The 47,816-nt window shown below is 61.7% G+C and carries 37 protein-coding genes and 1 tRNA gene; 21 read left to right on the top strand and 17 right to left on the bottom strand.

The features are described 5' to 3' along the window. Together BM275_RS20935 and BM275_RS20930 are read left to right on the top strand one after the other, a co-directional pair. Positions 1-3,772 (top strand): cadherin-like domain-containing protein (locus tag BM275_RS20935; protein ID WP_139229598.1); only part of this gene is annotated, 3,772 nt, incomplete at its 5' end. Between the two features lie 66 nt (positions 3,773-3,838). After that, the gene (locus BM275_RS20930; RefSeq protein ID WP_041015318.1) at positions 3,839-4,168 is read left to right on the top strand and encodes a hypothetical protein; all 330 of its coding nucleotides are present in this window, start codon (positions 3,839-3,841) and stop codon (positions 4,166-4,168) included. Here the strand turns inward: BM275_RS20930 and BM275_RS20925 are convergent. Further along, positions 4,133-6,115: an EAL domain-containing protein gene (locus tag BM275_RS20925; protein ID WP_090523358.1), complete on the bottom strand. Its 1,983-nt coding sequence runs from the start codon at positions 6,113-6,115 to the stop codon at positions 4,133-4,135. The genes BM275_RS20930 and BM275_RS20925 overlap by 36 nt on opposite strands. A gap of 9 nt (positions 6,116-6,124) precedes the next feature. Continuing rightward, positions 6,125-6,820 (bottom strand): cysteine protease LapG, encoded by a 696-nt coding sequence (gene lapG, locus BM275_RS20920; protein ID WP_041015319.1) that lies wholly within the window; start codon positions 6,818-6,820, stop codon positions 6,125-6,127. Between the two features lie 239 nt (positions 6,821-7,059). On the opposite strand from lapG, the gene BM275_RS20915 reads away from it, so the two are divergent. From BM275_RS20915 to gshA, 3 genes are all read left to right on the top strand, one after another. After that, the gene (locus BM275_RS20915; RefSeq protein WP_090523355.1) at positions 7,060-9,378 is read left to right on the top strand and encodes a Tex family protein; all 2,319 of its coding nucleotides are present in this window, start codon (positions 7,060-7,062) and stop codon (positions 9,376-9,378) included. Positions 9,379-9,380: 2 nt separating this feature from the next. Then, positions 9,381-9,770: a PaaI family thioesterase gene (locus BM275_RS20910; protein WP_015278648.1), complete on the top strand. Its 390-nt coding sequence runs from the start codon at positions 9,381-9,383 to the stop codon at positions 9,768-9,770. 126 nt (positions 9,771-9,896) lie between these two features. After that, complete coding sequence (gene gshA / locus BM275_RS20905) at positions 9,897-11,474, top strand: glutamate--cysteine ligase (RefSeq protein ID WP_090523353.1); 1,578 nt, start codon at positions 9,897-9,899, stop codon at positions 11,472-11,474. A gap of 33 nt (positions 11,475-11,507) precedes the next feature. Here gshA and argA read toward each other — a convergent pair whose 3' ends face one another. The 4 genes from argA to BM275_RS20885 form a co-directional block, all read right to left on the bottom strand. Further along, entirely contained in the window at positions 11,508-12,806 is a 1,299-nt protein-coding gene (gene argA, locus BM275_RS20900) for an amino-acid N-acetyltransferase (RefSeq protein ID WP_090523350.1), read from the bottom strand. A 41-nt stretch (positions 12,807-12,847) separates the two neighbouring features. After that, positions 12,848-14,008, bottom strand: coding sequence for an acetylornithine deacetylase (argE, locus tag BM275_RS20895; protein WP_090523347.1), 1,161 nt, complete (start codon positions 14,006-14,008; stop codon positions 12,848-12,850). Positions 14,009-14,125: 117 nt separating this feature from the next. Continuing rightward, on the bottom strand, positions 14,126-15,391 hold the full coding sequence (locus BM275_RS20890) for an inorganic phosphate transporter (RefSeq protein ID WP_090523345.1): 1,266 nt from the start codon (positions 15,389-15,391) through the stop codon (positions 14,126-14,128). Positions 15,392-15,430: 39 nt separating this feature from the next. Then, complete coding sequence (locus BM275_RS20885; RefSeq protein WP_014821982.1) at positions 15,431-16,108, bottom strand: TIGR00153 family protein; 678 nt, start codon at positions 16,106-16,108, stop codon at positions 15,431-15,433. 113 nt (positions 16,109-16,221) lie between these two features. Here BM275_RS20885 and BM275_RS20880 point away from each other — a divergent pair, with 113 nt between their 5' ends. Both BM275_RS20880 and tfpB read left to right on the top strand, forming a co-directional pair. Next, entirely contained in the window at positions 16,222-17,586 is a 1,365-nt protein-coding gene (locus BM275_RS20880) for a CYTH domain-containing protein (RefSeq protein ID WP_090523341.1), read from the top strand. A gap of 105 nt (positions 17,587-17,691) precedes the next feature. Continuing rightward, complete coding sequence (tfpB, locus tag BM275_RS20875; protein WP_090523339.1) at positions 17,692-19,476, top strand: type IV pilus assembly ATPase TfpB; 1,785 nt, start codon at positions 17,692-17,694, stop codon at positions 19,474-19,476. A gap of 169 nt (positions 19,477-19,645) precedes the next feature. Here tfpB and BM275_RS20870 read toward each other — a convergent pair whose 3' ends face one another. Beyond that, positions 19,646-20,359 (bottom strand): murein L,D-transpeptidase catalytic domain family protein, encoded by a 714-nt coding sequence (locus BM275_RS20870; protein WP_090523337.1) that lies wholly within the window; start codon positions 20,357-20,359, stop codon positions 19,646-19,648. Positions 20,360-20,586: 227 nt separating this feature from the next. Here BM275_RS20870 and BM275_RS20865 point away from each other — a divergent pair, with 227 nt between their 5' ends. The 4 genes from BM275_RS20865 (at position 20,587) to BM275_RS20850 (ending at position 27,917) form a co-directional block, all read left to right on the top strand. Then, complete coding sequence (locus BM275_RS20865) at positions 20,587-22,173, top strand: L,D-transpeptidase family protein (RefSeq protein ID WP_473828332.1); 1,587 nt, start codon at positions 20,587-20,589, stop codon at positions 22,171-22,173. Positions 22,174-22,364: 191 nt separating this feature from the next. Next, entirely contained in the window at positions 22,365-27,074 is a 4,710-nt protein-coding gene (locus BM275_RS20860; protein WP_090523332.1) for a PAS domain S-box protein, read from the top strand. A gap of 66 nt (positions 27,075-27,140) precedes the next feature. Further along, positions 27,141-27,449: a DUF2388 domain-containing protein gene (locus tag BM275_RS20855; protein WP_014821988.1), complete on the top strand. Its 309-nt coding sequence runs from the start codon at positions 27,141-27,143 to the stop codon at positions 27,447-27,449. A 42-nt stretch (positions 27,450-27,491) separates the two neighbouring features. After that, positions 27,492-27,917, top strand: coding sequence for an OsmC family protein (locus tag BM275_RS20850; protein ID WP_014821989.1), 426 nt, complete (start codon positions 27,492-27,494; stop codon positions 27,915-27,917). Positions 27,918-28,000: 83 nt separating this feature from the next. Here BM275_RS20850 and BM275_RS20845 read toward each other — a convergent pair whose 3' ends face one another. After that, entirely contained in the window at positions 28,001-29,107 is a 1,107-nt protein-coding gene (locus BM275_RS20845) for a TRAP transporter substrate-binding protein (RefSeq protein WP_014821990.1), read from the bottom strand. A gap of 294 nt (positions 29,108-29,401) precedes the next feature. Between BM275_RS20845 and BM275_RS20840 the strand changes: the two genes are divergently transcribed. From BM275_RS20840 to BM275_RS20810, 7 genes are all read left to right on the top strand, one after another. Beyond that, positions 29,402-29,953, top strand: a complete 552-nt coding sequence (locus BM275_RS20840) for a TRAP transporter small permease subunit (RefSeq protein WP_023447031.1) — start codon at positions 29,402-29,404, stop codon at positions 29,951-29,953. After that, on the top strand, positions 29,946-31,322 hold the full coding sequence (locus BM275_RS20835; protein WP_014821992.1) for a TRAP transporter large permease: 1,377 nt from the start codon (positions 29,946-29,948) through the stop codon (positions 31,320-31,322). The genes BM275_RS20840 and BM275_RS20835 overlap by 8 nt, the downstream gene beginning before the upstream one ends. A 92-nt stretch (positions 31,323-31,414) precedes the next feature. Continuing rightward, entirely contained in the window at positions 31,415-32,647 is a 1,233-nt protein-coding gene (locus tag BM275_RS20830; RefSeq protein ID WP_090523329.1) for a methyltransferase, read from the top strand. 70 nt (positions 32,648-32,717) lie between these two features. Next, positions 32,718-32,793, top strand: a tRNA-Thr gene (locus tag BM275_RS20825). Between the two features lie 160 nt (positions 32,794-32,953). Continuing rightward, positions 32,954-34,267 (top strand): tyrosine-type recombinase/integrase, encoded by a 1,314-nt coding sequence (locus BM275_RS20820; protein ID WP_090523326.1) that lies wholly within the window; start codon positions 32,954-32,956, stop codon positions 34,265-34,267. Between the two features lie 125 nt (positions 34,268-34,392). After that, a complete protein-coding gene (locus BM275_RS20815; RefSeq protein WP_090523324.1) occupies positions 34,393-34,614 on the top strand; it encodes a helix-turn-helix transcriptional regulator in 222 nt (73 codons plus the stop codon). Beyond that, a complete protein-coding gene (locus BM275_RS20810) occupies positions 34,611-36,119 on the top strand; it encodes a YfjI family protein (protein ID WP_090523321.1) in 1,509 nt (502 codons plus the stop codon). Before BM275_RS20815 ends, BM275_RS20810 begins: the two co-directional genes overlap by 4 nt. 341 nt (positions 36,120-36,460) lie before the next feature. Here BM275_RS20810 and BM275_RS20805 read toward each other — a convergent pair whose 3' ends face one another. Beyond that, positions 36,461-36,787 (bottom strand): RNA-binding protein, encoded by a 327-nt coding sequence (locus tag BM275_RS20805; protein ID WP_090523318.1) that lies wholly within the window; start codon positions 36,785-36,787, stop codon positions 36,461-36,463. A 258-nt stretch (positions 36,788-37,045) separates the two neighbouring features. Further along, positions 37,046-37,978: a hypothetical protein gene (locus BM275_RS22170; RefSeq protein ID WP_139229597.1), complete on the bottom strand. Its 933-nt coding sequence runs from the start codon at positions 37,976-37,978 to the stop codon at positions 37,046-37,048. 554 nt (positions 37,979-38,532) lie between these two features. On the opposite strand from BM275_RS22170, the gene BM275_RS20800 reads away from it, so the two are divergent. After that, positions 38,533-39,324, top strand: a complete 792-nt coding sequence (locus tag BM275_RS20800) for a hypothetical protein (RefSeq protein WP_090523316.1) — start codon at positions 38,533-38,535, stop codon at positions 39,322-39,324. Between the two features lie 398 nt (positions 39,325-39,722). Here the strand turns inward: BM275_RS20800 and BM275_RS20795 are convergent, their stop codons facing one another. The 7 genes from BM275_RS20795 to BM275_RS20765 form a co-directional block, all read right to left on the bottom strand. Continuing rightward, a complete protein-coding gene (locus BM275_RS20795; RefSeq protein ID WP_023102011.1) occupies positions 39,723-40,331 on the bottom strand; it encodes a cupin domain-containing protein in 609 nt (202 codons plus the stop codon). A 151-nt stretch (positions 40,332-40,482) separates the two neighbouring features. Then, complete coding sequence (locus BM275_RS20790) at positions 40,483-41,196, bottom strand: DUF1989 domain-containing protein (protein WP_023102010.1); 714 nt, start codon at positions 41,194-41,196, stop codon at positions 40,483-40,485. 27 nt (positions 41,197-41,223) lie between these two features. Further along, positions 41,224-42,456 carry a M20 family metallo-hydrolase gene (locus BM275_RS20785; RefSeq protein WP_042923034.1) on the bottom strand — a complete coding sequence of 411 codons (1,233 nt, stop codon included), beginning with the start codon at positions 42,454-42,456 and terminating at the stop codon, positions 41,224-41,226. After that, the gene (locus BM275_RS20780) at positions 42,453-43,259 is read right to left on the bottom strand and encodes an amino acid ABC transporter ATP-binding protein (protein WP_023102008.1); all 807 of its coding nucleotides are present in this window, start codon (positions 43,257-43,259) and stop codon (positions 42,453-42,455) included. The genes BM275_RS20785 and BM275_RS20780 overlap by 4 nt, the downstream gene beginning before the upstream one ends. A gap of 4 nt (positions 43,260-43,263) precedes the next feature. Next, entirely contained in the window at positions 43,264-43,899 is a 636-nt protein-coding gene (locus tag BM275_RS20775) for an amino acid ABC transporter permease (protein ID WP_023102007.1), read from the bottom strand. Between the two features lie 11 nt (positions 43,900-43,910). Next, positions 43,911-44,567 (bottom strand): amino acid ABC transporter permease, encoded by a 657-nt coding sequence (locus tag BM275_RS20770; RefSeq protein ID WP_042923030.1) that lies wholly within the window; start codon positions 44,565-44,567, stop codon positions 43,911-43,913. 10 nt (positions 44,568-44,577) lie between these two features. Then, positions 44,578-45,423, bottom strand: coding sequence for a transporter substrate-binding domain-containing protein (locus BM275_RS20765; protein ID WP_023102005.1), 846 nt, complete (start codon positions 45,421-45,423; stop codon positions 44,578-44,580). Positions 45,424-46,012: 589 nt separating this feature from the next. On the opposite strand from BM275_RS20765, the gene BM275_RS20755 reads away from it, so the two are divergent. Both BM275_RS20755 and BM275_RS20750 read left to right on the top strand, forming a co-directional pair. After that, positions 46,013-46,510 carry a hypothetical protein gene (locus BM275_RS20755; RefSeq protein ID WP_090523313.1) on the top strand — a complete coding sequence of 166 codons (498 nt, stop codon included), beginning with the start codon at positions 46,013-46,015 and terminating at the stop codon, positions 46,508-46,510. 1,022 nt (positions 46,511-47,532) lie between these two features. Further along, positions 47,533-47,816: transposase (locus tag BM275_RS20750; protein ID WP_139229596.1), on the top strand; the 284-nt coding region annotated here is incomplete at its 3' end.

Below are 47,816 nucleotides of genomic sequence, written 5' to 3'. Positions count from 1 at the left end.
GGCCGGTCGCGATGCGGTCACCGTCGACACCAAGGCGCCGACCGTCGACGTCACCATCAACAACGATGGCACCGTCTCCTTTGCCTTCAGCGAAGCCGTCAAGGGCTTCACCGCCAGTGACGTCACCGTCACCAATGGCAGCATCAGCAACCTGACCAGCACCGATGGCGGCGTTACCTGGACGGCCGACCTGACCGTCAATGGCGACGTCGAGGGCGAGGTCGCCGTCAGCGTGGCCGACAAGTCCTACACCGACCTCGCCGACAACGCAGGCTCGGCCGGTCGCGATGCGGTCACCGTCGACACCAAGGCGCCGACCGTCGACGCCGACCAAAGCTTCACTTATGACGAGAACCGCCCGGCCGATGCGCTTATCGGAACCGTCGATGCAACCGATACGACTGGTGTCACTGCATTCCGCTTCAGTGCCACAGGCACAAGCGTCAGCGCCGATGGCTTCTTCCGCATCGATAATCGAGGTCATATCACTCTGACTACCGCAGGTGCCCAGTCAGACGCGAATGACTTTGAACAAGGCAACAACACCCACACGTATGCAGTCGATGTTTTGGACGCTGCCGGAAATGCCTCATCCACGACAGTCACGTTGCGTGAGTTAAACCTTAATGACAACGCGCCGGGCGTCCAGCCAGTTACCCTGTCAATCAAAGAAGACGGCAGTCTAATCATCAAGTCTACGGACCTGCTTGCAGGCGCGACGGACAAGGATGGGGACAGCCTGTCAGCGGCTGCCCTCAAGCTCGAATCAGGCAACGGGACGCTAGTCGCTAACTCCGACGGCACCTGGACCTTCACACCGTCCGCGAACTGGAGCGGCAATGCCCAGTTCAGTTTCGATGTTTCCGATGGTGCACTCGCCAGCAGGGGCAGTATGACCGTCGTGGTGGAAGCCGTTGCCGATACCCCAACGCTGGCCACGCAGGCTGCAGTCGATACGCCTCAGCCAACCGGACTGTTACTGCAATCCTGGAACCAGCTTTCTGGCCTGAGCGGAACCGGCAGTGGTGCTAATCCCTCAACGCTGAAGGCAGCTATCGACGCAGCAGGATCACCCTCTAGCTCATCGACACTATCCGACGCCCACCTGAGCAGCGTAACTGCGGGGGTCGCGAACAAACTCTCTGGCCTGATCTACCTGGAAGCTGGAAAAACCTACACCTTCAGCGGCGTAGGCGATGACAGCGTCGCAGTGGTCGTGGGCGGCAGCCATGTGGCCAGCGCCACATGGGGAGGCTCTGGCGGGACCAAAGGCAACTTCAGCGGAACGTTCATCCCTTCCAGCTCCGGCTATTACACGCTTGCCATCTACCAGCACAACCAGGACGGCGCGGGTAATCTGGATGTCAACGTCCAGGTGAATGGTGGACCTGTAACGAATCTAGCGACTGCCAATATCGGTCTCTACAAGAGCCCAAGCGACGTACTAGGCGATGGGGTTCGCCTGTCGGATCTAACCTATGACATTTCCGGCAATGCCTATTACCAATCGTATGGTTACAACGAGGGCGCTCAGGGAAGCACCATTCCGCTGTCCCGCCTGTCTGCCGACCTGGTCGACCGCGACGGCTCGGAAACCCTGTCGCTCGAAGTTTCGAATATTCCGGTTGGCATGCGCTTGAGCGATGGCACGCATACGTTCACTGCGAGCGCCGACACCAACAAGGTTGATATCAACCAGTGGAACCTCGGGAAATTAACCGTCACCCCACCGACGGGCTACTCGGGCAAGTTCGAGCTCACCGTCAGCGCAACCGCCACCGAAACGAGTAACGGAGACAAAGGCAGCACGGCAATAACGCTGCCGGTGACGGTGCACGCTGCCAATATCATTCAGATAGGCGACGGTACAAACAATAATGGCGATAACAACATTATTGGCGGTGATGGCAACGACGTGCTGCTGGGGGACACAGGCGGGACACTGACCACCATACAGCCAGCGACCAATTACAACGTCTCTCTACTCGTGGATGTCTCCGGCAGCATGGGCAATGCCTCCGGTACGCCAGGATTAACCCGCATGGCGCTGACCAAAGCGGCATTGACCAACTTCGCGAACAAGCTTGCCGGACATGATGGCGTGGTGAATGTTCAGCTCGTGGCGTTCTCGGATCACGGCAGCATGACAGCCAATATCCAGAACCTGAACGCCAACAACGTCAAGCAGCTCACCGACGCGATTGATAAGCTCGTTGCCAACGGTGGAACCAACTACGAAGCCGCATTCGACCAGGCAGTGTCTTGGTTCAACAGCCAAACCAGCAGCGGATGGGGATCCTCTCAGGGATTCAAGAATGTTACTTACTTCCTGACTGATGGCGACCCAACTTACCACTACACCTCGGGAACGACCTTGGGCGGAACCGGTAACTCGACTAGTGCTGAGGTACTACAGGACTCGGTCGCCAGCTTCCAACCACTGAGTCAAGCCAGCACCGTGATGGCGATCGGGATTGGCAGTGGCGTTAACGAGAATTACCTGCGCTTTTTCGATAACACCGAAGTCACCGAAAAAGGGGCAGTCAATATTGGAAGTAGTACTACGCTCGCCAACTTCAGTGGCAACTCGAGCTGGGACAGTGACAGCAATTGGACAAAACAAGGCACTTCCGGCAACTCCAATAGCAAGAACTCTATTACCGTCACGGATGATGGTTATTTGCGGATTCGCGATACGTATGGCGACAGCGCGACAGTCGCTATCAGCCCAACGGTAAGCGCCAGCAAGACCGGGACCGCTTTTAGCTTCGACTTGGCAACCAGCAACTGGTCCAACTGGGGTAACGACACATTCACCTGGAGCTTGCAGCGGAAGGTTGGTAACGAATGGGAGACCGTGCAAACGCAATCACGTACGAGCACTTCCAGCACGACTATTTCGACTGACGCGATCACTCAAGCCGGAGAGTACCGAATTGTATTCAGCGTGGACGATGGCTCATTGGGGGGCACTGCAGAGGCACGCATCGACAACATCACGATGACCGCTCCCAACGTCGTCACCGGCCCAGTGGGAGCGGTGGACATCGTGAATAACGCATCGCAACTCGAGGCGGCGTTGCAGGGCGGATCGAAGTCGATTGACCCGGTAGGGGTAGGCAACGACAAGATTAATGGCGGCGCAGGCGACGACATCATCTTTGGCGATGTAATCAATACCGATGAGCTGCTATGGGCCGAGAATAATCTAGTCAGGCCGGACAACCTGCCCAAAGGTTCGGGGGTTGCGGCGCTTGAGAAGTTCCTCGAGATGAAAAACGGTTTCGCGCCTACCGACGCAGATCTCTACGGCTACATCAGAGCCCACCATGAGCAATTCAACGTCCCCGAAGACGCTCGCGGGGGTAGCGACATCCTCAACGGCGGGGCTGGCAATGACATTCTCTATGGCCAGGGCGGTAATGACATATTGGTCGGCGGTGCAGGTGACGACATCCTCTATGGAGGTACTGGCGCGGATACCTTCGTTTGGAGTTCGGGCGATGTCGGCAACGATGTCATCAAGGATTTCAACTATAACGAGGGTGATCGCCTCTCCCTGGCAGATCTATTGCCTGACGCAAGCGAAGGAAACCTGTCGGAGTACCTCCGATTCGATACGTCGACGTCGACTCTGCAGGTCAGCCTAAGCGGAAACTTAAACATCGCTGGCACGCAGCCCGACATGACGATCAAGCTTGAAAACGCGACCATGCCTTCAGACCTAGACCTGTTCGATGCTCTTGTGGCCAAGCCCGACCAGATTGTCTGAACAATAGAGGTAAGCTGATGGCCGTCCCGCTGGCGGGGCGGCCTTTCTTTTTTGGGGAATAAACCCATGCAGTACATCAAGCGCGATGCCAACGGGCGTCTACTCAAGGTCGAGCCAACGCCCTTCGACGACATGACCGGCGAACTGCCTGACGACGACAGCGAAGTGCGCGCCTGGCTCGCCGCTCAGGACAGCCTTGCCCACTTGCGCCAGAGCGACCTGGAGATGGTGCGGGTACTGGAGGACTTGATCCACGCCTTGATCGACAAGGGCGTGCTGCGGATCACCGACCTTCCGGATTCGGCTCAGGCCAAGCTGGCAGGGCGGAGCCGGGCGCGCAATGCGCTCGGCTCGACTCGCTTACTGGTCGACGATGACGACACCGGCGTGATCTGATCGGCTAGTGCTGTCCTGCAACGGCGCCGGATTGCCTAGCAGCCGGCCCTGGCCACCTTCGAAGCCCAGCGCTCGGAGGGTCATCCACGCCCCTTCTGTCTCCACCTGCTCGGCGATCAACGGCAGATCGATGCTGTGCGCGGCACGCTGCATGGCCTGGATGAACAGATGCTTGTCCTCTTCGGTATCGACGCCGCGCAGGTAGCTGCCATCGACCTTCAGATAGCCCAGCCCCAGGCGGGCCAGGTTGCCGATCATGCTGAAACGTCCACCGAAGTGCTGAATGCCCAATCCGAATCCTAGCTGGCGCAGGCGGCGGGCCAGCTGTTCGAGGCTTGCCTGGTCCGGTAACTGGGCTTCGTCCAGTTCGATCGTCAGCAGGCCGGCCACGTCGCCATGGCGCGCCAGCAATTCGAACACGTCCTCGCGCGAGACCGGATCTGCCAGCGTGCTGCCACAGAGGCTGATCGCCAACGGCGAGTGGTGAACTTCGAGCGTCTCCAACGTCTGACGCAGCATCGCCAGATCGAGCCGTGCCGTCCAACCGAAGCGCTCCAGCCAGGGGAGGAAGCGTGCCGCCGGAACCACATCACCCTGCTGGTCCACCAGCCGGGCCAGTACCTTGCTGTGAATGAGCCGCTGCGGTTCGAGGGCGCTCATCACAGGCTGGAAATACAACTGGAGCAAGCCGTTCTCCAGAGCACCATCGAGCAACCGGTACCAGTCCTGGTGCTGTTCGGCGACCGGCACCTGAACGCCAGGTTCATAGCAGGCCCAGGCCTGGCGCGGCTGGCTCGCAGCCTGCGCCAGTGCCTGATCGAGAGCGGCATAGAGCGCCGGGACACTATGCTCTTGCGAGAATGCCGTCAGGCCGATATGGGCCACCGGCAGCACATCGGCGAGTCCGGTTTGCTGCAGTGACGCCAATGCATGCTCGATCTGTTCGGCCAGGCGTACCGCTTCGAGCCGATCAAGCCCTACCGCGAGCAATGCAAACTCGCCACCGCGCGTGCGCCCGATCAGGAAGCGATCGCCAGTGATCTGGCGCAGCTGCGCTGCCACCGTGCGCAGCAGCTCATCCGTGCGTGCACCGCCGAGACGCTGATTGAGTCCAGTGAGGTCATTGATACGCAGCAGGAACATATAGCCGCTACCGGCCAGGTCCTCTCCGCTCAGGCGAGCCTGCAGCTGCATGTCGAAATGCCGGCGATTGCTCAAGCCGGTCAGGCCGTCATGATAGGCCTCGTCACGCAGGCGCTCGCTGCGCCGCGCCTCTTCATCGAACAGCGCCTTGAGCTTCTCTACCATGAGGTTCATGGCCAGCACCACGCGCCGCAGCTCCGGGGTTTCCGGCAGCTGCGGTACGCTGAGGAACTCACGGCGTGTAATGGCCTGGGACTGCTCGACCATATCGTCGAGCGGGCGCAGCTGACGCCGTAATAGCGCCGCACCTAGCAATGCGCTGACCACGCCGCAGAGCACCAGCCAGCCGAACATGCCGAGGGTGCTCTGCCACAGGCGCGAAACGGCGAACATCGGATGGCTGACCACCTCTACACGAGCGGCCTGCTGCCAGCCCCGGCTGACGATCGCCTCTCCGCCCTCCGGCTGCAGATCGATCAGACTGACGAACCATTGCGGCGCACTGCCGGCGTCCGGCTCAGCCTGCCGCTCGAGCATCGGCTGGCCGGTTTCCAGCTCGATCACACGGATCGACTGGTAATAACCACTATCGAACAGCGAGCTGACCACCAGCTCGACCATGGCCGGGTCGTCGATATTGGCGGTCAGCGACAGACCCAGCGCCGTGGCCGCATCCTGCGCATGGGAGCGCAGCTGGTTGGCGTATTGATCACGCGAACTTTCCAGACTGACCACGAAGCTACCGGTGAAGGCGGCGAGCAGAAACAGACAGATCGCCAGCAACAGCTGTTTGAACAAAGACATGTGAAACTCCTACGATCCGGACCCGGCCGGAAAACCTTCCGCTTGCATCTTTTTCAGCAAATCCTGCCAGCGCGACAGCTTCTTGCTGTCACTGACCTGCTTGTCGCCACTTCGCCCTGGCAGCCACAGCCCTTCGCCGTTGAACGCATAAACGGGAACCAGATCGTTGCGCTGCGTCGCCGGCAGTATGCCGCCGACCAGATTGTCCAGAACCAGGGGCACCGCACCCGGCTGCTCGTAATAGGTCAGGACCATATGCGCCTGATTGAGCCGGACGGCCTTGACGTAGGTGATACGCAGCTTGTCGGCCGAAACACCGAGACGGCGCAGGGTCACGTACTTGGCGATCGCAAAGTCTTCACAGTCGCCACCGCCGACGCGCAAGGCTTCGACCGGGGTGGCCCAATAATCGGTCTGTCGCCAGAGCCTGACGTCATCCTCAAAGCGCAGCTGGTGATTGAAGAAGTTGTTCACCGCACGCAGCTTGTCGTGCTCGGCTGCCGATCCCTGCTCGCCCAACAGCTGCTGCCACGCCAGCATGCGCTCGCGTCCTTCGCCCAGCGAGCCATAGCGTTTCTCAGCCAGATCCAGAATGCGCGGGAAATCCCAGTCGTCCGCCACGGCCCAGACGAGTTGAGCCAGACCCAGCGCGCCGAGCAAAGCGATGACGTAGCGAAAGGGGGCAAGCCGCGTCTGGCCAAACATGACTACAACTCTTGACGGCGGGCGGGATGGTGTTAAGCCGCCACTAATGGCTCAGTGCCACTTTAAAGCTGGATGGTGGCGGCAGGACCGGTAAAACACAAGCGCCACACCCACTGGCGCGACGGCTGGCGGGGCGAGTCCGAAGGATACCTCTCTTGAGCGACCGAATCAGGCCCTCGGCAGTTATACTTGCCCGCTTTTCTGGCCGGCCGGCCGTCATTCCGCCCGCAGGACACCACATGGACAGCATCAATTCCCGTATCGCCAACGAGCTGGGCGTGCGCCCGCAACAGGTCGCCGCCGCCGTGGCGCTGCTCGACGAAGGCTCCACCGTTCCCTTCATCGCCCGTTACCGCAAGGAAGTCACCGGCAGCCTCGACGATACCCAGCTGCGCAACCTGGAAGAACGTCTGCGCTACCTGCGCGAGCTGGACGAGCGCCGCGTCTCGATCCTCGCCAGCATCGAGGAACAGGGCAAGCTGACCCCCGAGCTCAAGCGCGAGATCGACCTCGCCGACACCAAGACCCGCCTCGAAGACCTCTACCTGCCCTATAAGCAGAAGCGCCGCACCAAGGGTCAGATCGCCCTGGAAGCCGGTCTCGGCGAGTTGGCCGATGCGCTGTTCGGCAACCCGGACCTTGCGCCAGAGCAGGAAGCCGAGCGCTTCATCGACGCCGAGAAGGGCTTCGCCGATGTGAAGGCCGTGCTCGAAGGCGCCAAGTACATCCTCATGGAGCGCTTCGCCGAGGACGCCGACCTGCTGGCCAAGCTGCGCGAGTTTCTCAAGCACAACGCCACCCTCAGCGCCCGTGTAGTGCCGGGCAAGGAAAGCGAAGGCGCCAAGTTCAGCGACTACTTCGAGCATGACGAAGTGCTGAAGAACACCCCTTCGCACCGCGCGCTGGCGATCTTCCGCGGGCGCAACGAAGGCATCCTCAGCGTCAGCCTCAAGGTCGGCGATGAGACACCGGGCAGCATGCACCCCGGCGAAGGCATGATCGGCGAGCGCTTCGGCATCGCCAACCGCGGCCGTGCCGCCGACAAGTGGCTGGGCGAAGTGGTGCGCTGGACCTGGAAGGTCAAGCTCTATACCCATCTGGAAACCGACCTGCTCGGCGAGCTGCGCGACAAGGCCGAGGACGAAGCCATCTCGGTGTTCGCCCGCAACCTGCACGACCTGCTGCTCGCCGCCCCGGCTGGCCCGCGCGCGACCCTGGCGCTGGACCCGGGCCTGCGCACCGGTTGCAAGGTCGCGGTGGTAGACGCCACCGGCAAGCTGCTGGAAACCGCCACCGTCTACCCGCACGCACCGCGCAACGACTGGGACGGCACCCTGGCGATTCTCGCCAAGCTGTGCGCCAAGCACGCCGTCGACCTGATCGCCATCGGCAACGGCACCGCCAGCCGCGAATCGGACAAGCTGGCCGGCGAGCTGATCAAGAAAGTGCCCGGTCTCAAGCTCACCAAGATCATGGTCAGCGAAGCCGGCGCCTCGGTGTATTCGGCCTCGGAACTGGCGGCCAAGGAATTCCCCGATCTGGACGTTTCCCTGCGCGGCGCCGTGTCCATCGCCCGCCGCCTGCAGGACCCGCTGGCCGAACTGGTGAAGATCGACCCGAAGTCCATCGGCGTCGGTCAGTACCAGCACGACGTGTCCCAGCTCAAGCTGGCGCGTTCGCTGGACGCGGTGGTCGAGGACTGCGTGAACGCCGTCGGCGTCGACGTGAATACCGCCTCCGCCGCCCTGCTGGCGCGCATCTCCGGCCTCAACTCGACGCTGGCACAGAACATCGTGCAGTTCCGCGATGCCAATGGTGCGTTCAAGTCCCGCAGCGAGCTGAAGAAGGTGCCGCGCCTGGGCGACAAGACCTTCGAACAGGCCGCCGGCTTCCTCCGCGTGATGAACGGCGACAACCCGCTGGACGCCTCCGCCGTGCACCCGGAAACCTATCCGCTGGTCAAACGCATCGCCGCCGATACCGACCGCGACATCCGCTCCCTGATCGGCGACTCGGCGTTTCTCAAGCGCCTGGACCCCAAGCAGTTCACCGACGAGACCTTTGGCTTGCCGACTGTCACCGACATCCTCAGCGAACTGGACAAGCCCGGACGCGATCCGCGCCCGGAGTTCAAGACCGCCGAGTTCCAGGAAGGCGTCGAGAAGCTCAGCGACCTGGAGCCGGGCATGGTGCTCGAGGGTGTGGTGACCAACGTGACCAACTTCGGCGCCTTCGTCGACATCGGCGTGCATCAGGACGGCCTAGTGCACATCAGCGCGCTGTCGGAGAAGTTCGTCAAGGACCCGTACGAAGTGGTCAAGGCCGGTGACATCGTCAAGGTCAAGGTCATGGAAGTGGACATCCCGCGCCAGCGCGTCGGCCTGTCCATGCGCATGAGCGATACGCCCGGCGCCAAGACCGACGGCCCGCGTGGCGGCGCCGGCAAGCCACGCGGCAACGCGCCGCGCAGCGAGCGCCATGCCAAGGAAGAAAAGCCGGCACCGGCCAATGCCGCCATGGCCGCGCTGTTCGCCAACGCCAAGCAGCTGAGGAAGTAGGCATGAGCATTCAAGTCGAGGCGGTGGGCAGCTCCAGCGCCTTCGGCCGCCTGCTCGGCCTGGAGATTCACCAGGTCGGCAACGGCGAGGCGGTGCTCGGCCTGAGCATGCACGACGGCCTGCGCAACCTGCACGGCAAGCTGCACGGCGGCGCGCTGTTCTCGCTGATCGACACCGCCATGGGTCAGGCCAGCCACAGCCTCGGCGATGGCTCGCCGAACAGCGTGACGCTCGAATGCAAGGTCAACTACATCCGCCCGGTGAGCGACGGCGAGCTGCGTTGCCGCGCCTGGGTGGTGCACGGCGGCCGGCGCACCCAGGTGCTGGAAGCCGAGGTTCATCAGGGCGACAAGCTGATCGCCAAGGCCCAGGCGACCTTCGCCTGCCTCTAGTGGCCTGTGCCACTGGCCGCTAGCGGAGTCGGCATGCGTCGACAGCGATCGAAGCAACACTGCCTCTTGTGAAGCGGCGTTTCCATCCCCATATTGGGCCGACTGTCGCGTGAAGGAATCCACAAGTTGAGCGCTCTTCTCACCCACCGCCTGGCATTGCTGGCCGAGCCGTCCCACCTGCCGCTGCTCAGTCAATGCCTGCACGGGATCGAACGCGAATGCCTGCGCGTCGACGCTCGCGGTCTGCTGGCGATGACCCCGCACCCCGTTGCATTGGGTTCGGCGTTGACTCACCCGCAGATCACCACGGATTATTCCGAGGCGCTGCTGGAGTTCATCACCGGCACCGACAGCGACCCGCAGAACACTCTGGCCGAGCTCGAAGCGATCCACCGCTTCACCTACGCCAAGCTGGGCGATGAGTACCTCTGGAGTCCGTCGATGCCCTGCCCGCTGCCGAGCGAAGCGGACATCCCGATCGCCGAATACGGCAGCTCCAACATCGGCCGGCTCAAGCACGTCTATCGCCAGGGCCTGGCCCTGCGCTACGGCAAGACCATGCAGTGCATCGCCGGCATCCACTACAACTTCTCGCTGCCCGAGGCGCTGTGGCCGGTACTGCAGGCCGATGATGGCGATACCCACTCGGCCCAGGACTACCGCTCGACGCGCTACATCGGCGTGATCCGCAACTTCCGTCGCTACAGCTGGCTGCTGATGTACCTGTTCGGTGCCTCGCCGGCGCTGGACGCCGGCTTCCTGCGCGGACGTCAGCATCAGCTCGAGACGCTCGACGCTGACACCCTGTACCTGCCGTACGCCACCAGCCTGCGCATGAGCGATCTGGGCTACCAGAACAATGCCCAGGCCGGGTTGACGCCCTGCTACGACGACCTGGCGAGCTACACCGAGAGCCTGTTCCGTGCCGTCTCCACGCCGTATTCCCCCTATGAGGCGATGGGCATCAAGGATGCAGCCGGCAACTGGCAGCAGCTCAACACCAACGTGCTGCAGATCGAGAACGAGTACTACTCGAACATTCGCCCGAAGCGCGTCACCGCCACCGGCGAACGACCGTTGCAGGCGCTGCGCGCGCGCGGCATCCAGTACATCGAAGTGCGCTGCCTGGACATCAACCCCTTCCTGCCGCTGGGGATCGACCTCAACGAAGCGCGCTTCCTCGACGCCTTCCTGCTGTTCTGTGCGCTGGACGACAGCCCCTGCCTGGCCGACGGCGAATGCAGCGCGGCCACTGACAACTTCCTCAGGGTGGTCAAGGAAGGCCGGCGTCCGGGACTCGAGCTGCAGCGTTGTGGCGAGAACGTCATGCTCAGTGACTGGGCCAACCAGTTGCTCGACGAGATCGGCCAGGTTGCCGCCCTCCTCGACCGCAGCCATGCTGACTCCCGGCACGCCGAGGCGCTCGCCGAGCAGCGCGCCAAGGTCGCCGACAGCAGCCTGACGCCGTCCGCCCGCGTACTTGACGAGCTGCGCCGCAGCGGTGAGAGCTTCAGCCAGTTCGCCATGCGCCAGACCCTGGCCCACGCCGACTACTTCCGCAGCCAGGCACCGAGTGCAAGCGAGCTGGATCAGTTCGAATCCGCCGCGCATCAGTCGCTGGAGCGCCAGGCTGAGATGGAAGCGACGGACGAGCTGGATTTCGACAGCTTCGTCGTCGAGTACCAGCGCGGTCTTAGTCTCTAAGCAAACGGCGGGCGCAACGCCCGCCGGCACACTTCAGAGCGGTTTCTCGAAGATCTTCGAATTACGCTGGAAGTTGTACAACGAAGCCCGCGCGGCCGGTAGACGGTCGACGCTGATCGGCTCGAAGCCGCGCTCTTGGAACCAGTGCGCGGTGCGTGTGGTGAGCACGATCAGCTTCTTCAGCCCCAGCGCCCGGGCACGCTCCTCAATGCGTTCGAGCAGCTCATCGCCGCGACCGCCGTGGCGGTATTCCGGGTTGACCGCCAGACAGGCCAGCTCGCCGGCATCCGAATCGGCAATCGGGTAGAGCGCGGCGCAGGCGATGATCAGGCCGTCGCGCTCGACGATGCTGAACTGCTCGACCTCCCGCTCCAGCACTTCGCGCGAGCGCCGTACCAGAATGCCCTGCTCCTCCAGCGGCGTGATCAGATCGATCAGCCCGCCCACATCCTCGATGGTTGCCTCGCGCAGCTGCTCGAACTGCTCCTGGGTTACCAGCGTGCCGCCGCCATCGCGGGTGAACAGCTCGTTGAGCAGCGCACCGTCGTCGACGTAGCTGACCACATGACTGCGCCGCACGCCGCCGCGGCAGGCCTGCGCGGCGGCGTCGAGCAGCTCGGCCTGGTACTGGCTGCCGAGGCGTTCGACATAGGCCGGAATCTGCTGCGGACGCAGCTCGCGCACCAGCTTGCCGCTTTCGTCGAGCAAGCCCGGCTCGGCGCCGTAGAGCACCAGCTTGTCGGCCTGCAGATCGATGGCCGCGCGCGTGGCGACATCTTCGCAGGCCAGGTTGAAGATCTCGCCAGTCGGCGAATAACCCAGCGGCGACAGCAACACGATGGTGCGTTCGTCCAGCAGCCGGCCGATGCCCTTGCGATCGATACGGCGTACTTCGCCGGTGTGATGCAGATCGACGCCATCGAGCACGCCGATCGGCCGCGCGGTGACGAAGTTGCCACCGGCCACACGCAGTCGCGCGCCCTGCATCGGCGACGCCGCCATATCCATCGACAGGCGTGCCTCGAGGGCGATGCGCAACTGGCCAACCGCGTCGATCACGCACTCCATGGTCGGCGCATCGGTGACGCGCAGATCGCGGTGGAAGCGTGGCTCGATGCCTCGCGCGGCCAGGCGCGCCTCGATCTGCGGACGCGAGCCGAATACCAGCACCAGGCGTACGCCGAGGCTGTGCAGCAGCACCAGGTCGTGGACGATGTTGGCGAAGTTGGCGTGCTCCAGGCCGTCGCCCGGCAGCATGACGACGAAGGTGCGGTCACGGTGCGAGTTGATATAGGGCGAGGAGTCGCGAAGCCAGGTGACGTAGTCGTGCATGTAAAAGCCTTCGTGGCGGGTTCTATTCGTCTGTATTGGAGTCAGTTCGCGGCGGTCTGCGGCTGCAGGCAGTAGTGCTCGATCATCCGCCGCAGCAGCTGCACGGTCGGTTCGATACGATCGAGCTGCAGGTATTCGTCGGGCTGGTGCGCGCAAGCGATGTCGCCGGGCCCCAGCACAAGCGTTTCGCAGCCGAGCTGCTGAAGATAAGGCGCTTCGGTGGCAAACGCCACCGCCTCAGCTTGGTGGCCGGTGAGGCGCTCGGCCAGCCGTACCAGCTCGCTTTCCGCCGCCTGCTCGAAGGCTGGCACCGCGGGGAACAGCGGCGCCAGGTCGATTTTCACCTGGTGCTGCTCGGCCAGCGGCTGCAGGCGCCGGCGGATAATCGTTCGCAGCTGCTGCGGGTCCATGCCCGGCAGCGGGCGCAGATCGAACTCCAGCGAACATTGCCCGCAGATGCGGTTGGGGTTGTCGCCGCCATGGATGCAGCCGAAGTTGAGCGTCGGCTTGGGCACGTCGAACAGCGGGTTGTCGTATTCGCCCTGCCACTGGCGGCGCAGCGTCATCATCTCGCCAATCACGCCGTGCATGGCTTCCAGGGCGCTATGACCATAGGCCGGGTTCGACGAATGCCCGCTCTGCCCGAGGATGTCGATGCGCTCCATCATGATGCCCTTATGCAGGCGTACCGGGCGCAGGCCGGTGGGCTCGCCGATCACCGCGGCGCGCCCGAGCGGCCGGCCGGCTTCGGCCAGGGCACGGGCGCCAGACATCGAACTCTCTTCATCGCAGGTGGCGAGAATCAGCAATGGGCGGCGGAACGGCTGCTCCAGCAGCGGCCGAACCGCCTCGATGATCAGCGCGAAGAAGCCTTTCATGTCGCAGCTGCCGAGGCCGTACCAGCGGTCATCGGCCTCACGCAGCTTCAGTGGATCGGACTGCCACAGCGCGGCATCGAACGGCACGGTATCGCTGTGCCCGGCCAGCACCAGCCCGCCGGGACCACTGCCATAGCTGGCGAGCAGGTTGAATTTCCCCGGCGCGACTTCCGGCGTTTCGCAGGTGAAGCCCAGCTCACCGAGCCAGGCCGCGAGCAACTCGATCACAGGACGATTGCTCTGATCCCAGCCCGGCTGCGTACAACTGACCGAGGGTGCCGCGAGGAGCGCAGCGAACTGCTCCTTGAATGATGGAATGGGCACCGGCTACCTCCGTGATGCAATCGGAACGAGCCTGCAGTGAAGCATGAAACGCGCCACGGCGGGACCCACAAACGAAAACGCCCCGCCGAAGCGGGGCGCAGACGGCATCGGCCGGAGTTACGTGAAGATGAATTTGAGCACGGTGAAGAAGACGATCGCCAGGAATGCACCGGCCGGCAGGGTGATCAACCAGGACATGAAGATCGAGCCCACGACACCCAGGTTCAGCGCACCGATACCGCGCGCGATACCGATCCCGAGAACCGCTCCGACCAGCGTGTGAGTCGTGGAGACCGGCAGGCCGATGGCCGATGCGCCGACCACGGTTGTCGCGGTAGCCAGTTCGGCGGCAAAACCGCGGCTTGGCGTCAGCTCGGTGATTTCCTTGCCGATGGTGGCGATCACCTTGTAGCCGTAGGTGGCCAGACCGATGACGATACCTATCGCACCGAGCAGCAACACCCAGCCCGGCACGGCGGACTTGGCCGCGATGTCGGCGGCGCCGCCGGACTCGATCACACCGACGATGGCGGCCAGCGGACCAACCGCGTTGGCGACATCGTTGGCGCCATGGGCGAAGGCCATCGAGCAGGCGGTGAAGATCATCAGCACGGCGAACACCTTCTCCACGCTGGCGAAGTGGAAGGTCTTGTCGGCTTCGACGTCGACCTTGATCCGCGAAAGCAGCGCGATACCTGCGAGCATCACCAGCAGGCCGATGCCGAAGGCCAGCAGGATGCCCTGGCCGCTGCTGAGGGTCAGACCGACATGCTTGAGGCCCTTGGTGACCGTCATCAGCGCGACCATGAAACCGGTCAGGAACATGTACAGCGGCACGAAGCGCTTGGCGTTCTCGAACGGATGATCGGTATTGATGATCAGCTTCTGCACGCTCATGAACAGGCCGAAGGCGACGATGCCGGACAGCATCGGCGTGACCACCCAGCTGGCGACGATCGGGCCGATGGCGTCCCAGTGCACCGCATCGGTAGACACACCCACCGCGGCGAAGCCAATCACCGCGCCGATAATCGAATGCGTGGTGGAAACCGGCCAGCCTTTCATGGTGGCGATCAGCAGCCAGGTGCCGGCGGCCAATAGCGCCGACATCATCCCCAGCACCATCAGGTCAGGAGAAATAACCTCCGCGTCGACGATGCCGTTCTTGATCGTCTCGGTGACTTCGCCGCCGGCCAGATAGGCGCCGCAGAACTCGAAGATCATGGCCACGATGATGGCCTGCTTGATGGTCAGCGCCCGAGAACCGACCGAAGTACCCATGGCATTGGCCACGTCGTTGGCGCCCACGCCCCAGGCCATGAAGAAACCGAATGCGCAGGCAAGGATCAGGAGTACGAAGCCGTAATCCGCAATAAGAGACATAAGGAATTACCTGTTGAACCCAGAAAGGATGCCGGCGCCTCAGCGCGCCAGCAGTTGTTCCAGACGGTTGCCGACGCGCTCTGCGCGGTCGGCTACATCACCGATCCATTCGATGATCTTGTAGAGAAAGATCACGTCGACTGCTGGCAAATCCTTTTCCAGGTGGAACAGCGCACGGCGAACCGTGATCTGCATGCGGTCGGTTTCCCGCTCGATTTCCTCGAGCTCTTCGACCATCTTCTCGACGAGAGTGGCTTCGCGGCCGCTGAAGCCGGTTTCCAGCAGCGAATCCAGTTCCTTCAGCGCTTTCAGCGCCTGGGCGCTGGCATCGACGGTGCGTTGCACGTAAGCCAACATCTGCGGCTGCAGTGCCTGCGGGATGGTCATGCAGCGACCCAGCATCAGGCCGGCGATGTCCTTGGCGCGGTTGGCGATCTTGTCCTGTACACTCAGCAGATCAAGCAGATCGGAACGCGGCACCGGCAAGAACAGGCTCTTGGGCAGGTGCTGGCGAACGCTCTTCTTCAGCTTGTCGGCCTCGTTTTCCAGCTGCGCCATCTGCTGCTGGATCTGCTCGACCTTCTCCCAGTCTTCGGCCATGACCGCCTGGAACAGCGGTACCAGGTTCGCTGCACACTCATGCGACTTGGCCATATGCTGCTGCATCGGGCCGATTGGCGAACGTCCGAACAAGCTGACGAAAGGATTGACTGGCATAGGGTAAAGCCCCGGCTTGAAAGAGGCGGCAAGTATACGGACAGGCCATCACGCCTGCTACCGTGCGTCATCAGGCTGCAACATCCACACATCATAGGCACCCAGTCGGCACCATGCAGAAAGAAACCGAAATCAAGCTACGCGCCAGCCGCGAAACCCTGCTCGCCCTGCGCGATCATCCGCTGCTGAAGAAGCGCAACAAGAGTGGCTGGTCGCGCCATGAGCTGTTCAACCAGTATTACGACACCGCCGAGCGCGCCCTCGCCCAGGCCCGCGTCGCGCTGCGCCTGCGCCGCGACGGCGAGCAATTCATCCAGACCCTGAAAAGCCGCGGCCAGAGCGTCGCCGGGCTTTCCGAGCGCAACGAGTGGGACTGGTATCTGGACAAGGCCAAGCTCGACACCAAGAAGCTTGACGACGACTGCTGGCCGGCCAGCCTCGCCGAGCTGGACAAGAAAAGCCTCAAGCCGATCTTCACCACCGACTTCGTGCGCGAGAAAGCCGAAATTGCCTGGGGCCGCGGCAAGACCAAGGTGGTGATCGAGGCGGCGCTGGATCTGGGCCAGGTCAAGGCCGGCAAGCAGTCCGAGGAAATCTGCGAGCTGGAGCTCGAGCTGCGCCAGGGCGATCCGGAAGCGCTGCTGGAATTGGCGGCCGAGCTGGCCGCCGACCTGCCGCTGATGCCCTGCGACATCAGCAAGGCCGAGCGCGGCTATCGCCTGCATGACGCCGATGGCTACAACCTGCAGCTGCCGGCGCCGGCACTCGACGCTACGATGCCGCTGGACGACGCGGTGGTAGCCCTCGGCTGGCAGCTGCTGGGCAACAGCCAGCGTCTGGCTGAGCAGTACCGCTTCAATGGCCGCTGGAAACTGCTGAGTGACTGGCTGCAGCAGCTGATCGAGCTGCGCGCCCTGCTCGGCAGCCTCGGCCAGGCCGCCCCGCGCGCCAGCAGTCGTGAGCTGCGTGAACTGCTCGACGCGCTGATCCAGGACTGGCGCCCACGGGTCGAAGCCGGCCAGGACGATGAAGGCGTGCGCAAGGCCGCACCAGTGCAGTTCGCCGAGGAACTGGGCCAGACCCGCTGGGGCCTGCTGTCGCTGAAAGCCTCGCTCTGGCTGCTGCAGCGCAGCTGGACCGAAGGCCGCAGTGCGCGCGGCGATCGCCAGGGCGCTGCCGAGCTGGGCAAGTGGCTGCTGCATCTGCTGGCGGAAGAAGCCAAGGCCCTGCAACTGCCGCGCTACCAGCAACAACCCGAAGACCTCGCCGAACAGAGCCCGCGCATGGAGCGCCTGCTGGTCTGGCTGCATCTGGCCCGCAGCGTGCTGGAGTTGCCGGAAGTCGATCGACTGTACGGCGAGCTGGCCAAGCTGCATGAACTGGCCCGCCAGCCCATCGACGAGCAAGCGCTGGAAATGCGCGTCGAGCAGGCGCACCTGGTCTGGACGCTCAAGGCCTGGAAGCAGCTGGAGAAATAGCGTCCCAGACGGCGCAAGTTGCTCAAAGTTGAACCCCGGCGGCAGACAACGCCGGGGCTTTAGCGGCAAGCTTGGCTTTTCCCGCCGTTGCGTCGAAGGAATCCCATGTCCGTGCTGAACTCGCCCTCCCAGGACCGCCCTCTCGATCTCGCCGATCTGTTGCGCGAGCTGGTCGCCCAGGGGCGGGTCGCGCAGGACAGCGCCGAACAATGCCTGACGGTCCGCCGCAGCGCGGTGGCCAACCAGCAACATCCGCTGGAATTCCTCGCCGCGCAGCAGCTTGATGATCTGCAGCGGCCGGGCAAGAAGCTCGATCTGGAAACACTGACCGTCTGGCTGGCGGAACGCGCCGGTCAGCCGTATCTGCGCATCGACCCGCTGAAGATCGACGTCGCCGCCGTCACCCCACTGATGTCCTACGCCTTCGCCCAGCGCCACAGCATCCTCGCAGTGGCGGTGGACAGCAGCGCCGTCACCATCGCAAGCAGCCAGCCCTTCGTGCAGGGCTGGGAAGCCAACCTGACCCACGTGCTCAAACGCCCGATCAAGCGCGTGGTGGCCAACCCGAGCGACATTCAGCGCTTCACCGTCGAGTTCTACCGCCTGGCGAAGTCGGTCAGCGGCGCCAGCGGCACCGATCAGAAAATCAGCGGCGTCGGCAATTTCGAGCAGCTGCTCAACCTCGGCGCCAGTGATCAGGAACCGGACGCCAACGACTCGCACATCGTCAACATCGTCGACTGGCTGTTCCAGTACGCCTTTCAGCAGCGCGCCAGCGACATCCACATCGAGCCGCGTCGCGAGCAGGGCTCGGTACGCTTTCGCATCGACGGCGTGCTGCACAACGTCTACCAGTTTCCGCCGCAGGTGACGATGGCGGTGGTCAGCCGACTAAAGTCTCTCGGCCGGATGAACGTCGCCGAGAAGCGCAAACCGCAGGATGGCCGGGTCAAGACCAAGACGCCGGAAGGCGGCGAAGTCGAGCTGCGCCTGTCGACGCTGCCAACGGCATTCGGCGAGAAGATGGTGATGCGTATCTTCGACCCCGAAGTGCTGCTCAAGGGCTTCGACCAGCTGGGCTTTTCCGCCGACGACCTGCGCCGCTGGCAGAGCATGACGAGCCAGCCCAACGGCATCATCCTCGTCACCGGGCCGACCGGCTCGGGCAAGACCACCACGCTGTACACCACGCTCAAGCAGCTGGCGACGCCGGAGGTGAACGTCTGCACCATTGAGGACCCGATCGAGATGATCGAGGGCGCCTTCAACCAGATGCAGGTGCAGCACAACATCGACCTGACCTTCGCCAGCGGCGTGCGCGCACTGATGCGTCAGGACCCGGACATCATCATGGTCGGCGAGATCCGCGATCTGGAAACCGCCGAGATGGCCATCCAGGCCGCACTGACCGGCCACCTGGTGCTCTCCACCCTACACACCAACGATGCCCCCAGCGCGATCACCCGCCTGCTGGAACTGGGCGTGCCGCACTACCTGCTTAAGGCCACACTGCTCGGCGTCATGGCCCAGCGCCTGGTGCGCACGCTGTGCCCGCACTGCAAGGCGCCGATGCAGCTGGATGCAGACGACTGGAGCGCATTGACCAAACCCTGGAACGCCCCGCTGCCGACCACCGCGCAACGGGCGGTAGGCTGCCTGGAATGCCGCGACACCGGTTTCCGCGGTCGCGCCGGGGTCTACGAGATCATGCTGCTGAACGACGCGATCAAGCCGCTGATCACCGCCGACACCGACATCGTCGCCCTGCGCCGCCAGGCCTTCAAGGATGGCATGCGCAGCCTGCGCCTCTCAGGCGCCCAGAAGATCGCCGCCGGCCTCACCACCGTGGAAGAAGTGCTGCGGGTGACGCCGCAGAGCGAGCAGAAATAGCCGGAGGCTCGAGGCGTTTGCAGGGTGGATGTCGCTTTTTACATCCACCACAACTCCGTCCGGTGGATCGGTGAAGCGTGATCCACCCTACGCCAGCTCGGACCGCACCTGCATCAGCGCCCGCAGTCGCGCCGATGACGCCGACCCTTGCGACGATTCGAATGCTGCATCAGCCGCCAGAACGTGCAGCGAGAATGGTCGCCACCTGGTTGGGCTTGCAGTTGAGATACGCCGAGGATTGCAGCCATTGCTGGTCGGGGTACCAGGAGAACATGAACTGGCCGCCCTTGAGGCTATCGACCACCATCCGCGCCACCTCAGGCCGTACCGCCGGGCAGCCCTGGCTGCGGCCGATGCGGCCCTGGGTGGCGATCCAGGAAGGATTCACGTAAGCCGCCGGGTGGATGACGATGGCGCGCTCGCGGGCGCGGTCATTGATTCCCGGCTCCAGTCCGTCCATGCGCAGCGAGTAGCCATGCTTGCCGCTGTAGCTTTCGGCGGTGCGGAACAGACCGATGCTGGACTGGTGACTGCCAACCGTATTGGAGAATTGCGTGGCGTGGTTGTCGCCGGACTTCTGGCCATGGGCGACCAGGTCCTCGAGCAGCAACTCTTCCTTTTCCAGATCGAAGATCCACAGCCGTCGCTTGCTGGAGGGCAGCGAGAAATCAATCACCGCCAGACGCTGGGCAGCGCTCGCACCATTGTTGACGGCGCATTGCATGGCCGCGACGGCGTGGGTCAGAACCTCGCGATCGAGCGTGGGTGCCAATCGAGCCAGGCTGTCGGCCATCGGCTGATAGGTTGCACCGGCCGCCCAGACAGGCGAAGCGAGAACGAAAAGTCCCGCCGCCAGGCAGGCACGTCGAAGCATGGACATCATCGAGCAAGCAACCTCGTCGGGCCCGGCCTGACGACTTCCTGTCTGGCCGGCGCCGCATACTCGCTGCCGAACACAGCAGCAGCGCAACGAAGCCGAGCGGGACGAACGTGCGCCCAATGCCCGGCAGGATATGTTTTTATGGGCCCGAAAGAATGCCGGCAGACACCGGAACGGCGGCCCTACAGGCGCGCAGTCTAGCAGTCACGGGAATGGCCTGGAGCGATAAATTGTTCAAAAAATGTGCATTTCGTCTTGCCGTCTGGCTCTGCCTCGCCCCGCTCGCGGCCTTGGCAGAGCCGCTCGTCGCGCCGCCGACGCCGCTCGAAACCGCGCTGACGAACCTGCCAGAGCGCTGCACGGCGATCCCGGACAGGCTGGAACCAGATGCGCTGCAGCGCCTGTCGGCATTCTATGCAGCCGTGCATCACCAGCCGGTGTGGAATTCCTATGCGACGCTCGACGGCTTGCTGCAGCAGCTCGCGCAACTGGCCGATGACGGCCTGGACCCGGCGCAATATCAGCCGGCGCGCATACGCGAGCAGCTCTATCAGTCGTCGACCGCGCCGCTGCATCGCGAATGCGCTGACATTCTCACCAGCCACGCCTATCTGGAAGCGCTGCACCATCTGGCCCGTGGTCGCCTGCGCCAGGCCGATGTCGAGCCGATCTGGCGCAGCCCCGACGCCACGGAGCGCGACGATAGCCAGCAATTGCTGCAGATCGCCGTGCAGGGCCTTACCGATCTGCCGCAGGCCTTCGAGCGCGCCCGCCCGGCCCTTGCGCTGTACCGCGACTTGCGCGCCGCCTATGCGCGGTTGCGCCTGGCGCCGCTGCCCGCCTGGCGGCCATTGCCGGACGGCACGACGCTGCGACCCGGAATGAGCGATGAACGTGTGCCGCTGCTGCGCGAAATGCTGCTCGCCGGCGCCGCCAGTACGGCGGCGCTGGAGCCGCGCTACGACGACGAGCTGGTCGAGGCGGTGCGCCGCTTTCAGACGCGACATGGTCTGGAAGCCGACGGCGTGATCGGCGCCGGCACTCTGGCTGCATTGAACGTCAGCCCGGCCAGCCGTCTCGATCAGGTGCGTCTCAATCTGGAGCGCCTGCGCTGGATCAGCCGTGACCTTGAGCCGCAATCGCTGCTGGTGGATATCGCCGGCGCACGGCTGATCTACTACCGCGACAGCTGCCCGTTCTGGCAGACACGCACCCAGGTCGGCCGCCAGGCGCGGCAGACGCCGCCGCTGAAATCGCAGATCACCCGACTCACGCTTAACCCCACCTGGACCGTACCTCCGACCATCCTGCAGCAGGACAAGCTGCCGTTGATCCGCGAGGACGCCGGCTACCTCGCGCGTCACGGGATGCGCGTGCTCGATGCCCAGGGCAACGACCTGGACCCGGCCAGCATCGACTGGCATGCACCGCGCAACATCATGCTGCGCCAGGAGGCAGGTCCGGCCAATCCGCTCGGACAGGTGGCAATCCGCTTCGCCAACCCGTTCTCGGTGTACCTGCACGATACGCCGAGCAAGCCGCTGTTCGATCTCAGCGAGCGTGCCCTCAGCTCCGGCTGCGTGCGCGTCGAAGGGGCGCTGCAGCTGGTCGACCTGCTACTCGACGAAGACGAGCGCGAGACCGTCGCCAGACTGCTGCAGAACGGCAAGACCCACGAGTACCGCCTGGCGCGCCGCACGCCGATCCTGATGGCCTACTGGACCGCGGCCGTCGACGACACCGGCCAGCTGCGCTATCGCCCGGACATTTACCAGCGCGATGCCGCGCTCCTCAGGGCGCTGGACGCGGCGCGTTAGTGCAACGCTGACGACCCGGTGCGGGCACTCGCGAGGCGTTCCGTTCGTCGGGAGTTTCGTCGCCTTCTGCCTGAACCAAGCAGGCTCGGCGTAGTCTTTTGCTGACCGCTCGACACACCCGCCGCTGAAGGGTGGTCGACTGACAGACCCGTCTGAATTACTCAGTGCCATGGATAGCCGAGCAGGACACCTTGAACGCCGAACACAGCGCCCTCACAGCGACCTGGAATGAAGCTGAACGGCTGATCGCATTGGCTCGTTATGCCGCGCTCGACGCCTCGTGCGACGCGGAGCTGGATGAGCTTGCCGCCATGGCTGCGGACCTCTGTGCCTGTCCGGCGGCGGCGATCCATTTCATCGATGACCAATACCAGTACTGCAAGGGCGCCTTCGCGCTCCAGCGCGAGCCCGTTCCGCTCGCGCGCTCGCTCTGTGCCCGCGCGATCCTGCAATCCGAGCCGCTGATCACCAGGCACGGCAGCGAGCTCAGCGCACCCGTGGAAATGCCACGTCTCGCCGCAGGCGAGCCCGCTCGCTTCTATGCCGCGGCTATCCTGCGCGACGACGATGGCCTGCCGCTGGGTACGCTATGCGTCTGCGACCGCCAGCCACGCGAGCTCTCGCCGCGTCAGGGCGCGCAGCTGCAGGCCGTGGCACGCCAGGTCATGGCGCTGCTGGAACTGCGGCGTTTACGCGGCGAAGACGCGCGCAGCCGCCAGATCATCGACAGCGCCCAGGACTACGCCATTCTCGCCAGCGACCCGCGCGGGTGCATCACCAGCTGGAACAGCGGTGCGCAGCGCATGCTCGGCTGGACTGCCAAAGAGATGATTGGCCAGCCGCTCGCCCGCATCTTCACCGAAGAGGATTGCGTACAACACGCCCCTGAGCAGGAAATGCGCACGGCGCGAGAGAAAGGCAGCGCCATCGATGAGCGCTGGCACCAGCGCAAGGACGGTTCCCGCTTCTGGGCCAGTGGAGTGCTTACCCCGCTTTTGCACGACGGCAAGCCGCAGGGCTTCGTCAAAATCCTCCGCGATTTGACCGAAGCGCGTCTGCAGCAGAGCTTCGCCCGGGAAATGGAGGAGCGCTACCGCACGCTGGTCGACCTCAGCCCACAGGTGGTCTGGCAATGCGATGCCGATGGCAGCCTGAGCTATTGCAACAGCTACTGGTGCGAATTCACCGGCCTGGACGAGCAGCAATCACGTGGCGACGGCTGGCTTGTCGCGGTCTCCTCGAACGATCGCCAGCGTACGGCCGAACAATGGCAGGCCGCGCTGCAACGCCAACTACCGTTCAAGCTCGAACTGCCCCTGCGCGACATCGATGGCCAGCCGCGATGGTTCCAGGTCAGCGCCGCGCCGATCTACGATGCCGACGGACAATTGCTGCACTGGGTCTGCGTGGCCCAGGACGTCGACAGCCGCCGGCGCTCGGAGATGCAGCGGCTGGAGAGCGAAGCCTTCACCCGCCTGTTGCTGGATTCGGCCAACGAAGGTTTCTACTCCATCGACCGCGGCGGCATGGTCACCCTGTGCAACGATGCCTTCCTCAACCTGCTGGGCTTCGCCAGCCGCGAGGAAGTGCTAGGCCGCCAGCTGCACCATGTGATCCATCACAGCCATCCGGACGGCAGCCCCTACCCGGTGCAGGACTGCCCGATCCAGCACACCGCCACGACCGGCGAACCACGCCACGTCGAGCACGAACTGTTCTTCCGCGTCGACGGCAGCAGCCTGCCGGTGGAATACCGGGTGGCGCCGATCTACCGCGACGGCGAGCTGCAGGGCGCCATCTGCACCTTCAGCGACATCAGTGAGCGCACCCAGCACCAGGCATTGCAGGCCTTTCTTCTCGAACTGAGCGATTGTCTGCAGGCTTGCAGCGAGCGGGTCGATGTCTGCTGCGTACTCGACGAGCGCCTGGCCCGGCTGACGCACTGTGACTGCATCGCCTGGGGGACCGTGAAGGACGGCACGCTGACCGTGAAACAGGAATGGCTGGCTGCGGATGCTCCGAGCCGGATAGGGCGTCATGGCCTGGAAGCGGACGCCGCCGGTTTCATCGACCGCCTGCCAGACGAAAACCTGGTCGTGCTCGAGGAAGACACGTCAGGCAGTGACTCGCTGCTGCAACATCTAGCCGCCCGCTCGGTCCTGTTCACCGAGCTGCCAGGTGTCGAGTCCGGCACCCAGCCCGCGCTGCTCATGTTCGTCCGCAGCCAGCCGCTACCCTGGAGCCCGGATGACATCGGCCTGGCACGCGAGGTGCTGGAGCGCATCCGTGCCGCGGCCGAGCGCATGCGGGCCAGCAAGGCCCTGCGCGAAGCCGAGCAGCGCATCAGCCTCGCCAATGAGATCGCCTCGATCGGCGTCTGGGAATACCGCGACAGCCATCATTCGCTGCACTGGGACGCACAACTCAAGGCCATGGCCGGGCTGGCGCCGGATGAGCCGGGGCTGGGTGTGCACGAGATTCTTGCGCGGATCCATCCGGACGACCGCAGCGTGCTGCTCAAGGCGCTGGGCGAGACCCTGGCGGGACGTGGCGACGGCGAGTTCCAGCTCGACTACCGCATCTTCGATACCCGCATCGGCGAGTTCGTCTGGCTCGCCAATCGTGGCCGCCGGCTCGTCGATTCCAGCGGCATGGTGCGCATCCTCGGCACCGCACGCAACATTACCGCCGAACGCAACGCTGCTGAACGCATGCTGCGCATGAACGAGATGCTCGAAGAGCAGATCAAGGATCGCCAGCAGGCCGAACAGCGCCAGACCGCGCTGATCGAACTGGGCGACCTGCTGCGCGAGCAGCACGACAGCCAGACCATCGCGCATGCCGCGGTGAGCGTGATCGGCCGCACCATCGGTGTTTCCCGAGTGCTGTTCGCCAGTGTCAATGCACCGAGCCAGAGCGCCACCATCGAGCGCTACTGGAGCGACGGCAGTTCGGACAGCAGCAGCGAAGTGGTGCATTTCGCCGATTACGGCGACTTCTTCTATGACCTGCAGGAAAACGAACTGGTCGTGATCGAGGACGTGCTGCACGATGCCCGCACCGCCAGCCATGCGGAGAACTTTGCCGAAAGCCAGATCCGCAGCATCGTCTGCGTCCCGCTGTTCGAGCAGGGCCGCATTTCCGCCGTGATGATGCTGCTCGAAGAACAGCCGCGCGGCTGGCTCGACGACGACATCTCGTTCATCCGCGAAGTCGCCGACCGCGCCTGGACCGCCGATGAGCGCATGCGCGCCGAACGCGCATTGCGGGAGAGCGAAGAGCAGTTCCGCACCCTCGCCGACAACATGAGCCAGTTCGCCTGGATGGCCGACCCCAGCGGCCACATCTACTGGTACAACAAGCGCTGGTACGACTACACCGGCACCACCGACGAAGCCATGCGCGCCCTTGGCTGGCGCACGGTGAACCACCCGGACCATCATGAGCGGGTCAGCGCCTCGATGAAGCGCGCCTTTGCCATCGGCTCGATCTGGGAAGAAACCTTTCCGTTGCGCGGCAAGGACGGCAAGTACCGCTGGTTCCTCTCCCGCGCACTGCCGATTCGCGACGATTTCGGGCAGGTTACCCACTGGTTCGGCACCAATACCGACGTCACTGCCCAGGTTGCCGCCGAAGAGGCGCTGCGCGAACTCAACGACAGCCTCGAGCGCCGGGTTGCCGAACGTACCCGCGAGCTGGCGGCGATCAACAGCCGGCTGCACATCGAGATGGCCGAACGCGAGCGCGCCGAGGAAGCGCTGCGCCACGCGCAGAAGATGGAAGCCATCGGGCAGCTCACCGGCGGCCTGGCGCACGACTTCAACAACATGCTGACCGGCGTGCTCGGCGCGCTCGACCTGATCCAGCGGCGTGTCGCCGGCGGCAATACCGGCGATCTCGACCGCTACATCGACGCCGCGACCACCTCGGCCAACCGTGCGGCGGCGCTGACCCATCGCCTGCTGGCCTTTGCCCGTCGCCAGTCGCTGGACCCCAAACCGGTCGACGTGAACCTGTTGGTGGTGTCGATGGAGGACATGCTGCGTCGCACCATGGGCGAGCACATCCGTCTGGAAGTCGAGCTGCAGGCAGATGCCTGGCTCGCTTACACCGACGGCCACCAACTGGAAAACGCCCTGCTCAACCTGGTGATCAATGCCCGGGATGCCATGCCCGATGGCGGACGCCTCGGGGTGAACACGCGCAATGTACGGATCCAACAGCGCCAGCCGGACGCCCCCGAACCGGGCGACTACGTGGTGCTGAGCGTCACCGACAACGGCTCCGGCATGTCGGCCCAGACCATCGCCAAGGCATTCGATCCCTTCTTCACCACCAAACCCATAGGCCAGGGCACCGGCCTGGGCCTGTCGATGGTCTACGGCTTCGCCAAGCAGACCGGTGGTCACGTGCGCATCGACAGCACGCTGGGCGAAGGCACGCAGGTCATCCTCTACCTGCCGCGCAACGAGGCCCAGGACGAGCTACTGCCTGCCGCGTCGCAATCGACGGAGGTGCCCAGCGCGACGAACGGGGAGATCGTGCTGGTGGTGGAGGACGAGGCCGCCGTGCGCATGCTCGTCGTGGAGGTGCTGCAGGAGCTGGGCTACCAGGTGCTGGAAGCGGTCGATGCGAATGGCGCGCTGCCCTACCTGCACGGCGATCAGCGCCTCGATCTGCTGGTCACCGATTTCGGCCTGCCCGGCCTGAACGGACGGCAATTGGTGGAAAGCGCGCGACAGCACCGCCCCGAACTGAAGGTGCTGTTCATCACCGGCTACGTACCGGACGACGAGATGCGTAACGACTTCCTCGCCCCCGGCATGGATATCCTCGCCAAACCGTTCAGCATCGACATCCTCGCCGCCCGCATCCGGCGCCTGATCGACGGGCGCGACTAGCGGCAACCGGAACTCTCCTTCGCCCATCGCACTCTCAGAAGAACGATAGCAAGGAGGTTTCCGCTCATGCGCAAGACACTTTTCGCAGCGTTCACCCTGGCGTTGGTGCCGGTTGGCAGCGCCGTGGCCGATGGCCTGGTCCGCGACATTCTCTCCTCGGGTGCGACCACAGCATCCACCTACATGACCTTCAAGGACGACAAGCTGGTGATACCTGCGCGCGAGGATGCAGGCAGCTTCGTGGCCAGTAACGGCGAGATCCGCGGCCCGTATCTGGAAGCCATGCTGCAGCAACTGCGCAGCGAGCAGCCGCAGCTGGAAGCCACCGACATGGAGCTGGCCAGCGCGATCCTCGCGGCCGAACAGCTTCAATAGCGGCACGCTGAACCCATTCACGCATTCATTCGAGGTCAGTTCATGAAGAAGAGCGCTTCCGCCGTCTGGCAAGGCGGCCTGAAAGACGGCAAGGGCACCATCAGCACTCAGAGCGGTGCACTGAAGGACAACCCCTACGGCTTCAACACTCGCTTCGAAGACACGCCGGGGACCAATCCGGAAGAGCTGATCGGCGCGGCCCATGCCGGCTGCTTCTCGATGGCCCTGTCGATGATGCTGGGCCAGGCGGGGCTGACCGCCGAACGCATCGACACCCGCGCCGAAGTCACACTCGACAAGGATGGCGAAGGCTTCAGCATCACGGCGATTGATCTCACCCTCAAGGCGCGGATTCCGGGTGCGGATGACGCGCAGTTCCAGCAGATCGCCAATCAGGCGAAGGAAGGCTGCCCGGTGTCCAAGGTACTCAACGCTCGCATCAGCCTGAACGCGACGCTGGAAGGTTGACCGCGCCTTCATCGCGCCAAGCTCGGGCGCAAAAAAAACGCCACACCGTTGCCGGTGTGGCGTTTTCGCATCCGGGGTAGCTATCAGCCGCGGATGTTGTAGATGTCCTTCTCGTTCAGCTCGGCGTATTCATACAACCGCTTGAGATAGGCACTCTGCTGCTCCCACACCTTGGCCGCCACCGGATCGGCGTTTGCAGAGGCGTCGACCACTTCAGCCGCCACTTCCTTCAGGCGGGACAGCACTTCGTCCGGCAGGCGGCGTACTTCGACGCCCTGCTCGCGCAGTTGCTCCAGCGCTTCCATGTTCTTGGCGTTGTAGTCATCGAGCATGTCGCCGTTGACGTCACGCGCCGCGGCACGAACGATGGCCTTCAGATCATCCGGCAGGGTTTCCCAGGCCTTGAGATTGACGTCCAGCTCGAAGGTGACGTTCGGCTCCTGCCAGCCCGGGGTGTAGTAGTACTTGGAAGCCTTGTGCAGGCCCAGGGCCAGATCGTTGTACGGGCCGATCCACTCGGTGGCGTCGATCGCGCCGGTCTGCAGGGCGGTGAATATCTCGCCAGCCGGCATGTTCACCACGGTACCGCCCATCTTGGTCAGCACTTCGCCGCCCAGGCCCGGGGTACGCATCTTCAGACCCTTGAAGTCGTCGACCGAGTTGATTTCCTTGTTGAACCAGCCGGCGGTCTGCACGCCGGTGGCACCACAGGCCATCGGCAGTACGCCGTAGGGCTTGTAGACCTCTTCCCACAGCTGCATGCCGCCGCCACGATGCAGCCAGGCATTCATTTCCTGCGCGTTCGGGCCGAACGGCAGCGCGCAGAAGAACTGCGCCGCCGGGACCTTGCCTTTCCAGTAGTAAGGTGCGCCATGACCCATTTCGGCGGTGCCGCGCGATACCGCGTCGAACACTTCCAGCGCCGGGACCAGCTCGCCGGCGGCATAGACCTTGACCTTCAGCCGGCCACCGCTCATTTCGTTGACCAGATTGGCGAAGCGCTCGGCACCGACGCCTACGCCCGGGAAGTTCTTCGGCCAGGAGGTGACCATCTTCCAGTTGAATGTCTGCTGTTCGCTGGCCTGCTTGCTTTCGCCCGCTGCCGGCTTCTCGCTCTTGTCATTGCAGCCAGCCAGAGCGGTTGCTGCCAGGCCTACGCCAGCGGCGGTGAGAATGTCACGACGTTTCATGAGGTTACTCCTTGTTATTTGTTCTTATTGCGCAACGGCAAGGCTACGCTTTTTGCCGGACCGCCTTGCGCCTTTCGTTCCGTTTCGAGTCCCTGAGTCAGGCTGACCGCTGGCTCGTACGGCGAAACCTGCGCCGGAAATGCATCCGCCACTCCGGGCTCGACTAACATTAGAGCCTCCGGCGCCTCAAGCCTAGCGCATAAGCTAAAAGTCGTAGGCCGATTGCTGCAAAGCGCCAGTACTGCAAGAATCGCCCTCTCCCGCCAACCTTGCGTCTCCTAAGAAGGACTACAAATGTCCCAGAGCCCCCCGCCCCTGCTGCGCGTGGCTGGCCTCATCGATGCGTTCAACATGCGCCTCGGCCAGCTCTGTGCCTGGATCACCCTGTTTCTCGTCATCGGTACCGCCGTCGTGGTGGTCCTGCGCTACGGTTTCGGCATCGGCGCCATCGCCCTGCAGGAAGCGGTAATGTACGGCCATGCGCTGGTGTTCATGGGCGCCGCCGCCTGGACCCTGCAGCGCAACGGCCACGTTCGCGTCGACATCTTCTATCAGAAGTTCAGCAGTCGCAGGCAGACCGTCGTCGACGGTCTTGGCCACCTGCTCTTTCTGCTGCCGGTCTGCCTGTTCCTCGGCTGGAACAGCTGGGACTACGTCACCAGTTCCTGGGCGACTCACGAAGGTTCCAACGAGTCGGGCGGGCTGAAGTTCGTCTACCTGCAGAAGAGCATCATCCTGCTGCTGGTCGGCAGCCTCGCCCTGCAGGGCCTTTCCGACCTGATCAAGGCCGGCTACCGCCTGGCCGGTCGTTTGCCTGAAGCAGAGCAGGAGGTGAAGCATGGGTGAAATCATGGCCATCCTGCTGTTCATCAGCATCTGCTTCGCCCTGATGTCCGGGTACCCGGTCGCCTTTACCCTTGGCGGCATGGCACTCCTGTTCGCCGGCATCGGCGTGGTCACCGGCTCGTTCGACGTGGGTTATCTGCACGCGTTGCCGAACCGCATCTTCGGCATCATGAACAACCAGACGATGCTGGCGGTACCGCTGTTCGTCTTCATGGGGGTGATGCTGGAGAAATCGCGCGTCGCCGAAGACCTTCTGGAATCGATGTCGCGGCTGTTCGGCACCATGCGTGGCGGCCTGGCGATTTCGGTCTGCGTGGTCGGCGCGCTGCTTGCGGCAAGTACCGGTATCGTCGGCGCCACCGTGGTCACCATGGGCCTGCTGGCACTGCCGACGATGCTGCGTCGCGGCTACGACCCGGCGATCGCTACCGGCACCCTCGCCGCCACCGGCACCCTCGGTCAGATCATTCCACCCTCGATCATCCTGGTCCTGCTCGGCGATGTGATGTCCAGCGCCTTCCAGCAGGCACAGCTGAAGATGGGCATCTTCTCGCCGAAGACCGTGTCGGTCGGCGACCTGTTCGTCGGCGCGCTGATCCCGGGCCTCGTGCTGGTTGGCATGTACATCCTCTACCTCATTGCGGTAGCGATCTTCCAGCCGAAGAAGCTGCCCGCCTTGCCGCAGGAAGAACTGGGGCCTATCGAATGGGGCAAGCTGATCGGTGCGCTGCTGCCTCCGCTGGCGCTGATCACCGCAGTGCTCGGCTCGATTCTCGCCGGTTACGCCACACCGACCGAGGCTGCTGCGATCGGTGCCCTGGGCGCGACCTTGCTGTCGATCGCCAAGGGCCAGCTGAATTTCGCCCAGCTCAAGCAGGTAGCCTTCGGCACCACCGAAATCACCTCCATGGTGTTCCTCATCCTCATCGGTGCGTCGCTGTTCTCCCTGGTGTTCCGCGGCTTTGGCGGTGAAGCGCTGATCGAAGATGCCCTGCATTCGCTGCCTGGCGGTGTGCTCGGCGCCTTCCTGGTGGTGATGCTGGTCATCTTCCTGCTGGGCTTCATTCTCGACTTCATCGAGATCATCTTCGTGGTGGTGCCCATCGTCGGCCCGATCCTGCTGGCCATGGGCCTGGACCCGGTCTGGCTCGGTGTGATGTTCGCCATCAACCTGCAGACCTCGTTCCTCACCCCGCCCTTCGGCTTCTCGCTGTTCTACCTGCGCGGCGTAACGCCCCGCAGCATACCGACCAGCGTGATGTACAAGGGCGTACTGCCGTTCATCGCGATCCAGATCGGCATGCTGGTGGTGGCCTACATGTGGCCTGGCCTGATCACCTGGCTGCCGGAACAGGTCTACGGCCAGTAACTGCAACTGCAACGCCCGTCCCTCGACGGGCGTTGTGCTTCCTACCGCAGCATCCCGCTACAATCGGCTCCCGCCCGAACGCCTGCCCGCCGATGACAGCCTCCCCTTATCTGCTCGAACACTTCCAGGCACTCGACCGCTTCCTGAGCGAGCACCAGGCTCTCTGGCGCCCACGCCCATTCGTTTGCCGAAGCCTGCCGTGGGAAAACGACTACCCGGAACTCGCCGCCTGGCTGCGAGCACGCTCGCTGGCCGACGCCGAAGCCGCGCACAACCAGCCAGGCGAACTCGCCGCACCGGCACCTTTCCCGCAGCTGGCTGCGATCGCCTGCGAGCTGAGCCAGATCGACGAACTGCCCGCAAGCGAGCCGCCGGCTGTGGCTCATCGCCAGAACCTCGACATACCGGGACGCAAATCGCTGCAAATCCAGGCGTTCGGCGCGCGCCTGCACTTTCGCGAAACGCCGCGGCACTGGCTCGACTGGTGCTCCGGTAAAGGTCATCTCGGCCGGCATCTGGCCAGAAACGGCGCCGCACTGACCTGCCTTGAGTGGGACGAAGCGCTGGTCGACGCCGGCGACCAGCTGAGCGAACGACTCGGCGTCGAGGCGACGCACCGCTGCCAGGATGTGCTGGCTTCCGATGCAGGAGACCAGCTGCACGCCACGCATACACCAGTCGCCCTGCATGCCTGCGGCGACCTGCATGTTCGCCTGCTGCAACTGGCCGTCGTCAAACAATGCCGCCAGCTTGCGGTGGCACCCTGCTGCTACAACCGCATCACCGATGAGCAGTACATCCCACTGTCACAGACAGCCGGCGCTTCGTCCTTGCAGCTCACGCGCGATGACCTCGGTTTGCCCTTGAGCGAAACCGTCACCGCGGGCGCACGCGAACGGCGCAACCGCGACCAGTCCATGGCCTGGCGCCTGGGCTTCGACATCCTGCAGCGCCACCTGCGCCAGCAGGACGAATACCTGCCGACCCCGTCGCTGCCCGGCGCCTGGCTGAAGAAAGACTTCGCCGACTACTGCCGCGACCTCGCCACGCTCAAGCAACTACCCGCGCCCGGTGACGAGGACTGGCCGGCACTGGAGCGCACAGGCTGGCAGCGCCTAGCCGAAGTTCGCAACCTGGAACTGGTGCGCGGCCTGTTCCGCCGCCCGCTCGAACTCTGGCTGTTGCTCGACCGAGCATTACTGCTGGAAGAACAGGGCTACCGCGTTCGCCTGGGCACCTTCTGCCCCAGCCAACTGACGCCGCGCAACCTGCTCTTGCTCGCCGAACTCGACGCGCCCGCGCAGAATGTGAAGCGGCCTGAATAAGCCACTGCAAGTCACCGTAACCAAACGGTTTACTCGCCGCGCGCAATGGATATAATGGCGACCCTCAAATGCCGGTATAGCTCAGCTGGTAGAGCAACTGACTTGTAATCAGTAGGTCCCGGGTTCGATTCCTGGTGCCGGCACCATACAAATGCTTTCCCATGACTCCTCATGGTCCGAAAGCAACATCAAACCCCGCCCCGTGCGGGGTTTGTCGTTTCTGGATGCATCTGAGTGCATTTGTATGTTCCGCGAGATTGGGTATACGTGACGGTATATCTCAGTTCGACGGATTTTCGTATACCTATGCCCCGCTTAGTAGTCCCCCTGACAGACGCAAAATGCGACGCTGCCAAGCCCCGAGAGAAAGACTTCACTTTGTTCGACGGACAGGGTCTGCACCTCTTGGTCAAGAGAAGTGGCACAAGGGTCTGGCGCATGAAGTACGCCCGGCCAGATGGCAGAGCCGGTTTAGCTACGTTCGGAAACTACCCTGCTGTTGGCCTCAAAATGGCCCGAACTCGCCGAGCGGAAGCCTTGGAGCTGTTGGCGAAGGGCATCGATCCGGTTGAAAACACACGGCAGGTAAAGCAAAACGCTGAGCATGCTCGCAGACATACGTTTGAAGCCATTGCGCGCGAATGGCATGCAGCTAGCGCTGGTAAGTGGAAGCAACACCACGCAGAAAGCGTGCTGCGCCGCTTAGAAGCGCACATCTTTTTTGAGCTGGGGGCTCGGCCTATTGCTGAGCTCAAAACGCGCGACCTACTCGGTCCTCTAAAGAAGCTTGAGAAGCGCGGTACTTTGGACACGGCGAACCGTATGGGCCAGTACATTGCCAAAATCATGCGCTTCGCCGTTCAACAAGGCCATATCGATAGCAACCCCGCCATCGATCTACGCGGGGCTACCGCAACACGCCGTGTGGAACACCGCCCAGCTTTGCCATTAGAGCGTTCACCTGAACTGCTACATAGGGTTGACGCTTATCACGGGCATCCCCTCACCCGCATTGCTGTTGAGCTTTCGCTGCTGGTTTTCACGCGGTCCAGTGAGCTGCGCTTCGCGCGCTGGGAAGAAATCGACTTTGAACGCGCGCTTTGGACAATCCCCAGTAAACGCGAAGCGATCGAGGGCGTTCGCTATTCGTTCCGGGGAATGAAAATGGAAACGCCACACTTGGTGCCGCTAAGTCGGCAGGCCTTAGCGCTAGTCGAACAAGCGCGCCACCTGACCGGCCGATTCGATCTAGTGTTCGCCGGCACACACAACTTTTGGAAACCAATGAGCGAAAACACTGTAAACGCAGCTCTGAGACGTATGGGTTACGACACTAAGACAGAGGTATGCGGCCACGGATTTCGGGCAATGGCGTGCTCTGCGCTCGTTGAGTCCGGCCTATGGAGTAGAGACGCGGTTGAACGCCAAATGAGCCATCAAGAACGGAACAACGTGCGCGCGGCTTATACACATAAAGCCGAACACCTCCCCGAAAGGCGGCTTATGTTGCAGTGGTGGGCCGATTATCTCGATAACTGCCGGACTGGCTTCATCACCCCGTATGAGTTTGCACACCCTGAACTGGCGTCTAAAAAAATAGCGAAGCTAAATCAAGCGTAACAATTGCTGCTGGCAGGCCGGCCGGGGCAAGCGGTCAAACTACATTTTTTTTGCAATTAGGGAAGCCAGGTGCTGCTTGCCGGTGCAGAGAATAGAGAGCGTCAACCACAAGGAGACGCACTCATATGCATCCCAACCCCTCCCTAGGCAAGTTTCTGATCCCGCAGGCTAAACTGTGCGAGATGCTTGGCAAGTCTCCGTCCGGGATTGCCAAGCTTCTCAAAAACGATCCCGCATTCCCCAAACCGCTCAAGTTCGGAGCTAGCCGCCAGGCTCGTTGCTTCTTTGTCGCTGAAGAGGTTACCGACTGGCTGAAGAGCAAAATGAGCGAGAGGGATTGCGTATGAGCAGCCCAAACTTGCCCCCGTTTGCAGCCGAGTTGCCGCAGAGAGCTTTGGCGGACTTCCTCGACCAGTCGAAAACGCCCATGCAGCTCCCTACCGGTTTTGCCTCCGTTATTCCGTGGAGCGACGGACTGATGCCAAACATGCTGAGGGATTATGTGCGCGATGCTGCAGACCGCACTCAGTGCCCTCCTGACTTTGTGGCTGTGGCATTGATTACCTCTATCAGTGCTGTTGTTGGGCGAAAGTTAACTTTTCATCCGAAACAGGAAGATACTTGGGAGGTAGCAGCGAACCAGTGGGGTTGCCTTATAGGCAAACCCTCTACTATGAAGTCACCGGCACTTAAGCAAGCAATACGCCCGTTGAAAGAGCTGGAAGATCGCGAGAAAGAAATATACAGAAAATCCATGGCGACACATAAGGCAACTAGTGAAATCTTGGAGCTAGAGCGCAAGACCGCTAAGGACAGAGCAAAAAAGTTAATGGCGGAGGGAAAAAAAGAAGCTGCCATTGCTGCGCTTACAGAGTTTTCTGAGGATATTCCAGCGCCCGTTCTCCGCCGTTTTATCGTCAACGACGCAACTGTCGAAAAACTTGGCGAGCTGTTAAACGAAAACCCCAACGGCCTAATGCTTGAACGAGACGAACTTGGTGGATGGCTGTCGTTAATGCAGAGTGAGGATGGTGCTTCGGCACGCGCATTCTATCTGGAGTGCTTTGACGGCACAAATTCTTACACATATGACCGGATCGGACGGGGCACGATTGCAATTGAGTCATGCTGCCTCTCATTGATAGGGTGTATCCAACCATCACGAATTGCTCCCCTAGTACGCGGCGCGGTAAGTGGAGAAATGGATGACGGCCTCGTACAGCGACTGCAGCTCGCTGTATGGCCAGATGATAAACGGGACTGGAAGTTCGTCGACCGTAAGCCAGACGAGGAAGCCCAAGAACGCGTGAGAAAGGTTATCAACGATCTTCACCAGCTGCCCGAAACTCCGCGACGTACACTTCGTTTTGATGAAGAAGCTCAGCAATATTTCAACACTTGGTATATCGACCATATGCAATCGATTCGTTCTAGCGAGGTCCATCCATCTCTAGAGTCGCACTTCTTGAAAATGCCGCAAACCATCGCCAGTTTAGCTCTATTGTTTGAATTGATTGATGGTGGCCGCGAAACAGTTAGGTCAGACGCTACTCTTCGCGCGATTGACTGGGCGTCATACCTCAAATCGCATGCAAGTCGGCTTTATGGTTCGGTTATCAATGCACCGCTGATAGGAGCGCGAACTATTCTCGATCGTAAGGAAAAGCTTCCGGAGCCCTTCACACCGAGAGAGGTTAGGGGCAAGAAATGGGGCGGCCTAGATACCACCGAAGCAGTGAACGAGGCACTAGAAATTTTAACCATGTTCAATCTCGTCGTTTCCTATGTTGTAGCTGACGAGAAAGGCGGGCGTCCTTCGAAAAAGTACGTCTGGCGGCGAAACTTATCTTAAGTGCTTCTTGGTCCGAACTAGGCCGGAAAGTCGTATAGATAGATTAACCTAGCACCGGCCCTGAGCCGGTGCTGGTTTATGCGGTTTCAGAATCGTCCAATCTCAATCATTCCCAACCTCTCCAAAAAATAGTCAGCCGCGTCCGGCCTTTCATCATTTGTCCCTAATGCTGGGGTTGGAAAGGTGAGCCGCTGGAAGCTTATGTCGAGAAGGGCAGATGGTGCAAAAAGGGCTATCACAAAGTCTGGCACAACGTCCGGGGTAGACTAGGCCGCTTTGGGGCCAGAAGCGGTCAGAGCTTAACCTTCAACATGAGGGGGCACGGCCCTCTCGATGGATGGTTAGGCTGGGCCAATGCTAGGGATGCGTAGAAGACGATAAATCTTCAAAATCTTGATTATCGGCTCCGGGTTTTGAAAAGCGACGAATATATCGGAACTGAATCCCCCTCGTTCGTCGAACAGCGTTTCCACATCCGCAATCCATTCGGCCGCAGAAAGGAACTTCTTCCCTTCGGAAAGTTGATACAGATTGGAGACGTGCCCTCGCTGCACTTGATTGAGCTCCGAAACCAACAACCAGAATTCATCTCCTTCTGCGCCGATGACGGTTCCCTTGTACTCTGTAGCGTTTTTGAAGACCGAAACAGTATCATTCTCTTTCAGCATGTGCACGCGCTCGCAATGGGTGTCTTGTTCGCGAGCTGTGATGACTTAGCCCTGCAAACTCATATTCGTGACAGACTGCAACCTTCTTGCCCATATCTCAAACGCGCTTCACAGCCCTCTCTTATTTGAGCAGGCTTACGTTCGCATTAACTGGTTCCGGAAAGTACAGCGTAGCGACGCTTTCCGGCATCCTACTCGAATACGTTAATTAAGCTGTAATTCTGCGGTTTCAAGCAGAATGCTTAGCATTGCCGCAATTCAGCGACAAAAACCATTCGTTTTGGAGGTGTAGTCGTCCCCCGGACTAACCCCCATAACAGCCCCAAACCATCCTTTTCCCGCTTCTGATTTCACACAGAAATCTTCGAATACCTGTTGCAGCGGAAAGATAATATGTCCGTTAACCTCATCATGCTTATCACACCGACAGAAATATATAGTTTCATTCCCCTGCGTGCGATATCCATCTAGCTTACGAAGCTTTCGGTCGTTGGGATCGAAGTTCTTGTAGGTGACCTGAGCGGACAAAATTCGTCCTGAGTCTGAAATTCCCAGAATATCAATATCTTTCATTGTTCGCCCGACTGGCATCAGCGTATGTCGAAGGACTGGTAGACCGCGGGCCCCGGCCTCTGCTGTTCGGAGATACTCCATGCACATGACCTCTTGAAGGTCGGGGGTTAAGCAACCTAGTTCACTCGGGGGCGCACCTTTAGCAAGTGCAATAACGCGCTTACCGACTTTGCGCCACCGGCAAAAAGTACCCTGCCGTGGCTGAACGGCTGTCAAAGAAATTGCTTCTTCCGCAGCAAGATTTCGAACTTGATTCATGCGAAGGGACTTCAGCGCGGCAGCCCGGCCTTTGCGGTTATTTTTACTCCCCCATTGTCCCCAGAAAAGTTCGACCGGTGATCCTGGGAGGATATACCCGACTTTTCCGCCTGACCTCCCGCGGTAAGTGGCGAATATATATCCGCCGTCTCGCGCCAAATTCAGCAAGCGTTTTAGTGCAAATTGCGCATGTCCCGCATAGTCATCGGGGTTTAGGCTTTGAGAATCTCCTTGCTCAAACGTTCCGCTTTCATCATGGGGATAGTGGATTGCAACGCGATCCTCCAGCCACAGCGCTTCCAATGTTTCTTTATCCACATCAAGCGCGGAGCTATGGCGAATGAAATATGTTTGTTCCACTTTTCCTCCTTGCCAAGAACAATAGTGAAGTCTTTCAGTTAATACATCGGGACAAGCTTTTTACTAACATTCTTTGTGTAGAATGCGGTTATCAACGGGCAACCGTGTGGCGAAATACAGTCAGGCAGGGCTTCGTCAGGCAGTAAACTTAAACGAGTTGAAGTCCCTTGTCCTGCCTGGACAGGATCCTTTTAAAACAGAGATCAACTGAGCTGGTTCCGGAAGCCTTCACCATAACCCTCCGCTGGTAAGCGCTCTACTGATAATGGCATATGGCCAGGCCGGTGTATCCCTGCTAAAGAGATGTGGGAACGCTGGTTGTGGGTGGTTACCACGAGCTGGTCGTAAGCGATGGGCTGCTTTGGGCCGAAAAGAGACACTGGTGGTCGGCTGCTATCGGCCAGAAGCAGCCAACAGCGGACATCAGGCGCCTACAGAAATAGGGGCTATTCAGTTGCTGCCTAGATTGATGAAAAGGCCATGTATGCTACAAGTTTGATGAACAATTGAGATGACCAGTTTGCAAAGGAGTGTGAGCAGTGATTGGATGGTTTATGGCTGGCAACCGCATGGCTTCGCTAGCAGGAAAATGGGCGGATGCTACGAGCCTCAATCCGGGCGATAATGGCCAAATAGCTCTGTTTGCTAGGGAGTTGATGAGGCGAACTGGTCTTCGTGCAGAGGATGCGTGGATTCGGAGCCTAATCAAGTGGATTCGCAATCACCCTGACTCGGAGTCGAGAGTCGTCCTCGCCACGGCTCTGATCCGCTTTCTAGATATTTATGAGCATAGCGCTGGGCTTTCGCCAGAAACAAAGGGCGCTGCAAGACAGGCTGCGAATGATGTTCTGCGTATTAGAGAAGCCCAGCCGCAAGCTACTTATACCTTAGCTCCTCCCGCGCACCGGACCGCACCGGCCAAGACTTTTGATCCGTTGGCATTGAGCCGTCAGGTTGGCTCTGTCATCACAGATGATACGACTAAGTGGGAGGTGTTCACTGCTGCACTCGACTATATCAAAGAGGTCTATGGCCACGAATGCAGCAAAAAGGCTGACGTGGAAAATAACTTTGCCCATATTACTCAAAACGCTTCGCTGTCTGTTTTGGGTTGCTATGCCGTGGTAGGGCGTTTAGTCGTTTTTTATTTCTTTGACGAATTGCGCAAGGTAGTTCAGCAAGGAAAATTCAAAGGCTTCAACATGACTTGGACTGTAAAGCTACTAGACCAAACACGTGATTGGTCTGCAGCGAATAATGAGCAAGATTGGGTGGATGCTCGCTGCGTGGCTGTAGATCGCGCGCTGAGTGAAAACATTCAATACTTCCATCGCCATATCAGCTAAAGAGAGTAATTGACCACCCATTTGCATTCGACTTGACCAGTCGCTTGCATCGGACGTGACCAGTCCACTGGCCAAGCCTGACAGGTGTAAATCAACTCTAAACTGCCGCTCACCAAGGGCGGAAATCGGCCCATAGCTGCCGGTCAGCACCGGTAGTAAACGGCCAAAAGCGGGCTTTAGATGGCAGTCCCACTTGACTGTCAAGGTTCGCTACGGTGTTAGCTGCGGCTTCCAATGCATCAACTGACTCGACCGGAGATGGCTGGACGGCAACGGTTCCCGTTGTCTCGTAGGGCGCTGACTGGACGCTAGAGAGGGCATCTGCCGCGGCCTCTTGGCGAGTAGCGCCTGGCTGGCAGCTCGTTGCGCCATTTCCTGGCAGGCAGAGGGACACACGATCAGAACGTAACTGGGGTATTGACCCAGAGAATACGCGCTTCGCTATCGCCACCGTTTCGGTAACCATGAGGTAGGTTGCTGGGGAAATGAAAAGCATCGCCCGCCGTCAGGCTGTAGGTGTGCTCACCGATAGTAAGCTCGATACTGCCCGTGAGTACGTAACCCATTTCCTCGCCGGGATGCTCAATCAGACCATCGCTGGCCACCCCTGGAGCCACAATATGGATATTGCCCTGCAGCAGGCCGCCCTTCTGCAGATGGGTGATGCGCTCCAGACCGATCTCGCCATCCTTGTTGCGTTTGACGAAACGCTTCACCGGCCTGTCTCCAGCACGCAGCACCGGCTCATCGGATACCCACTCCTCCGATGTAAGTGTCGACACGTTGCTACCCAGGGCCCCTGCCAGGCGGTGAAGCATCGCCAGCGAAGGTGACGCAGCATCGTTCTCCAGCTTGGAGATCAGACTCTCCGAGCAGCTGGCGGCGACGGCCACCTGCTTGAGGGTCAGCCCGGCAACCTTGCGTGCATGGCGCAGGCGCATGCCCAGGCTGGGCAGACCGTCGGTGTGGTGAGCCTTGAAAGAAGGGGTAGGACTGGGTTTACGCATGCGCATCTCAATCAATGAGTGACGAAGGGGAGCAGCCATGAGCGGCGCAGTATCGTCCAAGGCGGGCGCGAAGTTTAAGCCGTGCCCACCTCACCGCCACTGCTAGCCGTCAAGCCAAGCCCGTGCCAGAGGGCTCAAACCTGCCAGCCGATTAGCCGGCACTGACCACAAAGTGCACTTCCACCGGATTCAGGTCGTTGATCGGCACGATGTCCTGTGGGCAGGCCGACATGACCACCACGCAGTCTATAGCTGCCTGGATCTCCACGTAGTCACCGGCCTTGGATACCGGAGGCAGCCACTCGATGCTGTAGTCCGAATTGACCGGAATGTTCATCCACAGGTTGAATGGCTGAGGGACTTCGCGGGCACGCAAACCGATGGCCTGCAAGGCCAGGCGCATATTGTCGGCGCAGCTATCGTGGTAACCCTCAACACCGAGGTTGGTGTAGCGATGCAGATCGCAGGCGGCGATCAGGGTGTCGTGCACGCCTGGCGAGGTGTCGGTGAGCAGCGTGCCGATGGACCGGCGGCGGTTGCTGAACAGCTCGTCACCCGCCTTCGGAATGATTCGGTCGATATGCGCGCGGGCATGTTCCATGGAGAGAAATTCACTGAGGTCTTTGGCATTGAACAGCCAGGTGTCGCACACCTGGGTGCCGTGGGTGTTGATGATCTTGATGACCTCACCCGCCTTCAAGCGCACGGCACGGCCGCAGCGTGCCGGCACGGTGTATGTCTTGCCGAGTTCCGGCGTACCGTCGGCCGACAGCGGCTCGTTGAGGGTGGCGTTGGTGCCCAGCGAGGCGCCGTTGTCGAGCTGGCAGCAGGCGGGGTAATCGTGGGCGTGGTTCGAATGGCTCATGGTCGCTCCTAGGTGGGCAAGGACAGGTCAGGCTTGTTCAGCCAGTTGGACGAGGCTCCAGGCCAGCGCACGGGCGCCGACTTCGAGCTGGGAAGGTTCGGTGTATTCCTTGGGGTTGTGGCTGATGCCGTCGCGGCTCGGCACGAATAGCATGCCGGTCGGGCAATGCGTCGCCAGGTACATGGCATCGTGAAAGGCGCCCGAGCGCAGGCTCAGGGATGCTTCGCCAGTGGCGTCGGCGGCCTGCTGAAGCACGTCGACGACAGCTGCATCGAACGCCACTGGCGGATGACTAAAGAGCATCTGCAGTTCGGCCTGCGCGGGCAGGCAATCGGCCAGCGCCGCGTCGAAGGCGTCCAGCACGGCACTGTCGGCGTGCCGGAAGTCGATGCTGAAAGTCACCTCTCCGGCTATTGTGTTGATCGAGTTGGGCAGCACGTGCCAGCGTCCGAAGGTCAGGCGCTTGTCGGTGCCCGCCAGGCGCTCGGCCAGGGCGTCGATGGCTGGCAGGCAGCCGGCAGCCAGCAGCATCGCATCCTGACGCATGTCCATCGGCGTGGTGCCGGCATGGGCGGAGGCCCCATGGCAGCGGACCTGGTACCAGCGCACACCCTGAATGCCGGATACCACGCCAAGCGGCACACCCGCGCGTTCCAGCACCGGCCCCTGTTCGATATGCAGTTCGATGAAAGCATGCGCGGCGATCCTGTCGCGCAGCGGTAGCCCGGCGAAACGTCGGGCATGCTCGTCCAGAGCCTCACCGACACTGACGCCCGAAGCATCCAGGCTGTCTCGATAGGCAGCCATGCGGGTCGGTTCGACGAAGGCGCTGGAGCCCATGGCTCCGGGGCTGAAACGACTTCCCTCTTCGTTCGTCCACACCACCAATTCGATGGGGCGGCGCGTGCGCAAGCCCTGATCGTGCAGCGCCAGCAGGCACTCCAGACCGGCCATCACGCCGTAGCAGCCGTCCAGATGACCACCGCTGGGCTGGGTATCGATATGGCTGCCGGTCATCACTGGCGGCAGATCCTCCAGGCCGTCGAGGCGGATGAACAGATTGGCGCAGGCATCCGTCCATACGCGGCAACCGATACGCTGCGCCTCGCCGATCAGCCAGGCACGCGCCTCGAAATCTTCTGCGGAAAGCGCTTGGCGATTCATCCCGCCGGCCTGTAACGCGCCGAACCCGGCCAGGGTATCGAGCAGGCCATGCAGACGCTCGGCACGCACCGCCGCCATCACCCGTTCGGCATTCATTGGCACATCTCCTGGCGTGGCGTCAGGCTGCGGTTGAACCAGGGTTTGAGGAACTGCCTCAGGCGGTCGGTGGCGGGTGCCTGGAACATCGTCGCCGGCGCACCGGTTTCGACGATCTGCCCAGCTTCCATGAACACCACCTGGCTGGATATCTGTGCGGCGAAACTCATCTCGTGGGTTACCATGACCATGGTCATGCCGTCGCTGGCCAGGCCGCGAATTACCTGCAGTACCTCTTCTACCAATTCCGGATCAAGCGCCGACGTCGGCTCGTCGAGCAGCATTAGGCGAGGCTTGACCGCCAGCGCCCGGGCGATACCGACGCGCTGTTGCTGCCCACCGGACAGTCGTGCCGGATAGGCGCCAATCTTGGCTGCCAGGCCAACCCTTTGCAGAGCGGCCTCGGCCAGCGAGCGCGCGTCGGTTCGGTTCAGACGCTTGCCCAGCAGCAACGGCGCCATGACGTTTTCGAGCACCGTCATGTGCGGCCAGAGATTGAATTGCTGAAACACCATGGCCAGCGGTCGACGTACCTCGGCGATGATGGCGGCGCTGTCTTGGTCGGTTGGGCGCCGTCCGGGGCCGCTGTAACCAAGCAGCTGGCCATCGATCCATACCTCGCCCTGGTCATAGGCTTCGAGGAAATTCATGCAGCGCAGGGCAGTGGTCTTGCCGGAGCCGGAGGGGCCGATGAGCGAGACGATCTCACCAGCCCGGACACTGAGGTCGAAGCGCTGCAGTACGGTATTGGCGCCGTAGGACTTGCCCACGCCGCGCAGTTCAAGAAGGGGCAGGTTGCTCATCGGGTCATCCTCGCAGGTAGCGCGTTGCGCGACGGCCGAGCGCAGCGGCGGCGAAACCCACCAGCAGCGTCAGCAGCCAGTACGAAAGCACCAGCAGCACGTAGGGCACGACATAGGAAAAGGTGTTGGACACGATCTGTCCGGCGGTCATGGTCAGCTCCGGCACGGTAATGATCGACGCCACCGCGCTTTCCTTGATGGTCAGGATCACCTGATTGCCCAAAAGCGGCAGCGCGAACGCCAGCGCCTGGGGCGTCTGAATGTGCCAGAAGGTCTGGATGCCGCTCAGACCATGCACCTGCGCGGCCTCTAGCTGACCAATCGGCACGCTGGCCCAGGCCGAACGAAGCAACTCGGCGAAATAGGCCGCGCTGTAGAGGCACAGTGCAAGAATGCTGGCCTCGATGGCGTCCAGGGTCACACCAAGCACTGGCAGCCCGAAGTAGATCAGCAACAGTTGCGCGAGGAACGGTGTGCCGCGCACCAGCCAGACATACAACCGATACACAGCAATGAAGCCAGGTACCGCCAGGCGCAACGCGTTGAGGGTAAAGCCCAGCAGCAGGCCCAGCGCCGCACCGGAAAAACTGATGCCAAGGGTGACCAGCAGCGCATGGCCGAAATCGGGAAGGTGATTCATCCAGTTCTCCATCAGCTGCGCGCCTGCCAGCGACGCTCCAGCTGGCGCCCGAGCAGAGCCAGCAGGCTGGTCAGCGCCAGGTAGAACAGTGCGGCGACGAGATATACCTCCAGCGGGCGGTAAGTCTGCGAAACCAGTTGCTGGCTGACCCGCATCAGGTCGGTGATGGAGATCACCGAGACCACTGCCGACACCTTGATCACATCGATCAGCTCGGAAATCAGCGCCGGCAGGGTCAGACGTACCACTTGCGGCAACTGGATGTGCAGCAGCGTGCGCCAGCGACCGATGCTGAACACCGCAGCGGCCTCCAGCTGCCCTGCCGGGATAGCAGCGAAACCGCTACGCAGGATTTGCGATTGGTAGGCCCCAGTATTCAGGGCCAATGCCAGACCGGCGGCGACCAGCGCCGGCACGTCCATGCCCAGCCCGGCAGGCAAATAGAAGAGCAGCAGCAACTGCGCCAACATCGGCGTGCCACGGAAGAAACTCACATAAACCCCGGCGAACGCTACGCAACCTCGGCTGCGACTGCTGCCCAGCAGATAGATCAGCACGCCGAGAACGAAGCCCAGCAGCATCCCGGCCAGGCACAGCCACAGTGTGGTGAGCGCACCGTCGAGCAGAGCAGGCCAGTAGAGTGCGAAGCGAACGCCGAAGTCATCCATGGTCAGCGACTCAGATGCTCGGCTCGGGCATGGCGTCGGCCGGCACATCCATGGTGAAGCCGAACCATTTTTCCTGCAGGGCCTTCATGGTGCCGTCACGGTTAGCACGGGCGATACCGTCGCTGAACAGTTTGACCAGGCTGGCGCTGTCGGCATCCTTGCGGCCGACCCAACCGTAATAGGTCTGCGGGCCGAGCATGTCGCTGAGCGTGCTGAACACGCCAGGACGCGACTTGATCAGCGGGCCGAGGTTGGACAGCGACTGGGCAACGCCATCCAGGCGGCCCAGCGCTAGATCGGCGTACGCCTCGTCGAAGCTGACGTACTCACGAATGGCCTTGAGGCCAGGCTGGCCGGCGTCCTTGAGTTTCTGGTCATAGGCCTGCAGAACCTGCAATTGGCCAGAGCCGCTCTGCGAACCGACCACCTTGCCGTTGAGATCGTTCAGGCTGCTGATCGAGTCGTCATTGCCACGCTTGAGCAGTGCAACGGTGGACTCGGCGATCGGCACGGTGAAGGCGAATTGTTCGAAGCGCGCCTTGTTGACGGTCACAGAGGTCACCACGAAATCGAACTTGCCTGTATCCAGACCCGGCAAAATGCCTTGGAAGGGTAGGTCGAGTTGCTTGACCTTGACCTCCGGCAGATCCTTGAGCACGTAGGTCATCAGATCAGCGCCATAGCCGACGATCTTGCCGTTCTCCACCGATTCGAACGGTGCGAAGCGGGCTTCGGTGGCGATGGTAATTTGCTTCTTCTGCTGGACGCGTTGCAGCAGGTCGTCGGCGTGGGCCAGGGAGCTGGCGAGCAGAGTGGCCAGGGCAAATGTCAGGTTTTTCACGGCACGGCGTTGCATGGCAAGACCTCTTCTTGAAGAGATGGATATTTATTCAAGCAACTTGAACAAATGTACAAGAGCATGAAGCGTGCCAGCCTGTGGACAGGTTGCCGGATGGGAAAAATGGGCTGAGCGAAGATCATTGCGCACCATTGGTGAGCAGATGGGAGATTAGATGGGCCGCGATGGTGCTCGCCGAAAGTGTCGTCTGGTCTCGATCATCAGCACGCCTTGCGGCCGGTCTCAACCGTGAGCCAGGGCGTCCATCATCTAAGCTCTAGCGATGCAGGACCAGATCGATGAAGGTTGCCCTAGCAGTGGTCCAGTTGGGGCGGGTACAGACCCCGGCGTTTAAGCCGGTAGATGGCAAACGGCTTCCAGATTCACTCCGTCAGAGGCCAATATATAAGGCGCGTAATAGTTGGAGTGGTAATGGGGTCTGATGCCGGGTGCTCAATTATCGCGTCCGCCAGCTGCCGAAAGCGGAAGTCTAAAGCAGGGAAAATCTGTTCCCTTTAGCCGACGCCCCCAGCCAGGACTGAATAGAATATGTGCCCGACTACCCTGGGCCATGAATATGGCTGCCTCGATCAAGGAACTCGCCTCCATGGCCTCCCCAAATAAACAGCAAAAACGCGCCCAGCGGGCCAAAGCCAAGGCCAAGCAGAACCGTTCGGGCAAGACCAAAGCCAATGTCGTCCATCCGCTGCTGGCCAATCCACTGGTCAACGAGCCGTTCGACGATGTCGAAATCGACCTGAGCACCTTCGACTTCAAAGACATTGAGGAAAATGGTTTCGACCCCGCGGACTTCGACGACCTGTTCCAGGCGATGAACGTCGGTGAAGGCATCAGCCTGCTAGCGATGTGCCTGGTATTCCTGCAATACCCAGTGCTGGAGCTGGTGGTCGCTGAGGAAGCTGAAGACGCTGCCATCGACTTTATGATGGGTCTGCTGGTTACCTATCGTGGGATCTTCCACTATGAAGACGAAGACGCGGCAGTGGCCTGGATCGGCGGCGACACCTTCCAGCATGCCTACAACGAAGCGTCGGTGATTCTGCAGAAGAACAACGCCCGCAGCATTCCTGACGCCCGCATGTAGCCGCGCGTCGGACAGCTACTCTTGGCACGTTTTTTCAACAGGTGTACGGCCCAGCCGGAAGCGGTCATTGCGCTGAATCCGCCCGATGACTGCTCTTGGCCCCAAAGCGGTCCTCAACGGGTCCGTGAATAAGGGAGCTACGCTTGTGGCTGTTCAACTAGCTAGTCTGCTCCGGCGATTACCACCTCGATACAGAGAAAGTCGCTAGCCTGATCTTTTGAGGGTTTTGAGGTGTGCCCTACTCCCTGTGAACCGATGCCAATTCGCCCCCCATTGAGCCCCCTGCCAGGAGCGGATGCTGGGGACAGCGTATCTCTGGCCGGGGGAGGCTACGATGAGTTGTATCGGCTCGCAATGAGGCACGGACTGGTTCTGCTCAACGGTTCAAATGCGGCGAGCGACTACGGGCCTGATTTCCCCGAAGCCTGAAGGGCTTCCCGGCCAGGTATGAGTGATCCGAGCCTCCTTCGGGTGGTAGGCCAGATACGAAAGTCTGGTAAGCAGTCTTTGTAGACCGATGCATCGCAACTGCTTAATAACCCAACAGGTGCAGATGCCCTCCCGGCCAAGTACAGCATCTACCTGGCCGGGAAATGTAGTCCGGCACACTTGTCGAAGCCCAAGCGCGGACAGCCTTAAATTCATAATCGGGAGCTGGTCTACGCTTCAAAACCCCCGAAACCCAGCGCTCCGGCGCCCGCTGTTCATTGGGCCTAGGAGTAGGAACCCGGCGCGCGCATACATGATAGAGGCGGCAGCATTGGCAAGCTCAACCGCACCATTGCTGCCAGCTGGCCGGGACATTTTTTACACCGCTGCTGCGGTCAACCCGAAGCAATAGCCAATGCTCCCACGGTCAGCCTAATTTGCTTTGCGAACCCACGCTCCAGTGTCCTGAGTCCGCCGACAAGCCCCGGCTCGGGCAGAAAGCTTCAGTTTGTCCGAATCAACTTCAAGTGTAGTGGTCTACTGATTCCGGACACCCATTTAGGGCGAGAATGCTCGCCATAGAGAGGTGTCTGATGACCAAGCAACGTCGTTCCTTTACGCCCGAGTTCAAACGAGAGGCCGCCTGCCTGGTGCTCGATCAGGGCTACAGCCATATCGAAGCAGCTCGTTCACTGGGAGTGGTTGAGTCGGCCCTGCGCCGATGGGTAAAACAGCTTCAAGAGGAGCGCGAGGGCGTTACCCCGAAGAGCAAAGCACTGACGCCCGAACAGCAGAAAATCCAGGAGCTGGAAGCCAGGATCGACCGACTGGAACGGGAGAAAGCGATCCTAAAAAAGGCTACCGCTCTCTTGATGTC

Origin of the sequence: Stutzerimonas kunmingensis (genome assembly GCF_900114065.1) — a bacterium.
Classification (GTDB): domain Bacteria; phylum Pseudomonadota; class Gammaproteobacteria; order Pseudomonadales; family Pseudomonadaceae; genus Stutzerimonas; species Stutzerimonas kunmingensis.
This window is presented reverse-complemented; position numbering and strand designations above follow the sequence as displayed.

What these genes read in the sequence shown, in the direction of transcription:
- BM275_RS20835 (WP_014821992.1), top strand. Translation starts at nt 29,946, where the DNA reads ATGGGTGAAATCATGGCCATCCTGCTGTTCATCAGCATCTGCTTCGCC.
- BM275_RS20800 (WP_090523316.1), top strand. Translation starts at nt 38,533, where the DNA reads ATGGCTGGCAACCGCATGGCTTCGCTAGCAGGAAAATGGGCGGATGCT.
- BM275_RS20790 (WP_023102010.1), bottom strand. Translation starts at nt 41,196, where the DNA reads ATGAGCCATTCGAACCACGCCCACGATTACCCCGCCTGCTGCCAGCTC.
- BM275_RS20815 (WP_090523324.1), top strand. Translation starts at nt 34,393, where the DNA reads ATGCATCCCAACCCCTCCCTAGGCAAGTTTCTGATCCCGCAGGCTAAA.
- BM275_RS20830 (WP_090523329.1), top strand. Translation starts at nt 31,415, where the DNA reads ATGACAGCCTCCCCTTATCTGCTCGAACACTTCCAGGCACTCGACCGC.
- BM275_RS20795 (WP_023102011.1), bottom strand. Translation starts at nt 40,331, where the DNA reads ATGCGTAAACCCAGTCCTACCCCTTCTTTCAAGGCTCACCACACCGAC.
- BM275_RS20770 (WP_042923030.1), bottom strand. Translation starts at nt 44,567, where the DNA reads ATGGATGACTTCGGCGTTCGCTTCGCACTCTACTGGCCTGCTCTGCTC.
- BM275_RS20780 (WP_023102008.1), bottom strand. Translation starts at nt 43,259, where the DNA reads ATGAGCAACCTGCCCCTTCTTGAACTGCGCGGCGTGGGCAAGTCCTAC.
- BM275_RS20915 (WP_090523355.1), top strand. Translation starts at nt 7,060, where the DNA reads ATGGACAGCATCAATTCCCGTATCGCCAACGAGCTGGGCGTGCGCCCG.
- BM275_RS20755 (WP_090523313.1), top strand. Translation starts at nt 46,013, where the DNA reads ATGGCCTCCCCAAATAAACAGCAAAAACGCGCCCAGCGGGCCAAAGCC.
- tfpB (WP_090523339.1), top strand. Translation starts at nt 17,692, where the DNA reads ATGTCCGTGCTGAACTCGCCCTCCCAGGACCGCCCTCTCGATCTCGCC.
- BM275_RS20880 (WP_090523341.1), top strand. Translation starts at nt 16,222, where the DNA reads ATGCAGAAAGAAACCGAAATCAAGCTACGCGCCAGCCGCGAAACCCTG.
- BM275_RS20810 (WP_090523321.1), top strand. Translation starts at nt 34,611, where the DNA reads ATGAGCAGCCCAAACTTGCCCCCGTTTGCAGCCGAGTTGCCGCAGAGA.
- BM275_RS20805 (WP_090523318.1), bottom strand. Translation starts at nt 36,787, where the DNA reads ATGCTGAAAGAGAATGATACTGTTTCGGTCTTCAAAAACGCTACAGAG.
- BM275_RS20845 (WP_014821990.1), bottom strand. Translation starts at nt 29,107, where the DNA reads ATGAAACGTCGTGACATTCTCACCGCCGCTGGCGTAGGCCTGGCAGCA.
- BM275_RS20840 (WP_023447031.1), top strand. Translation starts at nt 29,402, where the DNA reads ATGTCCCAGAGCCCCCCGCCCCTGCTGCGCGTGGCTGGCCTCATCGAT.
- BM275_RS20930 (WP_041015318.1), top strand. Translation starts at nt 3,839, where the DNA reads ATGCAGTACATCAAGCGCGATGCCAACGGGCGTCTACTCAAGGTCGAG.
- BM275_RS20785 (WP_042923034.1), bottom strand. Translation starts at nt 42,456, where the DNA reads ATGAATGCCGAACGGGTGATGGCGGCGGTGCGTGCCGAGCGTCTGCAT.
- BM275_RS20765 (WP_023102005.1), bottom strand. Translation starts at nt 45,423, where the DNA reads ATGCAACGCCGTGCCGTGAAAAACCTGACATTTGCCCTGGCCACTCTG.
- BM275_RS20885 (WP_014821982.1), bottom strand. Translation starts at nt 16,108, where the DNA reads ATGCCAGTCAATCCTTTCGTCAGCTTGTTCGGACGTTCGCCAATCGGC.
- BM275_RS20850 (WP_014821989.1), top strand. Translation starts at nt 27,492, where the DNA reads ATGAAGAAGAGCGCTTCCGCCGTCTGGCAAGGCGGCCTGAAAGACGGC.
- BM275_RS20910 (WP_015278648.1), top strand. Translation starts at nt 9,381, where the DNA reads ATGAGCATTCAAGTCGAGGCGGTGGGCAGCTCCAGCGCCTTCGGCCGC.
- BM275_RS20925 (WP_090523358.1), bottom strand. Translation starts at nt 6,115, where the DNA reads ATGTCTTTGTTCAAACAGCTGTTGCTGGCGATCTGTCTGTTTCTGCTC.
- BM275_RS20870 (WP_090523337.1), bottom strand. Translation starts at nt 20,359, where the DNA reads ATGATGTCCATGCTTCGACGTGCCTGCCTGGCGGCGGGACTTTTCGTT.
- BM275_RS20855 (WP_014821988.1), top strand. Translation starts at nt 27,141, where the DNA reads ATGCGCAAGACACTTTTCGCAGCGTTCACCCTGGCGTTGGTGCCGGTT.
- BM275_RS20820 (WP_090523326.1), top strand. Translation starts at nt 32,954, where the DNA reads ATGCCCCGCTTAGTAGTCCCCCTGACAGACGCAAAATGCGACGCTGCC.
- BM275_RS20890 (WP_090523345.1), bottom strand. Translation starts at nt 15,391, where the DNA reads ATGTCTCTTATTGCGGATTACGGCTTCGTACTCCTGATCCTTGCCTGC.
- lapG (WP_041015319.1), bottom strand. Translation starts at nt 6,820, where the DNA reads ATGTTTGGCCAGACGCGGCTTGCCCCCTTTCGCTACGTCATCGCTTTG.
- BM275_RS20775 (WP_023102007.1), bottom strand. Translation starts at nt 43,899, where the DNA reads ATGAATCACCTTCCCGATTTCGGCCATGCGCTGCTGGTCACCCTTGGC.
- argA (WP_090523350.1), bottom strand. Translation starts at nt 12,806, where the DNA reads ATGCACGACTACGTCACCTGGCTTCGCGACTCCTCGCCCTATATCAAC.